Source organism: Bacillus salacetis, assembly GCF_049177075.1.
Classification (GTDB): Bacteria; Bacillota; Bacilli; order Bacillales; family Bacillaceae_B; genus Rossellomorea; species Rossellomorea salacetis_A.
Genome location: NZ_CP185377.1, coordinates 1,425,069 through 1,482,739, shown reverse-complemented (window position 1 = coordinate 1,482,739; position 57,671 = coordinate 1,425,069). Strand labels below are relative to the sequence as shown.

Here is a 57,671-nt window from a genome sequence, read left to right as displayed (position 1 = left end):
TAGGAAAATCAAGCGCGACTATAGGCTCCCGCTCCATGGCTTCTCCAGCTCCTTCCTGTCAGTTCGGAAATATGATCCACATTCATCTCATCCAAGCGTTCTTCCAGTCCTTTGATCAGATCCGGGCATATGAACGGGTCAACAAAGTTTGCCGTTCCTACCGCCACCGCGCTGGCACCTGCGTAAAAGTATTCGATGATGTCATCCACTGTCTGGATTCCCCCCATTCCAATGATAGGAATATTGACCTTCTGGCTGACTTCATAAATCATGCCAATGCTGACCGGCTTGATGGCTGGGCCCGATAACCCGCCGGTACCGTTTGCAATAACCGGTTTACCGGTCTTTGTATCGATTCTCATGCCGATCAAGGTATTGATCATCGTCAAACCATCTGCCCCGCCGTCTTCTACCGCTTTTGCCATTTCCACAATGTTCGCCACATTAGGGGAAAGTTTCACATAAACAGGGACTGAAGAAACAGCCTTCACTTTCTTCGTCAGTTCCTTCGCAATTTCAGGTACCGTCCCGAAGGCAATACCGCCTGTTTTCACATTCGGACAGGAAATATTGAGCTCGATCGCTTTTACATTGGGAGCCGTCGATATTGTTTCAGCTACCTCTACATAATCTTCTGTCTGTGAACCAGCTACATTCGCAATGATCGGTACATCAAATTTCTCCAGCCATGGCAGTTCTTCCGTCATGACCTTCTCAAGACCCGGATTCTGCAGCCCGATGGCATTCAGCATTCCAGAAGATGTTTCAGCCACACGAGGGGTGGGATTTCCAAACCTTGTGTCAAGGGTCGTTGCCTTGATCATGATCGCACCAAGTACGCTAAGGTCATACAGGCCTGCAAATTCTTTACCGAATCCGAAGCAGCCAGAGGCCGGCATTACTGGATTCTTCAAGCTTAAGCCCGGAAGTTCTATGTTCAGTCTACTCATAACTTCACCATCCCAACTGGAAATACTGGTCCGTCACTGCAAATCTTGACATAATTTTTCTCCCCGTCATTCACTGCCTTTTCACATACACAGGCAAAGCAGGCACCAATCCCGCAGCCCATGCGTTCTTCAAGGGAGATATACCCTTTGCTTTCTCCATAAGAACTGCTGAGTGCAGCCAGCATGGCTTTTGGTCCACAGGAATAGAAAAGATCAAATTCTAATCCTTGTTGTTGAATCACATCTGTTACGAACCCTTTTGTTCCTAATGAACCGTCAACTGTGGCGATATAAGTCGATCCCAGTTCTGAAAATTCCTTTTCATAAAAAGCCGCCTCTCGATTCTGGAACCCTAGAACATGAATAACATTGAGGCCTTTACTGACAAGCTGTTTGGACAGCTCATAGAGGGGCGGCACTCCGATTCCGCCTCCTACTAACAATGCCGTCTTCCCTTCATCTTCCTCATGAATCGGAAATCCATTACCCAGTGGTCCCAGGACATCTGCACGAGCTCCAGGCCTCTCACCTGATAAAAGTGCAGTGCCTTTACCTTCCGCACGATAAATTACTGTAAGGCTTTTATTCTCCTTATCTATCTCTGCGATACTGATAGGGCGGCGCAGGAGTGGTTCCACTCCTGTGCCTGTTTTGAAATGAAGGAATTGACCTGGTTCATTCAATTCCGAAACAAGATCTCCAGACAAAACCATCTTGAAAATATTCTGGGCTATTTCTTCATTGGAAATGATTTGCATGAGATCTTTTTTGATCATAGAAGTACCGCCTCTTGAGTTTTTTCTGCCCCTTCCATCGCTTCCGCTGAGAAGGTCATTGATTCAAACACTTTAAGGATCGCTTCAGCCGTGTCCAGTGAAGTCAGGCAAGGAATTCCATTTTCGACAGATTCCCTGCGGATCCTGAATCCGTCTCTTTGCGGCTGCTTGCCTTTTGTCAAAGTATTGATGACAAGCTGTGTTTCACCGCTTTGGATCACGTCCAGAAGGGTCGGACCTTCAGAACCGATTTTGTCTACTTCTTTAACAGGTATGTTTGCTGATCTTAATACATCCGCTGTTCCTTTAGTGGCCAGGATCTGGTAGCCGATATTAACAAAACGTTTTGCCAATCCGACTGCTTCTTCCTTATCTTTATCCGCGACTGTCAGCAGAACCGAACCGTATTCCTTCATCTGCATTCCTGCAGCTACAATTCCTTTATAAAGAGCTTTTTCCAGCGTCAAATCTTTTCCCATTACTTCACCTGTGGATTTCATTTCAGGTCCAAGCGTGATATCCACCCTGCGAAGTTTTGCGAATGAGAATACCGGGACTTTGACATAAACTCCTCGCTTCTCAGGGATCAATCCGGACTTGTAGCCCATTTCTTCCAATGAACTTCCCAAAATCACTTTCGTCGCCAGGTTTGCCATAGGTACGTTGGTGATTTTGCTTAAGAACGGAACCGTACGGCTTGAACGCGGGTTAACTTCAAGGACATACACTTCATTTTTGCTGATGACATACTGGATGTTCAGCAAGCCGACGATGTTCAGACCTCTTGCAAGCTTTGTTGTATACTCTATGATTCTATCTTTTTGATCCTTTGTCAGCTGCTGCGGAGGATACACTGCGATAGAGTCTCCGGAGTGCACACCCGCTCTTTCAATATGTTCCATGATCCCTGGTATGACTACATCCTTGCCGTCAGAGATGGCATCAACTTCAATTTCTTTTCCAATGAGGTACCGGTCAATCAAGACGGGATGCTCAGGGTTAATCTTCACGGCATTTTTCATATATTGAAGCAGTTCTGCTTCTCCGTAAACGATTTCCATCGCACGTCCGCCAAGGACATAAGAAGGCCGGACAAGAACCGGGTAACCGATGGATTCGGCAATCTCTACTGCACCTTCAACCGTTACAGCTGTCTTTCCTTCCGGCTGCGGGATGCCAAGACTTTGAAGTGTATGCTCAAACTTATCCCTGTTCTCGGCACGGTCAAGATCTTCCAATGACGTCCCGAGGATTTTAACACCTCTTTCGACTAACTGAGCTGCCAGGTTGATTGCCGTTTGTCCTCCAAACTGGACGACGACTCCTTCCGGCTTTTCCAAATCGATGATATGCATGACATCCTCAATTGTCAGTGGTTCAAAATAGAGTTTGTCGGAAATACTGAAGTCCGTTGAAACTGTTTCAGGGTTATTGTTTATGATGATTGCTTCGTATCCCGCTTCTTTTATCGCCCATACAGAGTGTACCGTCGCGTAATCGAATTCAACCCCCTGGCCGATCCTGATTGGTCCTGATCCAAGTACTACTACACTTTTCTTTGAAGTAACAATGGATTCATTTTCTCTCTCGTATGTTCCGTAGAAGTATGGAGTTTCAGATTCAAACTCCGCCGCGCAGGTATCAACCATTTTGTATACAGGGATCAATTCCTGCTCTTTTCTCCAGTCGTATACTTGCTTTTCAGTGGTATTCCATAATTTCGCAAGTGTTATATCGGCAAAGCCCATTCTTTTTGCTTTCAAGGCAAGCTCAAGATTAAATGGTGAAGCTGCAAGTTCAGCCTCGAAGTCTACAATCTTCTTCAATTTATGAAGGAAGAACAGATCGATTTTGCTCCACTCGTGAATGGTGTCAATCGAGACTCCCCGTCGGAGTGCTTCCCCGATATAGAAAAGTCTTTCATCTCCCGCTTTTCTGATGCGTTTTTCAATCAGCTCATCATTGAAACTGGCTGCATCTTCTAGTTCCAGGTGGTATACGTTGCTCTCCAGTGAACGGACCGCTTTCAGGATCGACTCCTCGAATGTACGGCCGATTGCCATGACTTCACCGGTTGCCTTCATCTGTGTACCTAGGTTTCTCTTTGCCGACTCAAATTTATCAAACGGCCAGCGCGGGATTTTCGATACGATATAGTCAAGTGCAGGCTCAAAACTTGCGTAAGTTTTTCCAGTGACAGGGTTCATCATTTCATCCAGATTCAACCCTACAGCAATCTTAGCTGCAAGCTTTGCGATTGGATAACCAGTTGCTTTTGAAGCGAGCGCTGAAGAACGGCTTACACGCGGATTCACTTCAATGATGTAATACTGGAAGCTGTCCGGGTCCAGGGCAAGCTGAACATTACAACCGCCTTCAATTCCCAATGCCCTGATGATTTTAAGAGAACAGTTTCTGAGCATTTGGTACTCTCTGTCACTCAAGGTTTGGCTTGGTGCCACAACGATCGAGTCTCCAGTATGGATTCCAACCGGATCGAAGTTTTCCATGTTACAAACAACAATTGCACTGTCGTTACTGTCACGCATTACTTCGTATTCAATCTCTTTGAACCCGGCTATGCTTTTCTCAAGCAGACACTGTGTAACCGGGCTGTACTTCAGTCCGCTGCTGACAATTTCAATCAGCTCTTCACGGTTATGGCAGATTCCCCCGCCTGTTCCACCCAAGGTATAAGCAGGGCGGACAATCACTGGATACCCTACCTCATCAACGAATTGGAAGGCTTCATCTACTGTGCGGATGATTTCACTTTGCGGTACCGGCTCATTCAGTTCATTCATCAGCTTCCGGAAAAGGTCACGGTCTTCAGCCTGTTCAATGGCTGATAATTTCGTTCCAAGGATTTCAACATTACATTCCTCCAGAACCCCTGCATTTGCCAGTTCGACCGCCATATTCAAACCCGTTTGTCCTCCAAGTGTAGGAAGAAGTGCATCCGGGCGCTCTTTGCGAATGATTCTGCTGACAAATTCCAATGTTATAGGTTCAATGTACACTTTATCGGCGATTTCACTGTCTGTCATGATTGTCGCTGGATTAGAGTTTACCAGGATGACTTTGTAGCCTTCCTCTTTCAGGGCGATGCAGGCCTGAGTCCCTGCATAGTCAAATTCTGCTGCCTGGCCGATGACGATAGGGCCGCTTCCGATTACTAGGATAGTTTTGATATCTGTACGTTTAGGCATGTGAAATCTCCTTTCTCTTTTCCGCTTCCATCATTGTCATGAATTGATCGAATAGTCCGTTGGCATCTTCAGGTCCTGGTGAAGCTTCAGGGTGGTACTGGACAGTGAACGCCGGCAAGTCAAGATGTTTCAAACCTTCTATAGTTCCATCATTCAATCCGATATGAGTCACTTCCAGGCGTGTTTCTTTTAAGGAATCTTCATCAACTGAATATCCATGGTTTTGAGATGTCAATGCGATCTTTCCTGTTGCAAGATCTTTTACCGGATGATTGGACCCGCGGTGTCCAAACTTCATCTTGAATGTGTCCCCTCCGCTTGCCAGGGCAAACAGCTGGTGTCCGAGGCAGATCCCGAACAGTGGAATGCTCCCCAGAATCTCATTGATCATTTCAATTGCTTCAGGGACGTCTTTTGGATCCCCAGGTCCGTTAGAAAGCATGATTCCATCTGGGTTCAGCGCCTGAATTTCTTCGGCTGTTGTGTTATACGGGACCACGATAACGTCACAATCCCTTTTGTTCAGTTCCCTTAGAATTCCATGCTTCATCCCGAAGTCGACCAATACCACACGGAACCCTCTTCCTGGACTTGGGTAAGCTGTTTTGGTTGAAACCTGCTTTACCTGATTTGTCGGAAGTTCTGTCGCTCTCAACTTGTGAAGGATTTCTTCCTTGTCTACTTCAAGGGAACAGATCATTCCTTTCATTGTTCCATGCTCCCTGATCTTTCTTGTCAACATCCTTGTATCGATTCCTGCCAGTCCCGGTATGCCTTTTGCTTTTAGAAGGTCGTCCAAAGTGCTTTCACTTCTCCAGTTGGAAGGAAAATCTGCTTCTTCTCTAACGATGAAACCTTTGATTGCGGGTGAAATGGATTCGAAATCATCACGGTTGATTCCGTAGTTGCCGATCATTGGGTATGTGAGTGTGATGATCTGTCCGCAATATGACGGATCTGAGAGAATCTCCTGATAACCAGTCATACCTGTGTTAAAAACAACCTCGCCGACAGAACTTGTTTCTGCTCCAAATCCTTCCCCTGTAAAAACGGTACCATCATCGAGAATTAATTGTCTTTTCATCATTGTTCGCCTTCCTTCCAAGATAGAGTTCCTTCAGTGAATGTTGCTTTTGGCCAGCCCTTGCATTCCCAGCCGCCAAATGGTGTATTTTTTCCTTTTGATAAAAATGTTTCGGGATCAATTCCCCGTGTTTCCTTTAAATCAACCAGTGTGATATCTGCAAAACTTCCAATCTCCAAAGTCCCATATGGTAGTTTGAAAGTCTGCGATGGCTTTTTGGTCATCCAATCAACCAGCTGGTTCAGTGTGAAAATTTCTTTTTCCACAAAGTTTGTATAGAGCAGTGGGAATGCTGTTTCCAGCCCGACAATCCCAAATGGCGCGAGCGCAATGCCTTCAGATTTTTCCTCAGCTGTGTGAGGAGCATGATCTGTTGCAATGAAATCGATTGTTCCATCCAGCAGCCCTTCTATCAACGCATCCCGATCCTCTTTGCTTCTGAGCGGGGGGTTCATTTTATAGTTTGCATCGTCTCCCGGTATATCGTCCTCTGTGAGAAGCAAATGATGCGGTGTTACTTCTGCCGTCACTTTGATTCCTGCTTTTTTCGCATCTCTTACAACACGGACAGATTCTTTTGTGCTGATGTGGCAGACATGGTAATGGCAGTCTGCCGCTTCGGCAAGCAGGACATCCCTTGCTATTTGGACTGATTCGCAGATTGATGGGATCCCTTTAAATCCATTCTCTTTTGAGAATTTCCCTTCATGAACAGAACCGCCATAGATAAGGCTGTTATCTTCACAGTGGGCAACAATCGCCATGTCGACTGCCGCTGCGGCTTTCATTGCTTCATACATTTTTCCAGCCTCTTGCACTCCTACCCCATCATCGGTAAAAGCGAAGGCGCCTGATTCTTTTAAGGCCGGAAAGTCAGTAAGGGTTTTTCCCACTTGCCGTTCCGTTATAGAGGCATATGGCAGCACTCTGACCTTTGCGGTTTCTTTAATTCTTTCATTCAGCCATTGAAATGTTTCCACATTATCCGGTACGGGTCTTGTGTTCGGCATTGCCGCTAATGTCGTATAACCGCCTCTTGCCGCTGCTTTGGTCCCTGTTTCAATCGTCTCTTTTTTCTCACCGCCTGGTTCGCGCAGATGCACATGAAGGTCCACAAACCCCGGCAGGAGCAAAAGCCCTTCCGCATCAAATAGTTCAGCATTTTCTTCCTTGAGGTTTTCACCGATGTCGGCAATATGTTGATCCACTATCTTTACATCTTTTGTTGTGATCGTTCCGTTTGCTTCTAACCACTTTGCATTTTTAATGATAGTTGTCATATTATTTTCCTCCTCGGTATTCAAGTGCTCTCTTTAAAACTGCCATTCTGACAAAAACACCATTTTCCATCTGCTTGAAAATTCTTGACTTAGGACTTTCAACCAGTTCATCCGCTATCTCTACCCCTCGATTGACCGGAGCGGGATGCATGATGATACTGTTCGCTTTCATTAATTGGGCTCTTTCAGCTGTCAATCCGAATTCTATGTGATACTGTTCCTTAGTCAATGAGGATGTACTCCCGTGCCTTTCATGCTGGACTCTCAGGAGCATAACAGCATCCCCTGTTTTGACTGCTTCATCTATGGGAAGGTACTGCCCGCTTTCGTGAAGGTCCTGCGGAAACCACTCCGGCGGTCCTGAAAAGTATACTTCCGCACCCAGTTTTTTTAATGCTTCAGCATTGGACCTGGCAACCCTGCTGTGCGTTATATCCCCGATGATGCTGACCTTCAGGCCGGTGAATGATCCGAATTCCTCTTTAATGGTCATCAAATCCAGTAAGCACTGTGTCGGATGATTTCCGCATCCGTCGCCGCCATTCAAGATCGGAATCGATAGTTGCTCTTTCAAGTCATCAAAGTAGCGGTCCTGTTCATGCCTGATCACAACAGCATCAACCCCGATTGCCTCAAGAGTTTTCACAGTGTCATAAAGGGTCTCTCCTTTGGAGACACTTGACGTTCCAGTCTCGAATGGAATGACCCCCAAGCCGAGCTTTCTTTCCGCCATTTCGAAACTGCACTTCGTTCTTGTGCTGTTCTCAAAAAATAAATTTGCTATGTATTTTGGAGTATCCGGTGTCCATTTTTCACCATTTTTAAATTCTTCTGCGCGGGATAAGATTTCTTCTATCTCAGCCGTATTGAGTTCTGCCATTGTCAACAAGTGCTTCATGATCCGGCCTCCTATTATTAAAGAGTCATGTTAATAAAAAACACCCTGACCTTTTATTAGTCAGGGTGTTTTGAGTCCGCAAAGGTACACCTGTCCCCTAAAGATGGGTACAAGCTTCCCTAAGCTTCATCGAAACACCCTTCTAAGCCTCTCTGGACCTCTTTTAAAAGGTGTTTGATACTCTATTTATCTATCAATTAATTATTCTCGTCCAAGCCTTTGAACATTTCATCTTCATCGACAGGTTCCTGACCAGGCAGTACCAAGTTCAGTATAACACCTACGATGGCAGCCAAAGCCATGCCTGATAAGGATAGCCTCTCTGTAATTTCGATGAAAGCTCCTCCCACCCCGATTACCAGGATGACTGAAGAGATAATCAGGTTGCGTTTTTGGCCAAGGTCGATTTTGTTATCGATCAGCATGCGCAGCCCGCTTGATGCAATGATACCGAACAGCAGGATCGATACGCCACCCATTACAGCTGTTGGAATCGTGCCGATTAAGGCTGTAATTTTCCCGACGAATCCGAAGATGATTGCAATTACTGCAGCTCCCCCGATGACAAAGACACTGTATACTCGTGTTATCGCAAGAACTCCAATGTTCTCACCGTATGTTGTGTTTGGAGGGCCTCCTATGAATGAGGCAATGATCGTCGCAACCCCGTCACCCATGATAGAGCGGTGAAGTCCCGGCTGCTTAATGAAATTCCTCCCGGCAACTTTACTTAGTACCATTTGATCTCCAGTATGCTCTGCCAAGGTTACAATCGCTACAGGAACCATGATGAAAAATACTTCCCATGAAAATTTCGGTGTATAACTTACAAACGGGACAATGAATTCCGGCACTTGAAACCAAGCTGCCTCTTTTACCGGTGTCAAGTCTACAATCCCTGCAAAGTAAGCAATTAGATATCCGCCTGCGATTCCGATCAGAATCGGAACCAAGCCAAGGAATCCTCTAAAGAACATCGAACCAAGAATGGTTATGGCCAAAGTAGCAAGGGCTACCATAAAGTGCGTATTGCTATAAACAAGTTCTGCTGCTCCTGGGTTTTCATACATCGCCATGTCGACTGCTGTGCCGGCAAGGCCCAATCCAATAACCATTATTACTGGTCCTACTACGATCGGCGGTAAAATTTTCAAGAGCCATTTCAATCCGAACTGTGAGATCAGCAATGCCACAATTCCATATACAAGACCGGCAAGAAAACTTCCCATCATTGCTGCCCCTGGCCCGCCTACTGTTTTTGCCGCGATAATCGGGGCTATGAAGGCAAAGGATGAACCCAGATAAGCAGGTATCCGCCCTTTTGTAATCAACAGGTAAGCAAGTGTTCCAAGACCGCTTGATACCAGTGCAACCGCAGGACTTAACTCTACCAGGAATGGTACAAGTACCGTCGCTCCGAACATCGCGAATAAGTGCTGTATACTCAAGGTCAGCCATTGGCCTGCCTTTGGTACGTCCCTTACATCTAAAACTGCTTCGTTGTTATTTGCCATGTTGTTTCCTCCTCTTTTGTGGTCGTTCCTATAAAAAAACCCTCTCTGCAAGAGGGCGCAAAGAGGGTTCTGCAATACGTTTCACTTCAAGTGAAAGCGTTATTGAGATTCCTTTGCCAGCCTCTCTGGACTGTCTTTAAAAGGAAAACTATTTAACTTTCATGAATGGTTACTTGATCTTCACTATCGACTTCACTCAGTTCCACAACAATCTTTTCCGAACTTGAAGTCGGGATGTTTTTACCTACAAAATCAGCGCGTACAGGAAGCTCCCTGTGCCCTCTGTCAACCAGTACAGCGAGCTGGATACTGCTCGGCCTTCCTAAATCCATCAAGGCATCGAGCGCTGCTCTGACCGTTCTTCCCGTGAACAGTACGTCATCCACCAAAATCACTTTTTTGTTCGTGATGTCCACTGGAAGGTCAGATCCTCTAACTTCCGGCTCTTCATTCTCAGTCTTCACTGTCAGATCATCCCGGTATAGCGTAATATCAATTTCTCCTACCGGAATCTTGGCGCCCTCTATTTCTTCAATGCGGTTTGCCAGCCTTGCCGCTAAGTGAATTCCTCTTGTCTTGATTCCTACCAGGACACAATCCTCTATGCCTTTGTTTCGTTCAATGATCTCGTGCGCTATTCTGGTAAGCGCCCTTCTGATTGCAGGCTGATCAAGAACCACTGCCTTTTGAGCCACTGCTATCACCTCGTCCTTAATATTGCCAGGAAACATATTAATAACACTTTTCAATAAAAAATCCCTCCCACCGTTTTGGTGAGAGGGCATACTTATCGTTAGAAATTATTACACTCCACTCCTGTAGTGTAATTTCATGAAAAGTTCCTTCTCAGCCTCACGGGACTGTATTAAAGGTTTCCTTATTCGGTTACATCAATCATAAGACCTTGAAGTCTCAATGTCAACGATTATTTTGCAATTTTTGCAGAGTTTGTCGAAAAACCTCCGGCGCCTCCGCTTCAAATTCCAGATACTCCCCGGTCCTCGGATGTACAAATCCTAGAATACCGGCATGCAATGCCTGTCCATCAAGATCCAGCGTCTTTTTGGGACCATACTTGGGATCGCCTGCAAGAGGGTAGCCGATATATTTCATATGGACACGGATTTGATGAGTCCTGCCTGTTTCCAGTTTACACTCTACGTAGGTAAAAGCTGCGTACCTTTCCAGGACGTTGAAATGCGTGACAGCGTCCCTTCCTGAATCCACTACTGCCATCTTCTGGCGGTCCTTTGGATCTCTGCCCAAAGGAGCATCAATGGTACCATGGTCATGTGGAATGACTCCATGGACAATTGCTTTATATTTTCTGGTAACGGTCTTATTAACCAGTTGTTCCACAAGCTTTTCATGGGCCATATCATTCTTGGCAACCATGAGGAGTCCTGATGTGTCCTTATCAATCCGGTGGACAATGCCCGGCCTTAAAACACCGTTGATACCGGAAAGGTCCTTACAGTGCGCCATAAGTCCGTTCACCAAAGTTCCCGATGGATGTCCCGGGGCGGGATGGACCACCATTCCCCTTGGTTTGTTCACAACGATGACATCGGCATCTTCATAATAAATATCAAGGTCCATTTCCTCAGGAACAACATCCAGTTCCTCGGGTTCAGGAATGGTAATGGCAATCTTATCATTGACAGCACATTTATAGTTGGTCTTTACTTCAGACCCATTCACCTTAACATTCCCATCTTTGATCCACTGTTGAACCTGCGACCTTGACCAGTCCCCTTCAAGCTGAGTCAGCATCTTATCCAGTCTTACACTTTTTTCTTCTTCACGAACGATATGTTCCATTGTTTCCATATGATTTCTCCTTCTTTTCTCTTCGCTCTTCCAGCAGCATGTTGATAATTAATAACCCTACGCCGATTGTCAGAGCTGCATCAGCAATATTGAAGATTGGGAAATCATATTGAAGAATATATGTATTCAGAAAGTCAACGACCTCTTTTCTAAATAACCGGTCAATAAAATTCCCAATCGCTCCTCCAAGCAGCAACGCAAGGCTCATGCTGAACAGTTTGTTTCCTTTAGCATACTTTTCAAGATAGTAAACGATTCCGATGATAACTCCGATTGTGATTATATAGAAGAACCACATCTGGCCCTGCAGGATTCCCCAGGCTGCTCCCAGGTTCCTATGGGAGGTGATGTAGAAAAAGTTTTCAATTACAGTGATACTCTGTCCTTCTGTCATGTTCCGCACGATGAGCCATTTTGTGAGCTGATCCAATGCAATTACAACCAAAGCAATCAGATAATAAAACATACGGGCAGCCTCCGTCTCCAATCAAAATGATTACTTTAGCATTTTAGCATAATAACGGCTGGAAAGACACTGTTATCCAAATACAGCATGATTTGTTAGTTGTATTCATTAGCTATACAAGGAACTAATAAAGTGACTTTTTAGTGTAATGTGTCCAGTTTCGTCCGTCTGGATTACCGCTGCCTATCCAAAAATAAGAAATGAGTTCGTCGCAGAATTCTTTATCATTTGTTGGCGCCCCGTAAAATTTGTCCAGGAGCGTTTGGATTTCCTTTTTTTCTTCCTGAATGTAATGTTGAACTAAAACATTTTCCGAGCGGGCATTTTCAAGCTCTTTTAAAGAAACTTCCAATTCCTTGATCGTTTGTTGTATTTGTTCTTCCATATACATCCCTCCATGTTGTTAGTATTGTACAAACACGGACAAATGTTGATATGTAAGAATTAGTAATCAAGCTGTTGGGTTATGGTATTCACAAGTAACCGAAAGGGGATGTTTCTGGATTCCTCGCTTTAACTGGATATAAACTTAAAAAAGACCCCGCGATTACCTCGCGAGGCCTATAAAAGTATTAAGCATAATGCTTTTTAACAACGTCGGTACAACGTGGACATAGAGTCGGATGGTCAGGATCCTGGCCGACTTCAGTTGTTACCGTCCAGCAGCGGTCACAAGTTTCGCCTTCTGCTTTTTGGACAACAATTGCATTATTTTCTAGTTTCAATGCATTTTCAGGAGCATCAGCTGTACTACCGCCAATTTCAAAACCGGAAACGATGAACAGCTGCTTCAGATCTTCTTTTACTGAATTAAGAAGTTCTTTCGTTTCATCATTCACATATAATGTAACTTTTGCTGTCAATGATTTACCGATGATCTTTTCGTTCCTTGCTTCTTCAAGTGCTTTTAATACATTATCGCGAAGCTTGAGGAACGCTTCCCATTTAGAAAGAAGTTGTTCAGCATTTGGAAGCTCCTGGTATTCAGGCATATCTGTCAACTGTACACTTTCTTCTTTCTGTGATGACATGTGAGACCACACTTCATCGGCAGTATGTGAAAGGATCGGAGACATAAGTTTTGTCAAAGCAACCAGACATTCATGAAGTACTGTCTGCATTGCACGTCTTTCATAATTATCTTCTGCTTCAATGTATAGTACATCTTTAGCAAAATCCAAGTAGAAGGAGCTGAGATCAAGTGTACAGAAGTTGTTGACACTTGTGTAAATGCTTGAGAATTCATAGTTTTCATATGCATTGCGGACACTCTTGATCAGGCCGTTCAGCTTAACAAGCATGAATTGGTCCACTTCTCTCAAGTCATCGAATGAAACAGCATCTTTCTCAGGATTGAAATCTGCAAGGTTTCCTAATAAGAAGCGGTAAGTGTTTCTGATTTTACGGTATACCTCAGACACTTGCTTCAGGATGGCATCAGATAAACGTACATCCGCCTGGTAATCAACTGAAGCTACCCACAGACGAAGGATATCAGCACCCATTTGTTTGATGACCTTATCCGGGACAACGATATTTCCGATGGATTTACTCATCTTGCGGCCTTCGCCATCGTTGACAAATCCATGGCTCAGCACACCTTTATAAGGCGCTTTGCCTGTAACGGCCACTCCTGTAGTAAGAGAAGAGTTGAACCAGCCTCGATATTGGTCAGATCCTTCCAGATAGAGGTCAGCAGGACGCTGAAGGTCATCTCTTTGATGCAGGACAGACTGATGAGAAGATCCTGAATCAAACCAAACATCCATGATATCTTGTTCTTTTGTAAACTCGCCGTTAGGGCTTCCTGGATGAGTGAAGCCTTCAGGAAGAAGTTCTTTTGCACTCTTTTCAAACCAGATATTGGAGCCGTGCTCACGGAAAAGCTCAGATACATGTGAGATGGTCTCTTCTGTGATGATCTCCTCACCGTTTTCTGCGTAGAAAACAGGAATCGGAACGCCCCATGCACGCTGTCTGGAAATACACCAGTCGCCTCTGTCGCGGACCATGTTATACAGCCTTGTTTCACCCCATGCTGGTACCCACTTCGTATCTTTGACTGCTTGCAGTAAGTCTTCCCTGAAAGCATCGATGGAAGCAAACCACTGAGGAGTCGCTCTGAAGATAACCGGTTTTTTCGTGCGCCAGTCATGCGGGTAGGAGTGAGTGATGAACTCAAGTTTTAACAGGGCACCCGCTTCTTGAAGTTTCTCTGTGATCGGCTTATTTGCTGCGTCATAGAACAATCCTTCGAACCCTGGAGCTTCCTCAGTCATGACACCTTTATCATTTACCGGGCAAAGGATATCAAGATCATATTTCTTTCCGACAAGATAGTCATCTTCCCCATGACCAGGAGCTGTGTGCACACAGCCGGTACCTGAATCGGTCGTTACGTGTTCTCCCAGGATCACTAAGGATTCCCTGTCATAAAGCGGATGCTGGGCTTTTACCAGTTCAAGCTCTGAACCTTTCACAGTCTTCACAACTGTTGGTTCATTCCATTCAAGAACAGAAGTGACTTCTTCAAGCAAGTCCTCAGCCACAATGTATTTATTTCCATCCACTTCAACAACGGAATATGAAAGGTCAGCATGGACAGTGATGGCCAGGTTCGCTGGAATCGTCCACGGAGTTGTTGTCCAGATGATGATCTGGGTGCCTTCTTCCAGTACACCTTTTCCTTCCTTCACTTTGAAACCGACATAAATGGAAGGTGAACGTTTGTCTTGATATTCAATCTCCGCTTCAGCCAATGCTGATTCACTGGAAGGGCTCCAATAAACAGGCTTCAATCCTTTGTAGATGTAACCTTTGTTTGCCATATCACCAAACACTTTGATTTGTTCAGCTTCATACTCAGGTTTCATCGTGATATATGGATTATCCCAATCACCGCGTACCCCAAGCTGTCTGAACTGCGTACGCTGGCTGTCGATTTGACCATAAGCGTACTCTTCACATAGTTTGCGGAATTCAGCTACTGTCATTTCTTTACGGTTTACACCCTTCTTTGTCAGCGCCTGTTCGATTGGAAGGCCGTGAGTGTCCCAGCCGGGAACATAAGGAGCGTTGTAGCCGCTCATGGATTTGTATCTTACGATAAAGTCCTTCAGCACTTTGTTAAGGGCATGCCCCATATGAAGGTCTCCATTAGCATATGGAGGGCCATCGTGAAGGATGAACAACGGTCTTCCCTCTGTTCTCTCCTGGACCTTTTTATAGATGTCCATCTCGTTCCATTTTTCTTGCATTTCAGGTTCCCGCTTTGGCAGATTTCCACGCATTGGGAATTCTGTTTTCGGCATCAATAATGTATCTTTATAATTCATTCCCATTTTCCTCCTATCTGAATTAACATCCTTACTTACCTTCTGGCGACGCAAATCATTCCGTTTATATGAATAATTCTCTAACTATTACAGGGTTATCGATTTATCCATCCATAATACATCGGAGAAAAATAAACCAATAAAAAAAGCTTTCTCATCCCTGAAAAGGGACGAGAAAGCTAACCCGCGGTACCACCCTAATAGACAAAACGATTTTGAATTGCCCACTCTGACATTCGTAACGAGAATGACACGCCGGAATTTAATTGCGCTTGCCGCTTTCAAAACCGGAGCTCGAGGGTGATATTCCGCTTCTTCTGCCTCCGTCAAGCTTTCACCATCCTTGACTCGCTGCCTGAAGGCCTATAGTTAAAGAAACGTACTGTCCCTTTCATTGCGTTGCAGTATAATTGTAAAATCCATTATATGAAATAACTTCTTATTTCGTCAAGGAATCTTCTTCTTTAAGTGTCTTTAAATCTGTGGCATCGATTTCAAATTCCATGATTTGATCCCAGTCATCACTGCTCAAAAGATCGAGCTGTGCCTCGATCAGCATTTTAAATCGTGTTCTGAATACCTTGGACTGCTTTTTAAGCTCTTCAATTTCCATTGCGATCTTTCTTGCTTTGGAAAGTGACTCATTAACGATTCTGTCTGCATTTTTCTCTGCTTCTTTAACAATCAGCTTGGCTTCCTTTGAAGCATTTCTGCGGACTTCTTCTCCTGCTTCCTGGGCGATGACGATTGATTTATTCAATGTCTCTTCAATGTTTGTGAAGTGGCCCAGTCGCTCATTCATTGATCCAAGAGCTTCTTCCAGCTCTTTTTTCTCGCGAAGAAGGATCTCGTAGTCCTTAATGATTTGGTCGAGAAACTCATTCACTTCATCTTCATCATAACCGCGGAATCCGCGACTGAATTCTTTGTTATGTATATCTAACGGCGTTAAAGGCATAATGCCACCTCCATCTCGAAGTAGTATTTCTTCTCCTATTATAACTGAATTTTCGACAGTTTGTGGGAATTTCCCTTTATTTTTGGAAAATTTATTTTCAAGATTTTCGCAAGCAGAGTTTTTATTTGGATTTCCGCTACAGGCGCACGACTCCGCGGGGCGGGCGGTGAGCCTCCTCAGCTTCGCTTGCGGGGTCTCACCTGTCCCGCTAATCCCGCAGGAGGTCGTGCACCTTTCGCTCCAATCACTGTTCGTAGCATCACTGGAAAAATTTTCCTAAAAGCAATAACCTTTAAGAATACAGCTTTTTAAAGAATAGATATACAACTACCAACCTTATAGAAGATGTATCTATTTTAGAATCCCAGCAGCAATCCGGAATTTGTCTTTTTTCGTCTTGCCTTCGATTGAAATCAGTTTGCTTCTTCCGTATCCTCTCATGGAGAAGACATCCCCTTCACCCACTTCAAAGGCCGTGTTTTCGACCACTCTCCAGTTCACCTTTACCACTCCTCCGGTAATAAGGGTCTGGACCTTCTGTCTGGAAATATTATATAAGGCGGAAAGAATCACATCGAGCCGGAGTGAACTTGCCGTTGTAACCATTTCCCTCCATTCTTCTGAAGAAGAAATCATTTCTTCCAACGGAACCTCTTCCAATGTCACTTTCGTACTGCCCGCTTCCTGGAAATTCATTTTAACAAAATCGGCAATCTCAGATGCTGTCAACAATTGTATTCTGTCACCGTTTATCAGGATATCCCCGAATTTCTCTCGTTTCAAGCCGATTGACATCAGCGCCCCCAATATCTGCCTATGTTCAAGTGATACAAATTTCTTTGGGTAATTAATCTCAAATAGGGTTATAGCATAATCAGATTTAGATGGTTCAAAATAAGCAGGATACAAAATGCACCGCTTTCTTTCAACTGAATCCTGAACAGGATAAAAGCTTAATTTGATATCGCTGTTCTTTCCGATTATGGCTCCTAGGATATATTGCTGCCTCGGATCTAAAAAATCCGTGACTTTCGGGGCGTAGGAATTCTCTACATATTCACGCCATTCCAATACACTGTCGATGAACTCTTTCTCATCTTTTCTAAAATGCTGATATATCGACGTCATATTTACACCTGCTTTTTTAATCGAGGTAAAACCCTCTGAAAATGGAAAAAGGGAGTCCCGGTAAGGCCCCCTAAATTTTAATATTGTTCTCTTCAACAGGGGTTTCCTTTATTTTACACAAACCACCTGTACAGTTCTAGAATACCTGATTTGGCCAAACTTAAAACAATGAAGGCAACAATTGGAGAAATGTCAATCATACCGATGGCCGGGACAATTCTGCGAAACGGCTCTAAATATGGTTCACAAATCCTTGCAAGGAACTTTCCAATCGCCGTCTCCCTTGCATTAGGAAACCAGGACATGAGGATATATATAATCAATGCCCAAGAATAAATGTCAATCAGTCTGTATAACGTAACAATTACAAATTCCATAGTTCACCTTACCACCTTGTATTATGGTTGTCTTCCTCCTGCAGGAATTCAGATATATTACCTGCCACTTCCACATTATCAGGAGTACAAAGGAAGATATTGCTGCCGATTCTCTGGATGTCTCCACCAAGTGCATATACAGTTCCGCTTAAAAAGTCCACGATCCGCTTTGCCTGGTCATGCTGGATTCTTTGAAGATTTACGACTATGGCCCTCCGGTTTTTTAGATGGTCGGCTATTTCCTGCGCTTCTGCATATACCCTCGGTTCCACGATGATCATTTTGGACGATTTTTGAACACTTTGCAGACTGACAACATTTTGTTTGTTTGATGAAGACTGTTGTTGTTTCAAGGGCAGCTTCTCCTCATATTGTTCTTCAGTATAGCTCTGTTCCTGATCGAATTCTTCCTCATCCAGCAGAAAAAAGTTCTTGAATTTTGATTTGATCCCCACTTGTCTGCCTCCTTTTAATCTTCTCCCACAAGTGCTGTACCAACCCTGATAAAGGTGGCTCCTTCTTCGATGGCTATCATAAAATCATTTGACATCCCCATAGAAAGTTCAGTACATGGTGCATGTTCCATTCCCATTGCCTCAATCTCAGCCTGAAGGGATTTCATTTGTTTAAAAAATCCTCTTAACTTTGTTTCATCATCAATATTCGGCATCATGGTCATCAAACCTGCCACTTTAATATTCTCATATTGTTTCAATCCATCTATAAATGGAATGACATCCTCAGCAGGAAGTCCATGCTTTGATTCCTCACCGGATATGTTGACCTGAATAAAACAATTCACCGGCCCGGAAGCTCTCTTATTAATCTCTTTTGCCAATGACTTCCGGTCGAGGGAATGTATGTAAGTTACCTTATCTATAATATTTTTAACTTTCCGTGATTGAAGTGTCCCGATAAAGTGCCAAACCGGCTTGTCCCCTAAGTGTTCCCACTTGGAATCAAGACCGTCATCCCTGTTTTCACCGAGATGTAACAGCCCCGCATCCAGGGCTTCCTGCGCCCTTTCGACCGAAACATATTTCGTAACGGCAACAATGGTGATTTCTCCAGGATTTCTGCCTGAAGCTTCACATGCTGCCTTGATTTTTTCGTTGATGATTTCGAGCTTATCTCTTACATCCATGAAGCGTCACTCCTTCCAGCCGATAAAGCTCATCATTCTGCCTGTTTTGCCATTATCTCTCCGGTGTGAAAAAAATTCCTTTTCTTCACAAACCGTGCATAAACCAGACACAGTAATATTCTTTGAAGGGACTCCACTTTGTTGGAGGGCTAAGTAATTGGTTCTCTTCAGATCCAATTCGTACTGCCCTTCATATTTATGATTATATGGCTTTTCATTACAATCTTCTAGTAGTTTTTTAACTTTGTCAATAACTCTGTCATCCACTTGATAGCATTTTCCGCAAATGGAGGGACCAATTGCCACCAGAATTTCCTCGGCCTTTGCTCCATGGTTGTTGAACTCCTCAACCATCCTCCCGGCAATATCGAGAACCGTACCTTTCCATCCTGCATGCGCCACCCCGATCAGCCTGCCCTTCGGATAAAGAAAGTAGAGAGGGACACAATCAGCATAACACATGGTTAACAACAGATTTGGCTCGTTTGTAATCAGTCCGTCTGTATCTCTTACACTTTCAGAATAACTTAGTGAGCCCTTACCGCCATCCTGCTTTGTCACCCATCGGATGTTGTTTCCATGAGTTTGTTCTGCACATACCCAGCTTTCCAGCGGAAAACCAAGGTTTTCTGATAGTTGCTGGCGGTTTTTCTTCACAGCAGCATTATCATCATTCACATGCAGCCCCAAGTTCAGGGATTTGTAGGCTCCTTCACTGAAACCACCCTGCTTGCGGGTAATGCCGATCTCCAACCCCGGCAAAAGATTTTCCCATAGAGGAAGGGAGAAAGTTAAATGATCCTTTTTGATGAAGGCTTGATTAGTCACTGAAGTATCTCCTTCCTTTTTCTATAGTTTACCATAAAATACCCTTTATCGTCATAATCCTCACAAATGCTGTCTGATTCAGTTCTTTGGCTCTTCCAATTGTGCCTGCAGGTAATGGTTATCCTTATGGCGGACCAATATGACATCTTCACCGATTTTGACTATGGAAGTCCAGGGAATCACAACATCTTCTTCTTTTCCGAAAAAACCAAGCAGCTTCCCGTTCCTGCCAATAATGATGGCTACAATTCTTCCTGTATCAAGATCTATTTCAATATCCGCAATATTCCCCAGTTTTCGTCCATCAGATATACTGACTACATCCTTCACTTGAAATTCAGATATTCTAACCATCTCTCTCCCTCTTTCTATGCAGTCTTATAGACAATATATGCTCAATAAAATGGGGTCATGCCCCGTCTTATTCAGGGGGGCATGACCCATTATTGAATATTCTTATTCATTTGTTTAATTGCAGCTTTTTCGAGCCTGGATACTTGTGCTTGAGAAATTCCGATTTCTTCTGCAACTTCCATTTGTGTCTTACCTTGAAAAAACCGCTTCCTGATAATCATCTTCTCCCGGTCATTTAACCGTCTCATCCCTTCCTGAAGTGCGATTTCTTCAATCCAGGTATGATCCCGGTTTCTTTCATCACTAAGCTGATCCATCACAAATATAGGATCCCCGCCATCATTATATATCGGCTCAAATAATGAAACCGGGTCCTGAATAGCATCCATTGCAAAAACAATATCTTCATGCGGGACATCCAATACCTTTGCAATTTCTTCGGCTGTCGGTTCTTTGGATGTTTCCCCCATCAGCTTCTCGCGGACTTGAAGAGCTTTGTAAGCAATATCCCTTAGTGATCGAGAGACTCTAATCGGGTTGTTATCCCTTAAGTAACGGCGGATTTCCCCAATGATCATCGGAACGGCATAAGTAGAAAACCTGACATTCTGTCCCAAATCGAAATTGTCAATAGACTTCATCAGACCTATACATCCTACTTGAAACAAGTCATCTACATATTCACCGCGGTTATTGAACCTTTGAATGACACTGAGGACAAGACGAAGGTTCCCGTTTACTAATTTCTCTCTGGCTGAAATGTCTCCAGCCTGCATTTCCCGAAAGAGTTTTCTCATTTCCTCGTTCTTGAGAACAGGAAGTTTCGATGTGTCAACACCACAGATTTCAACTTTATTTCGTGTCAAATTCTTTCCCTCCTTGCAGGAGTTGCTGTACAAAAAACAGTATCTCCCCGGGAAGGAAAATTATGCATAGACCTTCATACCGCCAACTGCTTGAAACTACTTCCATCCAAGACAGGACAAGGACTAAATGGGCAAAAACTTTTTTTGGAATTTAAATTGTGAAAATATTACATTTTTCTAACTATAATTGAGTGGCCATAGTCAAAAAGTGTGCACTAAAAAAAGCGATTCTCTTATAGAATCGCTTGATGTACCGCTAAACCATCTTATTGAACTCTTTTTTCAGCCTTTTTATAATGCGTTTTTCCAGCCGGGATATATAGGACTGGGAGATACCCAGCATATCTGCTACATCCTTCTGGGTTTTTTCTTCGCCACCCATCAGCCCAAAACGAAGTTCCATTATCTGTTTTTCCCTGTCCGACAGTTCAGTCAGGGCGTTGAATAAAAGCTTCCTGTCAACTGTAGCCTCGAGATCTTTTGTGATGATATCTTCTTCGGTCCCAAGCACATCTGAGAGAAGGAGTTCGTTCCCATCCCAATCAATATTCAATGGTTCGTCAAAGGATACCTCGGAACGAATTTTATTATTTCTTCTAAGATACATAAGAATTTCATTTTCTATGCACCTGGATGCATAGGTTGCCAGTTTGATTTTCTTTTCGGGGTTGAATGTGTTGACGGCTTTAATCAAACCGATGGTACCGATGCTGATCAAATCCTCAATATTGATACCCGTATTTTCAAACTTTCTTGCTATATACACAACAAGCCTAAGGTTTCTTTCTATCAGTAAAGAGCGGGCTGTTTTATCACCATTGGGGAGCTTCTTAAGCAGAACCTCTTCTTCTTCTTTAGAGAGCGGAGGCGGAAGCGCTTCACTGCCGCCTATATAATAAATCTCATCCGTTTTGATGCCCAGCTTAATTAAAAGCTTATACCAATAATATGTAAGTCTCAGCCGTAAATTTTTCAAAGTAGTTCCCCCTTCTATTTTGATGAAATGTGAGTATAGTAGTAGTGGCAATGTATTAAGATGCGTTTTGAAGTGACGGAGAAGAAAGCATTCTAGCATGCACTATGCAATTAAAGCTGTCATCTGCAGAAAAATGAATGTTTTGAAAAACAACTAATCCTTTTTTACAAACCCAGGTTTCTTCCGCTTTTCTAATAACAATGGAATCAGGTTTAAAAGCAATGAGAAGTTGATTCTTTTTCCCGACTGATTGGGCCGGGATGAAACGTACCCGTTCTTCCCACTCAGGAGTAAGAGAATGATTTCCGCTCATCATACCCTCACTATCTTCTGATAATCGAAGGATTTCGCTTGGAACCTTTCCGTCCAGCCCCTCCGAAGAAATCAGCATGACAGGACTCTTGCTCAATGGGTCGTAAAGCTGGTTTCCACTGTCTACAAGCCCTTTCAGTTCCAACTTTAATCCATTTATTTCAACCTCTGCGCCGACTATTTGGTCATATTGGATGTTGACCGTTTCAATGCTGCTGATCCGGCTCCGCGCAAAGTACCATGCTGCCGGTAAGGCGAACATGACAAACACCCAGCTTATTGGGTCTCCAAATCCTTTCACACTGGCAAGGAACATGGAGGTTTGAAGGTTATTATCAAATTTCAGGAAATAGTGGACACCGATCAAAATGCCCCCTGTCAAAAAGGTTGAAAAATATAGCATCAGCAGATTTCCTATAAAGAAGCGGAAACGCTTGAATCCGAATGCAGCGAAAACCATGATGATCGAGAAAGATAGTTTTACAAGCGGATGTCCGCTCACATGGGCATAAGGAGTAAATGATAACAATACAATTAAGGACCCGATAAATCCTCCCAAGAAAATTCTCCACCATATTAGATGCCTTTTTAAAAATAGTGCAGTCATCATCAGCAAAATGCTGTCTATCAATAAATTCAATATCCAGATGACATCTAAATACAGGACCAACCTTTTCCCTCCTTTTTGTTCAACAATTCTGTCTGTTATGTGAAGTATATCGTACATACTCTCTTGAAGTGTGTCACTTTCTGTAGGTAAAGAAGTGAAACTTTTCATACTCTCGTTCGAATATTGTCAAAGAGATGCTGGGACGGAATCCCTTTAAGGGCATCATTTTCACTTCTCACTTCTTTTGATGCAAGAATAGATCCTCTTTGGGAACATCATTTTCCTCTCCCTCTTCTTTTGATGATGGTATAGACCCTTTTTGGGGACATCATTTGTTACCCGCTCCGCTTTTGATGACGGCATTGACCCTCTTTGATGGCATCATTTTCTCTTTTCCAGCCTTTGATGTACCCCGCGCCCCAAGCGAGATACATCATTTTCTCTTTTTCAGCTTTTGATGTACCCGGCCACCCCACCTATCCACAATGAAAGGCTCTATGAAAAGTACCATAAAACACTCCGCACTCCAGACAAACAATCCCTACAAAACAATAAAAAAAGACCCAAGGGTCCACCTTGAGTCTTTTGAGTATTATTAAATTATCTGCGGCGGTTGCGATTTCTAAGGAATGTCGGAATATCCAACGTCTCTTCCATTCCTTGTCCGCTAGTACGAGAAGGTTCCTGCTGTTGCTGCGGTTCTTCTCTTTTAGGTTCACGTTCACGCTCACGCTTAGGCGCTTGCTGGTGGCTGACATTATTATTGTTTGGCTTCATTCCGCCAAAGGAAGGCCTTGTCTGCTTAGGTTGAATCGCTTCTTCATTGAAGCCTGTAGCAATGACAGTAACCACAATTTCATCTTTAAGATCTTCATTGATTACGGATCCGAAAATCATGTTTACTTCCTGGTCTGAAGCGGATGCTACAATATCAGCAGCTTCCTGTACTTCATAAAGGGAAAGGTTGGTGCCTCCCGTGATATTCATCAGGACACCTTGAGCACCATCGATGGACGTTTCCAGTAACGGACTTGAAATGGCCTTTTTGGCTGCTTCAGTCGCGCGGTTTTCACCAGCTGCAGCGCCAATACCCATTAAGGCAGAGCCTTTGTTGGACATGATTGTCTTCACATCTGCAAAGTCAAGGTTGATCAGACCCGGTACAGCGATCAAGTCAGAGATACCTTGAACACCTTGTCGCAGAACGTTATCTGCTTCGCGGAAAGCCTCAAGCATCGGCGTGCTCTTATCCACGATTTCAAGCAGGCGGTCATTTGGAATAACGATCAGCGTGTCAACGGCATCTTTCATTGCGCCGATTCCGCCGCTTGCCTGTGTTGAGCGCTTGCGCCCTTCAAAAGTAAACGGTCGAGTTACTACACCTACCGTAAGGGCTCCAATTTCGCGTGCGATTTCGGCAATAACCGGAGCGGCACCAGTCCCAGTTCCTCCGCCCATTCCGGCAGTTACGAACACCATGTCAGCTCCTTTAAGAGCTTCTTCAATCTGTTCTTTACTTTCTTCTGCAGCCTTTTTACCGACTTCAGGATTTGCACCTGCACCAAGGCCCCTAGTAAGCTTACCGCCAATTTGCATCTTGATTTCAGCTTTTGATAGGTTCAATGCTTGCGCATCTGTATTTACTGCAATGAATTCTACACCTTGTACACCATGCTCAATCATTCGATTGACGGCGTTATTTCCGCCGCCTCCTACCCCGATTACTTTTATGGTGGCTAACGAATCTAAATTTGTATCAAACTCTAACATGAAACATCCTCCTAATTCCTCGATTCTCAACCTATTCGAAGCTATTCAAAAAAGTAGCCGAAAAATTTCTTCATCTTTGATGAAACCTTTTCGTCATTTGGCTTGTCCGGTTTTGGTTTTTGTTTGGGTTTTTCTATCTGTTCAGGCTTTTTGACATTCCGCTTTTCAGCAGAATCTGCTGGAACAGGAGATGCACTTACGCTTCTCCCTTGTAATCTAGCATTTTTATGAGCATATTTGATAAGCCCTACAGAAGTTGTGTATTGAGGTTCACGGACACCGATGTAATCAGGGACCGCTACTCGTACACGGTTTTGGAAAACCAGCTGTGCCAATTCCAGGACACCCGGAAGATTGGCAATTCCGCCTGTCAATACATAGCCACCAGGCAAGTCATGGACACCCATTCTTTTCAACTCATGTCCAATCATATCGAATATTTCTTCTAATCTAGCTTCTATAATATCAGAAATTTCAAGCTGATTAAATTGTTGATGTTGGTCACTGCCGATTATCGGTACACTGAACACTTCATCCTCAGAAGCATGGTCATAAAAAGCATGTCCATATTTAACCTTGATCATTTCAGCATCCTCTGTCGAAGTCCTCAGTCCGATTGAAAGGTCCTTTGTGATATGCTCACCGCCTACAGGCAGAACCGAGGCAGCTTTTATGTGCCCATGTTCAAATACCGCAATGGTAGTCGACCCTCCGCCAATGTCGATTAAGGCAGCTCCAAGGCTTTGTTCATCTTTGGAAAGCGAGATGGAACCCGACGCCAAAGGCTGCAGAACAATATCCATGATTTCCAGACCAGCCTTCTCGACACAACGCAATGTATTATGTAATAGTGTCTTTGATCCTGTAATGATCGTCCCTTCCATTTCAAGCCTTACACCAATCATTCCTCTTGGATCCGTTATTTCGTCCAATCCATCAACGATGAATTGTTTGGGGATCACATTAACGATCTCCCTTTCCGGCGGAATCGAGATAACTTGTGCAGCATCCATTACACGTGCCACATCTTCATCTGCTATTTCCCTGTTATCACTTGAGACAGCCACTACACCATGACAAGGCTGTAGCATGACTCCGTTTCCAGGTATCCCAACGATTACCTGGTTAATGTTTATTCCGACCATCCTTTCAGCTTGTTCGACGGCCTTTTTGATTGATTGAACAGTTTCATCTATATCTACAATGGAACCCTTTCTGATTCCTTGAGATTTCACATTTCCGACACCGATTATGTTCAATGAATCATTGGACATTTCGCCGATGATCACTTTCACTGTGGATGTACCGATGTCAAGACTTACGAAAATTTCATTGCTGTTCACTCTGTGGCACCTCCTTCAATTATTATGTATTAAAGAACAACAAATTGATTAAAGTTGAATTTTGAGTATATCTTATAAAAATATTCGTCGCTTTTAAAAGATTCCCTTTTAAAATTTCAATTTTTTTCTTTTTTTTCACTATTTGTGCTCCAATTACTGATCAAAATCCTGCGAATAACCGCAATATTTTGAAATAACCTCACACCAAAAGCAAAAACGGCTGCTAAATATAAGTCTACACCAAGATGGACACCTAGAAAAGCCAAACTTGCAGCCAATAAGATATTAAAGAAAAAACCCGAGACAAATACTTTGTCATCATAAATGTTTTGAAGGTGGGCCCTTATCCCACCAAACAATGTATCGAGAGCTGCTAATACCGCGATGGATAGGTAGTTTGAATATTCATCTGGAATCCTGATATCGGTAAGCAATCCGAGGATTACTCCTAGCAGCAACCCTAAAACGGGCAGCCACATCCTGTTAATTCCCTCCTTCAGTTACAGGTTCCATATACCGGATCCTGATAGTATCTCCGTATGCCGGGACGGTCAGGCTTTCCATGGGAGAGCCTATATTGACACTCAGATTGTCAATGAAAAAGTCTTCTATTGCCCGGGAAACCTGCATTCGATTGTGAAGATCCTGGGCATCTTTCAGGTTCTTTGTCAAAATCCTGATTTCAAAAGGGATGGTGTTGATTGGATATCCATCAATCTTCGTTTCACCATTAATATCCCTTATGACAGATGTGTTGATGAGCCGATGCCCGTCAATGGAGATATCCTGGGCACCATACTGGTTAAGCTCATTGATGAGCCTCTCGAGAAGTTCAGGAGAAACGGATTTGATCTTCGCACCTAACAGCACCTCTTCCAAAGAAGGTTCTACAGTAAGCACTAATCCAGGTCCTGTTTTTTCAACAAGGCCGGCTTCCTGTTTAAGCTCATCAAGAGTGTCCCTCAATGCCTGTTCCTGACTCGTCTGTCTCTCGGTTTTATACTTATCCAATTTCTCATCAATGGACTGCAGTTCCTCCAGAAGGTTGGATGCGGAATCTCTTTCATTCTGTATGGCTTCTCTTAATTCCCAAATATCCCTGGTATCCCTAATGACAGGTTCTTGGACTGTCTGAAACTGGACAGCCACCATGAATCCTATAATCAGGGTTATAAGAGTAAAGCTGACTTTGTTGCCCACTCTTGCTCACCTTGCTTTCTATTCCCCCAACAAAGGGTCATTCCTGCCTTACGATTCACTGATGATAGGCTCAAGAACCAGCTTATTTTCCTTCTTAAGGCTAAAATCAATGTTCTCATTAACCAGCTGGTCCTTTACTCCCCCAGTCAAATCCAATGCGGATGATAACACTTCGGGATCTCCTATCGCAGTGATTTCAAAGGGTGCACTCGATGGCACACCATCAACCGTAATCACCGGGCCCGTGCAGAGGATATATGAATCATGTTTAAGCCTCTGGCCATTAATGGCGACAGCAGAAGCGCCAGCAATGTACAATTCATTGATGACTTTGAAAACATGGTGTTCATGGACAATATAATTATTTACATTAGGCTCATCCGGATTGTATTGGGAATCGGACAGTGTCACTCTCACTCCCGGCCCCTGCACTTTCACTTTCCCTAGAAACATCCTGTACTTTTCTGTATCTTCGGCAAGATTAAAGTATATTTGTTTTTCCTGGGACAGTTCCTTTTCAATATCCACGACTTTCTGCTGCTTCTCATACACTTCATTTTGCAATTCTGTATTTTTTTCCTGCTGGCTTATAAGCTGACTGCGCAGCTTATCCTCTCTCTGCCACTGTCCGTCTGTCAACTGTGTCCCATCCTTCTTCTCTGAATTAGCCAGGCTGTAAGAAAAGGCAAGGATGAAGCCCAGTACCAAACAGACCAAGGACAGAACGACATGCCTAACTTTCACTTTCATTTTCATCATCCTCTGGCTCCCCTTCCGTTTCATATTCTCTGAAATAGGAGCCGACTTCCAAATCAATGACCCCCTTGGATGAATCATCAAGCTGGCTGACGATGGAAGGGTAATGAACCATTTTCTCTGAAAAGGTCCTTATCGATGCACTGACTTCAAATCCGTCATTCATAAACAATGAAACATGATACGGGTCAGTTTTCTTTGGCGAAAGGACGATTTCCGAAATGGAGTTCTTGATTTCTGAAGGAAGATTTTTAAGCTCATCGACCATTTCTTTTAAAATTGCATCTTCTTTGAAGCCTATCAACAGCGGGGCATCGGTCGGCAGGTCATCCAGCTCTCTTGAATCAAGCAAATCTCCATTTTCAAGTATGGGATAAAAACGATTTTCATTGATTAAGTAAGCTGCTTTTTCAAATTCTTCAACCTTCACCTTTACAGTATTGGGAAGCTGAAGTTTCACTTCTGCTCCGGCAATTTCAGGAACTTTAACGAGTTCTTTTTCCGTTTTCGACCTGTCGACACTCCATACATTCGCACCTTTTTCAATAGAGATCTTCTCAAGAACCAACTCATCGGAAACGAGGTGATTCCCTGTGACAACAATATCCTTCACCTGGCTTAAAGAGGATTGGAAATAAACCACTGTCAGAATCAGAAGAAGAAAGAGCGATAGCAAAAAAGTCAGTCTGCGGTTAGCTTTTTTCTTTCGATGTTGTTTAAGTTTTGGTATTCGTTCCTCCAAGGACACAATTTTTCCCTTGTCCATAACTTTTCTTTCCCCTCCAATATCCATACCGCGCAAGAAAAGGATTGTCCTTTTCCTTTATGTAAAAAATCATCTCTCTTATGAGTGAAACATCTTGTGTTATCTGTATGAAATCAGGTCTTTCATTTTTTCTTTTCAATACCTTTATTCTATATGAAGGGAAAAGATGATAAAAGAGGGTAGACAGTTATTTTTACAATATTTTTCTATTTTTTGTATTTGGGGGATGTCCCACATCCCTGTTTTAGCTTCTTATAGCTGTTAAAACCTCCAGAATCTACCGAAATTATTTTAGCAAAGATTTTTTTCACCCGCAAAATCAAGGCCTTTCAGCGTATTCCCTATACTACTATATTTTAAACTCCTTCGGGCAGGGTTAATTATAATGTCATTGAACTGTAAATTAGTTGATAAATTATAAAGCGGAAAGGCCCCGCTCAGCGGCGTATAGATTGGAGGGCTCTCGCATGAGATAAAGGAATCACGAAGAGCGAAGCGATTCGATGATGACTTATCGCAAGGAGAGAGACCGAAATCTGCTAGCCGCTGGGGCCTTGAAGCTGGATTGATTATAAAGCGGAAAGGCCGATTAGCGCCGTACGGATTGGAGGGCTCCTGCATGAGATAAAGGAAACACAACGAACGAAGTGAGTTGATGTTGACTTATCTTTAAAAAGCGAAAAGACCCGTTCAGCTGCGTACGGACTGGACTGACTCCGCATGAGATAAAGGAAACACGGCAAGCGAAAGCGAGCCGATGTTGACTTATCGCAAGGAGGAGTCGGGAAGTACGCTAGCAGCTGGGTCTTGGAGCTGGATTCGCAAGGAAGGAGCCTGAAATCCGCTAGGCGCTGGCCGCTGGAGCTGGATTGATATAAAGCGGAAAGGCCCCGCTCAGCGGCGTACAGATTGGAGGGCTTTCGCATGAGATAAAGTCTTCAAGACACTTTTCAGCATTTTCCCCTTTGTTCATGTCCTTGAGAATCTCCCTCAAGACATTTTCGCAGTTCTCTTCCTCCGTTTATGTCCTTGAAATACTCCCTCAAAACACTTTGGCTGTCCTATTCCTCCGTTCATGTCCTTGAAATACTCCCTCAAGACACTTTCGCAGCCGGCTCCCTCCGCTTATGTCCTTGAGGGCCCTCCTTAAGACATCTATAGCGTTATTTCCTCCTTCCATTTCCTCCTAAAAAATCTTCTCTGAAATTCAAAAAAACCGAAACACAGATTCATCTGCATTTCGGTACAAGATCAATATCGTGCATAACGGCTGATGTTCAGCAGAACCCCAACGGCAAGAAGCATCAGCGTCAAAGAGGAACCTCCATAACTCAGGAAGGGAAGAGTTATTCCTGTTACAGGCATTAAGCCGGTAACAACCCCGACATTAATCATTACTTGTATGGCTATCATCGACACAATTCCAACCGCAAGGAAACTTCCGTACAGGTCAGGAGCTCCAAGGGCGATTCGGATTCCTCTCCAAAGAAGAAGGGCAAACAAAAGGAGCACAAGGCTTCCGCCGATGAAACCAAGTTCCTCTGCCAATATGGCAAAAATGAAATCATTCTGGGGTTCCGGCAAATAAAAGAACTTCTGCCGGCTCTCGCCCAGCCCTAACCCAAGCAGGCCTCCGGGACCGATGGCATACAGCGATTGAATCATCTGGAACCCGCTGCCCAATGGGTCTTCCCAAGGGTCAAGGAATGAAGTAATCCGTTTAATCCGATAAGGTGCTGACAATACAAGTGCGGCGAAGCCAGCAAGACCCGCCAGCCCCATCATCGCAAAATGACTGATCTTAGCCCCTGCGATAAATACCATTACAACGGCTGTACCCACCATGACGGTGCCTGTCCCCAAGTCAGGCTGAAGCATAATCATGCCAAAGGCCGTAAATACGAGAAACAGTGAGGGTACAAGCCCCTTACGGAATGAAGTTATGTACTTCTGATGTTCCGAGAGGTATTTGGCAAGAAAAGCAATCATTGCAAGCTTCATGAATTCAGAAGGCTGAATCGAGAATGCTCCTACCCCAATCCAGCTTCGGGAACCATTTCTCAGAACGCCGACACCCGGAATAAGAACCAGTACCAGCAGGACAAAACAGACGATTATAATGACTTTCCCCCAGGTTCTCCATGTCCAGTAGTCAACATTCATGATGAAGAACATTGCAAGAACCCCCACGCCCGCAAACAGCATCTGGCGTTTGGCGAAGAAGAAAGTATCGTCGAACTTGTAATCGGCCCAGACGGCACTTGCACTATATACCATAATAAGTCCGATAGCCAGCAATGATAGTGTAACCACAATTAAAATGAAGTCGGGAGTTGATTTTTTCAAAGGCAATTCTAACACCTCGATAGACTTATTTGAGCCGTTTCGAGCAATCAAAACCTTTGATTTACGATGTCAACACACGCTGTGTTTCCTCTTATTGCTCCAAAAAAGACAAGCCCTTATTAAAGCTTATGCACCTCATCGATAAAAATGTCACCACGGACTTCAAAAGTGCGATATTGATCCCAGCTGGCACACGCAGGTGACAGGAGGATCACATCCCCTTCTTCAGAAATCTCATAAGCAGCAGGTACGGCAGCCTCAACATTATCGACACGTTTTACAGTTTGTATCCCTGCTTTGACTGCTGTATCCATTAATTTAGGTGCTGTCTCCCCAAAAGTGATCAAAGCTTTTACATTGGTCATATACGGAATCAGTTCGTCGAAGCTGTTACCTCTGTCAAGTCCCCCGGCAAGAAGGATAGTCGGCTGATGAAAAGCTTCCAATGCACTTTTGGCTGCCAAGACGTTCGTTGCTTTTGAATCATTATAAAATGACCTGCCATTCAACGTCCGTACAAATTGAGTTCTATGCTTGACACCGGTAAATGTCTTGAGGACTTCCTGTATAGCTTCATTATGGACACCGCTCAACTTAGAAGCTGCGACTGCACAAAGAATGTTTTCTAGATTATGCTTTCCAGGAAGGGCAATCATGGATGTATCCATAATTTTTTCATTGTCGTAATAAATGAAGCCATCTTTGATGCTTGCGCCTTTTTCCAAAGGCTTCTTTGTAGAAAAATGAATTTTTTCTGCTTTTGAGAAACTCAGAAGTTCAACCAGTTCCGGCTGGTCGGCATTGATGATCAGGTAATCATCTTCCGTTTGGTTGACTGTGATATTTGCCTTTGCTTTGGCATAATCTTCAATTGAACCATGGTAATCAAGGTGAGCCTCATAAAGATTTGTGAAGATGCTGATTTTAGGGCGAAACGCTTCAATCCCCATCAACTGGAAAGAAGAAAGTTCGATGACGATGTTATTTTCTTCTTTCGCCACTTGGGCAACTTCAGAAGCAACAGTACCAATGTTCCCCGCAATTAATGGGTCTTTCCCGCCCTTGTCGAACATCTCATATACTAAAGTTGTTGTTGTCGTTTTGCCATTTGTGCCGGTAATGCCTATAAATGGAGCTTCTGAAACTAAATATGCCAGCTCCACTTCCGTCAGGACAGGGATCCCTCTTTCCAACGCCCCGCTCACGAGAGGATTATTATAAGGGATGCCCGGATTTTTGACTATGTAATCAAAACCTTCCTCCAGCAATTCAATTGGATGGCTCCCGCAAATGACCTTGATCCCCTGCTGAAGAAGCCCTTGAGCTTCCGGATTCTCCGAAAAAGGCTTTTGGTCATTGACTGTAACAAATGCTTCTAACTTATGAAGCAGCGAGGCCGCACTGACCCCGCTTTTTGCCAAACCCAATACTAGTACTTTTTTATGTTTGAATTTAGTGATTGTTTTCAATTATATCCACACCTCAATATAAATTCCTAATACTGCACACAAAAGGCCTACAGTCCAGAAAGTCACCACGACTCTCCATTCTGACCAGCCGACAAGCTCATAATGATGGTGAAGAGGGCTCATTCTGAAAACCCTTTTCCCGGTAGTCTTGAAAGAAATGACCTGTATGATGACTGATAACGTTTCAATGACAAATACCCCGCCAATCAAGATCAACAAAATTTCCAGTTTGGTAAGGATAGCGATCGCAGCTATTGCTCCCCCAAGAGCAAGTGACCCTGTATCACCCATAAATACCTTGGCAGGATGAGCATTGAACACCAGGAAGCCCAGCACAGCCCCTACAACTGCCACAGCAAAGATGGAAACATCATATTGAGATTGATTCCAGGCAAGTACGGCAAGTGCTCCAAAGGCAATAGCTGAAGTACCGGATACCAAACCATCCAGCCCATCTGTCAAGTTAACTGCATTGGAGAAGCCAACCAGCCAAAAGATGATGAACAACACATAAAACCATCCCAGGTCAACGCTGATGTCTGTCAACGGAATGGAAACGGTCGAAGCGAAATCATTTTGTTGATAAACATAAAAGAAGACAGCAGATATAATGATCTGCCCGGCAAGTTTTTGTTTTGAAGTCAATCCAAGGTTTCTTTTCATCACCACTTTAATAAAGTCATCGAGGAACCCTAATATTCCAAATCCTACTGTTACCAGCAAAAGCAAGAACGTTTCTGCCCCAAATTCGGAATACCTGCCGGTAATAATCAGTGTCGTAATAATAATTGACAGCAGGAACACCAATCCACCCATAGTAGGGGTCCCTGATTTTTTTTGATGGGATTTGGGACCCTCTTCCCTGATGCTCTGTCCGAATTTCAGTCTCCGCAGAAAGGGAATGAAGATTGGAGATAGTATGACTGTAACAAGAAATCCCATTAGTATTGTGTAAAAGATTACATTCTCCGTCATCTTATTCCCCTCCCTTCATAAGTAATGATTTCACTGCAATATCCCTTGATTTCATATACTGATGTTGATTAGTAACTTGGTATAGTTTACCCTTTTCTTGGTCTCTAAATATAAATTTTGTCATTGTTCCCCACTCTTCTTGTTTCGTATTATAGTAGTAATCATCCATGATTGTTAGTACAGCCTCTATTATATTATCTGTTATAAATAAAGGAAAATGATTCGGCAGCCAGGCAGGCAGTACATCATCTTTTTTCCAAAAGGATGCAACGGCTCCGTTATCGATCGCCTCGAATAAATCCCTGCCCGCAGTAGGGATAAACAGACCTTTAGGCATACTTTCATCGGGTGCCGCCGAAACCACCTCAAAGGTAAGACTGGGATCCTTTAAGCCCTTTAATGATGATGCAGCACTCGTTACATCGGTATAGCCAAGCATCAGTTCAACCTCTTTATAGCAGCCTTTGCAGCCTCTCTGTCATCAAAGGAAGTAACTTTGTCCCCGATGATTTGATAAGCTTCATGCCCTTTTCCGGCGATCAGGACCACATCACCTTTTCCAGCCAGGGAAACAGCATGATTTATGGCTTCCTGCCGGTCAACAACCACTCTGTAATTGTTGTATGTCAAACCTGCTGTCATGTCCTGGATGATATCTTCCGGGTTTTCATTCCTGGGATTATCAGAAGTGAAAATAACCTGATCACCGTACACACATGCTATTTCAGCCATGACCGGCCTCTTCGTCTTGTCGCGGTCTCCCCCGCAGCCTACCACCACGATAACTTTTTCTTTCGTGATCGTTTCTATTGTTTTCAGGACATTCTCAAGACTGTCAGGAGTATGGGCATAGTCAACTATGACAGAAAAATCCTGTCCTGCCTTTACCTGTTCAAATCTCCCGCTGACCCCCCCGATGGACTCCAGGGCGGTCTTGATATCTTTTAAAGGAATATTGGAAACCGATGCAGAAGCGGCTGCGGCAAGGGCATTATAAATATTAAACCTCCCTGCCAGCTGAATATCCATGTCAATCTTTTCAGTTGGGGTTACCATGGTAAAGGATGAACCATTATGCCGGAGTTCGATCTTTTCAGCATAAAAATCCGCATCAGGTTTCAGGCCGTATGTAATGATATGGGCTGCTGTGGCATGCATGAAAAATTCAGCAGAGGGGTCATCGCTGTTGATTATGGCATACTTTGGTTTCTTAGCATCATATGAATTTCCTAACTGTGAGAAAAGAAGACTCTTCGCACTCTTATACTCTTCCATTGTACGATGGAAATCCAGGTGATCTTGTGTGATATTTGTAAAGACCGCCACATCAAAGTCACAGCCATGTACCCTTCCCTGATACAATGCATGGGAAGACACTTCCATCACCGCTGTGTTGACTCCCGACTCAACGAACTCACCGAAAAGCTGCTGAAGGGTCAGACTGTCAGGTGTTGTATTCTTGCTGGCTATTACTTCATCTCCTGTTTTCACATATAAGGTGCCAATTAAACCTGTTTTGTCACCACTAAGACTGAAAATCTTGTCAAGCAAGTGTGTAGTTGTTGTTTTTCCGTTTGTACCGGTCACGCCAATCAGCTTAAGCTTCTTAGAAGGATGATTATAGAAGTGGTCAGCCAGAACGGCCATCGCCCTTCTGGAATCCCTCACAACGATCACCGGGACATCCAGTTCTAATTCACGCTCAGAGACAACCGCGGCTGCACCGGAGAGAACTGCTTCTTTTGCTAGAGTATGGCTGTCCACTGCGGATCCTTTAATACAGAAAAATAAATCACCATTATTAACTTTTTTATGATGGTTCTTTAAGTTTGCAATATCAGGATTACCCTCGCCCTTTATCATGTAAAACGGCAATACTCCCAGCAAAGTTTGCAATTTCATCATTTCAACTCCTCATGTATGTAAAGCAACCATTTTTTATTTTACAGAAAAACACGTACGAAATCTATCAACCTTTAAGATTAGTTCATGGCGATTATATAATTAACTTGAATCCTAAGCGAACGTTTAAGGTCCTTATGTTTTAACATTATGATGAAAATCCGAAAAGAATGAGTCATATAATCACACTGTTTAGAAACGGTTGGGGACTGAAGTTCTGAATGCTTTTCTCAATCCCCAAACTTTCTTGTAGAAATCACTCTGCCATCTGGACGCGGATCGTACCGCCTTCTTTTATTTTGACACCTGGTTCCGGTGACTGGGCAACTACCTTGCTGCCTTCCCCGCTGATGTCAAGCTTTAAATTGATCAGCTGCTGTTGAAGTTCCTTGCGGGACATCCCTACAAGGTCAGGGGTTTCCAATAATGGTATATCAGTCCAAGTAGTTTCTTTTTCTATCTGATCTTTCCTAGGTGGCACCCCCATTGCACGCAAGCTGTCGCCGATGATATTCCCTACAATCGGCGCGGCCACGACACCCCCGAATTGAACGGTCCCTTTTGGATTATCTACCGCAAGATAAACGACGATTTCCGGTTTATCAGCAGGGGCAAATCCAAGAAAGGAAACAATATGATTGTTTTCCATATAGCGCCCGTCTTTAACCTTCTGTGCCGTTCCCGTTTTACCTCCGACTCTGTAACCTTCGACGAATGCTCCTTTTCCTGTTCCCTGGGCAACAACACTTTCAAGTGCATACCTGATCTGTTCGGATGTTTCCTTGGAAATCACCTGTTTCTTCGCCTTAGGTGTATTCCTCATGACGACTTCACCTGTTTGGGGATCCACAAGTTCTTTTGCGACATAAGGCTGGTAGAGGGTGCCTCCATTGATTGCAGCAGAGACCGCTGCCACCTGTTGAATCGGAGTTACCGCAACCCCCTGGCCAAAAGCCGTCGTCGCCTGTTCTACCGGCCCTACCCGATCCAGGTTAAATAACAGCCCTTTCCCTTCTCCCTGGAGGTCAATACCTGTTTTCTGCCCAAAACCAAAATCTTTAATATATTTGAACAGTGTTTCCTTGCCAAGTCTCTCACCCAGCTCTACAAACCCCGGGTTACAGGAATTCTGTACAACTTCCAAAAACGTCTGTGTCCCATGTCCCCCTCTCTTCCAACAATGCAGAGTCGATCCGGCCACTTCCACATGTCCCGGGTCATGGAATTTTTCTTTTGTCAAATCGACTTTGTTTTCCTCAAGCGCCGCGGCCAGAGTTATAATCTTAAAAGTCGATCCTGGCTCGTAGGTGCTCCAAATAGGCAGGTTCCTGTTATAGATTTCCTGCGGAACATTCCTGAAATTAGCCGGATCGAATGTCGGCCTGCTTGACATCGCCAGAATTTCTCCGTTATTCGGGTCCATGGCAATGGCGATAATCCCATCCGGATTATAAGCTGCTTCTGCAATATCAAGCTCTCTTTCTATGATAGTCTGTACCTTTGTATCTATCGTCAGCTTCAAATCAAGTCCATCTACAGGGGCTTCATAATCATCTGCCATGTCCGGCATCCTCTTCCCCTTTGCATCCGAGAAGAATTTTACAGATCCCTTATCCCCGCTCAATTCTTTATTATAAAACAACTCAAGGCCCATCAATCCCTGATTATCAATACCGGCAAATCCCAGCACATGCGACAAGTAACTGCCAAAAGGATAATATCTTTTGGAGTCCTCCGCTATATAAACTCCTTTGAGATTCAAGTCCCGTACCTCTTTAGCTTTTTCATAAGAAATCTTTCTTGCTTCATTGACTCTTACCATTGATGCAGATTTAGTCACATATTGATAGACATCCTCCAAAGGCAGATTAAGTGCCGCAGCAAGTTTTTCTGCAGTTTTGGCAGGATCCGTTATCTGTCTGGGAACCACAAATACAGTCGGTGCACTTTGGTTCGTCGCCAGTTCAACCCCGTTTTTATCCAGAATCTTACCTCTCTCCGGTTCAAAAGGGATATTTCTGCTCCAGGAATCTTTAGCCCAGCTTGTGAGCTTGTCCCCCATGAAAAACTGGACATATCCAAGCCTTATATCTATAACAGCAAAAATTAAGATCCCCATTACCAGAGCAAACGCAAGCCTCTTCCTCACCGTCACATTCGATACCCTTTTCACACATAGAACCTCCCCTTATTTGGCTCGTTCAATTATATGCCTGTACCAAAGAAAGTATGTTGGTATTTGGAAAGGTCTTGATCCTGCCGGAACCAAATCAACGTAGAAAAAAGGCCGGAGAGTCTCTCCGGCCTTCACCTTTAGTTTAATGGCGCTTCTTCATCCGTTTCGTTTTCTTTCTTCTCTTCTTCCATTTGCTGCTCAGGAGTCTGGAATGTTACTACAAGCGGTTCGGATTCAGCAATAGCAGAATCAGGTTTAATATTTTGTTTCGTTACATATCCTGTTCCCACCATATTAAGTTCAAGGTTAGCCATTTTTGTCACTTTCAGGACATCCCTTACCGACCATCCCTTCATATCCGGAATAGTCAGATTTCCGTCCGTTCTCACGACGATCCTCTCCCCTTGAAGCAAGACCTCACCCGGAGAAGCGGACTGGTCAGCAACTGTTTTGCCATCACCGATAACTATAGGTGTAAGCCCTGACTTTTCAAGCTGTCGCTTCACCTTTTCCACAGACTGTCCAGTAAAGTCATCCAGCTCAGCTTTCTTCAAACTTTTACTTTCTTCCGGTTTGATGTTCAAGTATTTCAAACTGTTCAGCATAACCGGATTGAAAACCTGGGATACCGGATCCGAGCCAATTTCAGTCGGCTTCAATTCCGGTTTTTTAATTGCTACGTACACAATCAGCTGAGGATTGTCGGCAGGGGCCATACCCAGGAATGAAAATAAGTAATTCTCTTTCCCCCATTGGTAGCCGCCATTTTCAAGATCCGGTATTTGTGCAGTACCAGACTTTCCGGCAACATCATATCCTTCAATCGCAAACCTCTGCCCTGTTCCATTTTCGGAAGTGACTGTAGTGGCAAGGTACTCCCTTACCTTTTTGGCTGTCTCTTCAGAAATGGGGCTGCCCGCTATTTCCGGTTCTGTTTGTTTGACGATTTCTTTCGTATCATGATCGACTATTTTTTCTATTACATATGGTTTCATCATTTTCCCGTTATTCGCAATGGCTGTTTCCGCCTGAATGATCTGCAGCGGGGTAACAGTCGTTCCTTGTCCAAAAATAGTTGTATACTTCTCAATCGGATAATGGTAAAGGACCTTTCCTGGCGTCTCATTCGGCAGGTCGATACCTGTTAATTGTCCGAAACCAAACTTTTCCAGGTATTCACGATAACGATCCTCTCCAATTTGATCGAGCAGTTTAGCAAAGGCTACGTTCGAAGATCTCTGAACCCCTTCAAGATAGGTGATGCTTCCCCATCCTTGTCCTCCATTATGATCGCGGATCGGGACCGGGTTCCCTTCCACAAAGAACTTACCAGATTCATAGTATGCATTAGGGGCAAAAACCCCTTCCTCAACCGCTGCCGCCAAAGAAAAACTCTTAAACGTTGACCCTGGTTCATATGAAGATTCAACAATTTCATTCTGCCATGATTTTAGATCTTCCCTTGTATCAGGATGGAACGTTGGCCTCTGTGCCATAGCCAAGATCTTGCCTGTTTTCGGATCAGCAACAACCGCAAGCATTTTTTCAGGTTTATATTGCTCAGCGACCTTGCTCATTGTTTCCTCAAGGAAAGTCTGGACCTTTTTATCGATTGTTAAGTAAATATCATTTCCGTTTTGCGGAGGTGTAACATGCTCTTCAGCCTGGGGAAGAATATACCCCCACTTATCACTGTCATATTTCACACTTCCGTCTTTTCCGGTCAGGTACTCATTGAGGCTGTTCTCTATTCCCATTTTTCCGACTATATCCGTGGTGCTGTCCTCATTTTCTTCTTTTTGGGCAAACCCTATCAGATGAGAAGAGAATACGCCGTTTGGATAAAACCTCTTTGACTCCTTTACAAATGTGATGCCAGGGAGTTTCTCCTTCTCAATCTGAAGTTTCTGTTGATGAGAAATCCCCCTTCCCGCGCTTCCGAATTCGACTTGGAACAAATCTTGATCGATCCCCTTTGCAAGCCGATCATAAAGGGAAGCCTCATCCACCTCTAAATAAGATGCCAACACCTTGGCTGTTTTATCGGGATCTTGAACATGTTTAGGCTGGTCGCTGTCTTGTGATACAGACTCATCAAGTATCGCTACAAGAGTATAAGCAGATGTATCTTCAGCAATCACTTCGCCTTTATGATCAAAGATTGTTCCTCTTTCCGCTTCCAGGACACCGCTTTTCAGGTACTTTTTGGCAGCCTGTGCAGCAAGGACTTTCCCCTCAGCTTCGCCCGTCACCTGGATGGTGACAAAACGTACCATCAAAACAAAAAAGAGCAAGCCGAAAAATCCAAAAAGGATGGCTGCTCCAATTCTCATTCCCGGTCTCTTTTTCATTGATTCTGCACAACCTTAACATTCTTTTCCTTTAAATCAAGACCCAGTTCTTTAGCTTTCTCCAAAATTCTTTCGTATGTACTCAGCTCACTGACTTGCAATTTAAGGTCATTGTTTGCTTTTTCCTGCTTGTCTATCTGCGACTGAACAATTTGAATTTCCTTATTTGCATTATAAATGGATGCCTGGGTTGAGATGATGTTAACGGCCATTAAACAAAACACCACTCCAATGATGGCCACCAGAATCTTTTCTCCAGGAGTAATCAGCGGCCTTTCTTCTCTTACCGGGACTGTTTCCTGTTGACGCTGAGGCTGTTGGATCGTCTGCTCTCTATATTTTCTGGCTAAATTGCTCACTCTCTCTACTCCCTCCTGTTATGTTCTAAGCCTTTTCCGCAACTCTTAACTTTGCAGAACGGGCTCTGTTATTTCTCTCTAATTCTTCTTCGCTTGGCAGTATCGGCTTCCGGTTTACCAGCTTAAGTTCCGGTTTGTATTCATCCGGAATGACAGGCAGTCCGTGTGGAAGATCGGGACCTGAGGCCTTCTCTTTAAAAATGGTTTTGCAGATTCTGTCTTCAAGTGAGTGGAAGGTTATCACGCTTATCCTTCCGCCCGGTTTCAATATCTCAATTGACTTTTCAAGAGCTTCTTCAACGGCATCCAGTTCATCATTCACAGCAATTCTGATTGCCTGAAACACACGTTTTGCAGGATGTCCGCCTTTTCTTCTTGCAGGAGCAGGAATCCCTTCCTTGATGAGTTCTACAAGCTCCCCTGTTGTTTCAATAGGCTTGATGTCTCTGGCTGCTTCTATCTTCCTGGCAATTTGCTTGGAGAACTTTTCTTCCCCGTATCGGAAAAATATCCTGACAAGCGCTTCGTATGGCCATTCGTTGACCACTTCATGAGCCGTCAAGTCTCCTTCAAGATCCATTCTCATATCAAGCGGAGCATCATTGTGATAGCTGAATCCTCTTTCTGGTGTATCCAGCTGCGGGGAAGAAACCCCAAGATCGAACATGACGCCGTCCACCTGATGAACTCCCAGTTCGGCCAGCTCCTCTTTAATGAAGCGGAAATTGGCTCGAATGAAGGTTACCTGGTCCAAGTATGGGGCAAGTCTTTCTTTTGCATGGTCAATGGCTGTCTGGTCCTGGTCAAAACAGTAAAGTTTTCCCGACTTTCCTAATTGCGAAACCAAGTATTCACTATGTCCGGCACCGCCAAGAGTACAATCAACATAAATCCCATCCTCTTTGATGTCCAGTCCATCCACTGTCTCTTTTAGTAATACTGTTGTATGTTCAAACATTCTGATTCACCTTTCCAATCGAACTGCAAAGTTTCAGTAAAGTCTATTTCAGTACGGTTTGTTATTTTGCAGGAATGATCAAATATCAAAGCCGATCATATTCTCGGCAATCTCTGCAAAGGAATCCTCTGACTCTGAGAAATAGTCTTCCCATAAAGCCTTGCTCCAAATCTCAATTCGATTGGAAACTCCCAATACTACACATTCTTTTTCTAACTTTGCGTATCCCGTAAGTGTGGAGGGGATATTAATCCTCCCGGTCTTATCCAATTCACATTCTGTAGCACCGGAAAAGAAAAACCGGGTGAAAGCACGTGCGTCTTTCTTGGTCAGCGGGAGAGTTTTAAGTTTTTCTTCAAGTGCTCTCCATTCCTCAAGCGGATATCCAAATATGCATTGATCAAGTCCACGGGTTAATACAAAGGCATCACCAAGATGCTCCCTGAATTTGGAAGGGACGATTAAACGGCCTTTATTATCAATGTTATGTTGATATTCGCCCATGAACATGTCCACTGCCCCCACTTTCTAACACAAATGTACCACATTCCCCCACTTTTCTCCACATATAAATAAATTTCTTTTTCTTTACAATAATTCCTGCTTCTTTTCAGATTCTTTTCTGTTTTTCTTTCGCTTCGCCTGTTTTCGACACCCTCCTCTTTTTGAAGACACTGTAGAATCAAACAAGTTTTTGATTTCCGCTGCAGCTGTGCGACTCCGCGGGGCGGGCGGTGAGCCTCCTCGGCTTCGCCTGCGGGGTCTCACCTGTCCCGCTAGTCCCGCAGGAGATCGCACAGCTTACGCTCCAATCAATCCATATATAAATAATTGCACCCTCAGTTTTCAAACAACCATTCATTAGAAATTATCTTTCTTAAAGAATGGTATTTTAACCACATGGTGGAGCGGAAGTAACTATTCTTAATTCAACGCATTAATATCCTTAGAAATAATGCTTGCTTGGGTAGTGTATCTTTCAGAACTCATAAAAAAAAAGCATTCCCCTTCAGAAAGCGAGAAAGCTGTCGGTTTTATATCCTAATTATCTTATTTATCCTTTTTATCTATATAAATAACAAAGTCTAGGTTTAATTCTTTTGATTCAGGTAGAGTTCCTCTTTAGGGGCATAATTTTTTCTCGCTCCTCTTTTGATGTCGGTATAGACCCTCTTTGGGCGCATCATTTTCCTCCGGCTCCTCTTTTGATGACGGCATAGACCCTTTCTGGGCGCATCATTTTCCTCCCGCTCCTCTTTTGATGATGGCATAGACCCTCTTTGGGTACATCATTTTCCTCCCGCTCCTCTTTTGATGATGGCATAGACCCTCTTTGGGCGCATCATTTTCCTCCCGCTCCTCTTTTGATGACGGCATAGACCCTTTCTGGGCGCATAATTTTCCTCCCGCTCCTTTGTTGAGGTTCCCCGTCCTGAGCGAGATACATCATTTCCTCTGTTTCAGCTTTTGATGTCCCCCGCTTCCCTAGAGCCACCTGTTATCAAATTTTAAACATTAACCCGAGGTGCTTGGCGCTGGAGCTGGGTGCAGGTATCAATCTTTGTTATTTACACCCTAAGCTTTTATAAATTCTTAAACAATAAAAGAAGGCGATATCCTCATCGCCTTCTTACTTAGTCAAACTTATATCTTTATCACTTTATGTTTACCGTCAAATTCCATTGGAAGTTCCATCAATTCTTTTATGAAATCCAACCCATAACGATTCATGAAATAATACAAATTCCATAATCGCTCCTGTGGAGAGCCTTCCGGTTTCAGTGACGTCTGCACTCTATCGTATTTACCGAGCTTCACATCATATTTAGTCTTTAAGGACTGATTCGCTTTCAATCTTAAATACTCGAATTGCTGTCTATGGAAAGCAAGATTCTTCTCAATGATGCTCTCCAACCCCTTATCAATACCGGCTGCCCTGGGGATAATCTCCTCATAGGATTTCATTAATTCTTTCTCAGCTGCATCAATATTTGTCTCAAGAGTAATATCCTTTACGGAGTTCCAATACTGCTGTTTGTCTTTTTCAACACCATTCTTCAGTACGTTTTCAAGATCCAGTCCGAGTTCCTCAATATGTTTACTGATATCCCTTTCAACGATGGTAAGGTTCAATCTCGGAACAATCGGCGGCATCTTAAATCCGGCCCACTCAAATGCCTGCTTGAGCTCCCCCCAGTAGGCGATTTCGCCGGGGCCAGCAATGAATGCAAGGGTCGGGAAAAGCCACTCCTGCATCAACGGACGTGTCACGACATTATTGCTGAACCTGTGGGGCTCAGCATTGAGAACTTCCTCCAGCTGGCCCTGAGAATAGTATATTTCTCCATTTTTCCCTCTGAATAAGTCACCCTCTCGCTCAAGAAGGACCCTTTCCCCATTTACCGTAAGAAACAGGTTGGCAGCATTTTCTTTCATCTCTATTGTCAGCGGGAAGCCATCATGGGATATGATCTCCTGCTGATTTTGGACTTTCGAAGTGATGGTGTTACTTCCCTCCATTAAGTGAAGGAAAAATGGCTTCTCCAGCATCCTTAAAGGGGGATAAGCCGAATCAATTAGAAGCAGACCATAATCTTTGAATAAAGACATGATGATACTGCTGAAAAATTCCACAATCGAACCAGACCGGTTAATGGCATCCTCCAAGTCAATCATGATATCTTTCGTGAACTCTGTTTCACCAAAATGATGGATGACTTGATGCACCCATTTACGCATCGTTTCTTTGTCATAGATGAACTCACTGGCCATCCTCTTATCAGTTGACCTCTCTGGATAACCCGTCTTTTCAAGTCTGCCTTCATGCTCAGTAAAGACATGATTGATTTCCTGATAATCATGGTCTTCACCTGCAATCCAAAAGACCGGAACCACTGGTGAATTCAACTTTTCTTCCTGCTCTCTGGCAAGTTTAATAATGGAAATAACTTTATGTATGGTATAGAGAGGGCCGGTTAATAACCCTGCCTGCTGGCCTCCGATGACTACTGAGGCATCTTCTCTTAACTTACCCAGTGAAATCTCAACTTCTTTACTGGAAGGAAGTGGTCTCATGTACCCTTCAATAACCTTTGCCAAATCTGCCCTTGGGAAATCCCTTTTTTTCAGATCGGCGACTCTTTCTCCAAACAGATTGGAATCAGTAAGGTTGTAATGAAAAAAAGAAGTTACAGGAAATTCCTGCTGTAAGTATAGTGAAGCAAAACGATTTGTTGCTGGAATATATAAGCTTTCCAGTTCCATAATAAATGACTCCTTTTCTTCCATCTTCTACTGTTCGTAGTATAGCATTCCACAACAATAAAAGGAAAAAACTTGCCTGAAACGGTATTTTGAAAATCATTTAAAAAGTATCGGCAATCCTTGAAGCGATACCATAAACCAAAAGAACGATATAAGCTGTGGAGAACAGCAGGAAGCTTAATCTCCACCCTCCTTTTATCACATTACGGAACACAATCTCCTCTTTTACTTTCCAGTGTATGATCGAAAGGACAGCACTGCTGATGAGAAGCAGCAGGAGAAGGACCCACAGCAATGATTTATCCCAGATCGCTATAATGACAAAATGGACTGAGAAAAACAAGAGGAAAGTTGTAATATTCACAGCTGTATCAACGGCCTTCCTATGATTCCCGCTGATTTGTTTCACCACAACAAATGTGGAAAAATACCCCAAAAAAGGAACAAGGATGAGTACAGCAGCCAGACCTGAGATAAAAGAAGACAATTACCCCTTCCTCCTTTCTTTATCCAAACCTTTAACCATTTCATATAAGACCGGAATGATTGATAAGGAAACATCGTTGCTTCTCGCCTCTTCCAACATTGCTCCCAAAATCGCTTCAACTTCCGTTTCTCTTTTCGTCTGCAGGTCAGCCAGCATGGAGGATGTATTCCCCCTGGTATTCGAAGCTATTTCTTTTATGTCCTCAAAATCAATAATACTGTTCAGCCTTGGATAAAGAAGGAGAATTTCATCGAAAATGGACTGAGCAAGGTGTTCGAAATGCTCATTCTCAACCAATCGTCCATTTTGAATCCCCAAAACAGCCGTCAATGGATTAATGACTGCGTTGACCGCAAGTTTTTCCAGGAGCACCAGATCATAATCAGATTGAATAATGACAGGAAAATCAATGTTTGCTCTAGACAGTTTTGAAAGCATCTTACCATTGCCCCTGAATACAGCAGCATTTGTCTTGCCTTTACCTTTATGGGCTACTTCATTATCCGATAACTTCAACGCTCCATGTTCAACTGTTCCTACATACAGGTTGGCATGGGAAAGCTGCTCAAGCAGCTTCATGTGTCCGATTCCATTTTGTAAAAACAAAAGGGGGCAGTCTGGAGGGATTTTGTTCAAAGTCTTAATTAGTTCCGACAGGTGGTACTGCTTCACAGCAATGATGATCAAATCTTGTTCCGGCAAATCTCCATAATCCTCTACGGCTTTGATCGAGATAGTTTCAGATGTATCTTGATGTTGGAGGATAATCCCTATGTTGTTAATCAAATTTTTCTGTTCTGATCTTCTCACGTATAAAGTGACATCAAGATTTTTCCCAAGGTAAGCAGCATAGAGCATCCCGATTGCCCCGCCTCCGATAACTCCTACTTTCATAAGATCTCCTCAATCCGGTTCATTTTAGTTACTTATTAATAAGAATATTCTACCATTGCCTAAAAGCAGAAGAAACATCCATTCTATGCTGCTGCAGCTATTTTTCTCAGAAGATAATATTCTACCGTCACAAAAAGAGATTTCTTCTTATAAAAAAAGGGCCAACCCCAGATTACATATCTGCAGGTCAACCCTTGTTGATCAGACCGGATAAACCGGGTGCTTTCTTGAGCTGAATTCCACTTCTTTTGTTTCATACAGTTTAAAGCGTTCGATCAATACTCCGCGCAATTCATTTGGACCAGTGATTTCATCTATAATCATTTCAGAAGCAAGCTTGTAAATGTCTATATGTTCCTTGTATTCTTTCTGCTTTTCCTGAACATAAGCAATCCGTTCTTTAGGATCTTCAATTGCCTGGATCTTATTTGAATACACCGCATTTACAGCAGCTTCAGGTCCCATTACCGCAATCTGTGCAGTAGGAAGGGCGATACAGACATCCGGTTCAAAGGCCGGACCTGCCATTGCGTATAGACCCGCTCCATATGCTTTTCTTACAATGACTGAAATCTTTGGAACGGTTGCAGAACTCATCGCAGCGATAAGTTTGGCACCATGCCTGATGATCCCGGCTCTTTCCACTTTGGTTCCAATCATGAAACCCGGCACATCAGCAAGGAAGAGCAGCGGAATGGAAAAAGCGTCACATAAAGTAATGAACTTAGCTGCCTTATCCGCAGAATCCACGAACAGCACTCCACCTTTGACCTTTGGCTGGTTCGCTATAATTCCCACAGGCTTTCCATCGATGCGGGCGAATCCTGTCACGATTTCCTGCGCAAACAGTTTCTTCATCTCAAAGAAACTGCCTTCATCAATTAAAGAATCGATACATTCATACATATCAAATGGAGCATTTTGATGCTCAGGTATTATTTGCTCAAGCGTCCTGCCATCTTTAGGTTTGATACCATCTAGGGCCGCCGGCTTTTGAAGATAGTTGGAAGGGAAGTAAGTCAGATATTTCTTGGCCGCTTCTATCGCTTCTTCCTCTGAATAAGCCAGCATATCCCCCACACCGCTGACAGAACAATGCATCCTGGCACCGCCCATTTCTTCAAGCGTCACTTTTTCACCGATAACTTTCTCAGCCATCCGCGGGGATCCCAAATACATAGAAGCATTGCCATCCACCATGATGACGATATCACAGAAAGCCGGTATGTATGCTCCTCCTGCTGCTGAAGGGCCAAACAATAGACAAATCTGGGGAACCATGCCCGACATTTTCACCTGGTTGTGGAATATCTTCCCTGCCCCTCGTCTGTTAGGGAACATTTCGAGCTGATCAGTAATCCTAGCCCCCGCCGAGTCAACCAGATAAAGAATCGGCACTTTCAGGTTTAATGCCGTTTCTTGTATACGGATAATCTTCTCAACCGTCCTTGCACCCCACGAACCGGCTTTAACCGTTGAATCATTGGCCATGACACATACGGTCCTTCCTCCGATTTTTCCGGTTGCAGTTACAACCCCATCTGCCGGAAGGCCTTCATCCTGGCAATTGGCAAACATTCCATCTTCCTGATACTCGCCATTATCAAATAATAAGTTCAAGCGGTCTCTTACAAACAATTTATTTTGTTCCTTCAGCTTTTCATGGTACTTCTGCTGACCGCCGCCGGAAATCTTCTCCCTTTTTTCTTCAAGTACATGTTCATATGTTTTTTGAGACACAGAAAAATCCCCCTTTGTATTCAGTTACCAATCATGAAGTTGGCTGTCTCCTGCAAAACGCTCTCACATTATTCAAATGTAACCAGGACATCTCCTTCGTTAACGAAATCCCCAACATTCACTTTCACTTCTGCAACTTTGCCTGAGTTTTCCGCTTCTACAGGAATCTCCATCTTCATTGATTCAAGCATTAAGATTGTATCTCCGCTGCTTACGTCCGCACCGCTCTCCACTAATACGTTTAACACAGTTCCTGCCATTGATGCTGTAATTTCTTTCATAGTTAGTTCCTCCTAATATGTCGATGTTATTTATTAACTGCCTGCCTTGAGTTGAGCCAAGCTGTATTATACGAACCATCCTTAAAGTCCGCTTCCTTCAGAATATCCCTGAAAAGGGGTATATTCGTCTTTACACCTTGAATCTCCGTTTCTTCAAAAAATTCAACCGCTTCCTTGATGCAATTTTCCCGGTTAGTGCCGCTGATAATGACCTTGGCGATCATCGGGTCGTAAAAAGGTGTCACATTATTTCCCTCTTCATATCCACTGTCGATCCGTGAATTGGCTGTCTTACCCCACTTAATGGATGAAATGTTCCCTGGTGAAGGGAAAAATGTTTTTGGATCTTCAGCATACACACGGAATTCAATTGCATGCCCATCGCTATTAATGCCTTCCTGGCTTGGAATTGGCAGCTCCTCTCCTCTGCTGACAAGAATTTGCCACTTAACCAAATCGAGGTGGGTAATGCTTTCAGTAACTGGATGCTCGACCTGCAGCCTTGTATTCATCTCAAGAAAATAGAAGTTCTCATCATTATCCACAATGAATTCAACTGTCCCTGCATTGACATAGTTGACTGCTTTTCCAGCACGCACTGCTGCTTCATACATTTTTTCTTTAGCCTGTTGCGATAACTGCGGAGATGGCGCTTCTTCAATCACCTTTTGATTGCGCCTTTGGACAGAGCAGTTTCTCTCAAACAAATGAAGAATATTTCCTTTTCCATCTCCAAAGATTTGGATTTCAATGTGTCTGGCATTATCAATACACTTTTCAAGGAAAACTTCGTCATGCCCGAAATACGCTTTTGCCCTATTTTTTGTAGAATCATAACTTTGAACGAGCGCTTGCTCATCATTACAGCGGATCATCCCGATACCGCCGCCTCCGCTGCTGGCCTTCAACATTACAGGGTACCCAATGGATTCCGCAACTGCCTTGGCCTCCTCTATTGAAGCAACACCCCCATCACTTCCAGGCACAACCGGCACCTTAGCCGCCTCCATTGTCTTCCTTGCTGCAACTTTATCTCCCATCATTTCCATGACTTCAGCTGAAGGGCCGATAAATGTTATCCCACTATCTCTCGTTTTCCTCGCAAAATCACTATTCTCGGATAAGAGGCCATACCCCGGATGGATTCCATCTGCATTTTCCCTGAGTGCAATTTCCAGGATCGCATCCATTTGCAAGTATGATTTATTTACCGGGGGTTCACCTATACGAAAGGCGCTGTCAGCTTCCTTGACATACGGCATATCTTTATCAGCATCTGAATAGATGGCGATAGATTCAATCCCCATTTCACTGCAAGTACGGATAATTCTCGAAGCAATTTCTCCCCTGTTTGCCACTAAAATCTTCTGCACAACATATCCCCTTTCTTATCACTAGATACTTATTCTAGTAATAGCTTTCTACAAAAAAACAAAAAATCCTTCTAAATTTGCAAACGCTTTCTTATCTAAGTGCAGAATTTTTTGTATTTTTGTTATATAATGATAATATCATAATCTTAAAAGATAGTAATGAAAGAAAAGCTTAGAATATTATCTTCTTATCAATTCTTACATGCATAAAGAAGGTATACACCAATTCAATCGCTCAGGAGGTACCGCATATGACAGTGAAGGTAGAAAAACTTAAAGTGAATTACAAAACTCTTGAAGAATTCAAGAAATTCAGAGAGTATGGTGTTCAGGAACTTTCCATGATGGAAGATCTTGAATCCAATATTATTGAAAATAACAGCGAATCTCCTTTTTATGGAATTTACTTCGGAGATACCCTTATAGCCCGTATGAGCCTTTATGAGAGAGACTCTCGTTATGACCAATACTTCGATCCCCCTCAGAATTATCTGGAGTTATGGAAACTTGAAGTTTTGCCTGCATACCAAGGAAAAGGATATGGAAAAGTCCTGGTAGACTTCGCTAAAAGCTTTAATATGGCTATTAAAACAAACCCGCGTATCCAATCTCACGGTTTCTGGGAGAGGATGGGCTTTGAAAAGGTCACATATGATATGGAAAGAGACTTGGGCCAAAATCCGCTCATCTGGCTTCCAGAAGGTGTCAGTGAACAAAAGTAATAAATCATGAAGATACCGATGAGTGAATTACATTACGTAATGATCAACACAAAAGGCTGACATTTGTCAGCCTTTTTATCTACGAGTTCTTATAGGTCCCAACCATCACTTTTGAAGCCGCTGAAGATTTCCATTTTTGTCCATTTGAAATTTCACTTTATCATCATTTTCCTGGAGCAACGCCATTTTCCGAGCTTTTTCAAAGATGGATAGAAGCGACTGATGGTCTTCCTCCAGCAGTTCAAGCTTTTCTTTATAAACAGAATTCGCTTCTTTCAGCTTCTCTATCTGCTGTTCGAGTTTGCCCGCATATTCTTCGAGTTTTTTATAAGCTGATTCCAATTCCTTATCCTGGTTTAAATTTTCTTTCAGCCCTTCAAGAAATTCAATAACCCCATTTAAAGTCAATGTATCCGATTGCGGTTCCACCTTATTTACCGGAGCAATTTCCTGTTTCACTTCTGGCTGCTTAACTTCCCTTGAAGGGGAAGGCACTGGCTGTTTTTTATTTTCCTTTCGCTGCCTTTTGGCAAGCTCAATACCGGATTTATACTGTTTTCGTACAAACGAGTTCCAGCGAAAACCGCATGCAGCTGCTGTCCGTGATAACTTTCTCCCAACCTCTTCAAATGCCTGAAGCTGTGTTCCCCCTTCCCTGATATGGCGAAGGACCACCTCAGCAAGCAATAAATCCTCATCCTGACTCCAGGCATCTTGTCTATTAGATGTCACTCCTATCCCTCCTGTATGAATGTATTTAATAATTCATACTTATGTTTATGGTAGAAAAGATAGAATATATTACACTTTCTTTTTTGGAGTTTGTAAAATGATGCCTGTTTCGGTTACTTTAACTTTTCTTAGATAGGAAAGCCTCGACAGCCTCATGATGTTCTTCTTTTTCCCATAATTGAGCGCATTGACGTATTTCCCTGTCTATTCTTTCGTAGAGCTGTCCGGATTCCCACTTTTCTTTCACTGCTTTCTTATAAGCAGCCAGGACATTTACATCTTTGTTCAGAAAATCTCCCATGAATTGAAGAACAGCAGGGATATCCGTCTTATCAAGCAGGTGGTTGACGAATCCGAATTCATGCATCTTTTCAGAGGGGTACAGGCCTGCAGTACCTAAAAGGTAAAGGGCCTGGGGACAGGCCATCTTTTCCATTAATAACGAAGCGCCTCCCCATCCAGTCGTGATTGCAAGTGTCCCTTGGATGAATCCCATCTTTGCTCCCTTTTGCGCAACCCTGTAATCACAAGCTGCCGCTATTTCACATCCGCTTCCAACCGCACTCCCATTTATCAGGGCAACTGTCATTTTTGGAAGTGTTGCCAGTTGATAGAGTATGTCCCCCATCTTCTTTAACATTGAATAGGCTTGCTCTTCTGTTTTCAGACCATGAAAAGTATCCAGGTCCCCTCCCGAACAGAACGCTCTCTCTCCGGCAGCGGTTATGATCAATATCTTGACGTCCGGATCCTCAGCTGCCTTATTAATAGCTGCTTTCAGTCCATCCATTACTTCATAATTGATGGCGTTACGTTTTTCTTCCCTGTTTATAGTAAAAACAAGAGCCCCTTCTCTTGTTTTTTCCAATAGAAAACCTCCCATGATATCCTCCTTTATTCCATAAAAAAAATATGTAATGTATGATTGTGTTATATAGTTGGCCTCCTAAGCCTTGGCCCAACAAATCAGATAATCTGAATAGCACAAAGATAATACTCTTTTACTATAATATAAATCTTGGTCAAAAACAGAATATTCCACGCTTTTCATTAGTTCTATAAACCTTAAAGCATAAAAAAAAGCGTGAAGAGCCATGGTCTCTTCACGCTTTTTTGCTGTAAATAAAAATTATTTACTTACAACTTCTTTTCCTTTATAAGTACCGCACTCTTTACATACACGGTGAGCTAGTTTCATTTCCCCACAATTTGGGCATGCAACCATACCAGGTACATTTAACTTGAAATGTGTACGGCGTTGTCTCTTTGCTGTTTTAGAAGTTCTTCTAAAAGGTACTGCCATTTCTTCCCACCTCCTTACAGAGATATGTTATGATGAAGCCAGAACGAGCTGGTTCACGCGCTTTAAGAGTTCTTGTCCTGTTCAAGAAGCTTCGCAAGACCTGCAAGCCGAGGATCTACTTTCTCTTCCTCTTCTTCCGCCTGATTGGCCTGCTCTTCAGTAATGACTTCCCAATTCTTGCCGGAAGGAAGGTTTTCATCATCTTGTGCTTTTTCGCTGAAAACCTGCATCGGGATTTCGAGGACGAGCAATTCATTAATGACAGGCATTAAGTCAATGACATCTCCCTGGATCCTGTGCACCTCTTCCTCTTCATACTGATCATAGTCATTCGCTTTTAATAAGAATGTTTCGACCGTGTCAATATCGACCGGAAAATCTACATCTTCCAGCGTTCTTGAGCAAGGAAGAACAAGTTCACCTTCAATATTCAGATGGAAGGTCACCTTTTCAGAACTAATGTCTGCTCTTCCCGTGACATGGATCGGAGAAACATCACGTATCTGAGGATCAAGTTTTTTTACTTCACTTGCATCAATCGTCTCATCGAGGGTCAATCCCTTGTCACGAAACTTCTGCAATTGAATTATTGACCATTTCAATGTAATCACCTCAAGGCAACAAAGGTAATTATAGCTTTCATAATACCTTTTGTCAATATTTTTTCTTTACACTCTTTACAAGTATAGTGTTGTAATTATAACTTGTATTTATGAGTATTTATCACCCATTTTAAAGGATGTGAAAAAGAAATGAAAGCATCGGGCGTTATTGTAGAATATAATCCATTTCATAATGGCCATCTCCACCATCTGTCAGAGACCAGAAAAATGACAAATGCGGATCTGGTCATTGCCGTTATGAGCGGCAATTTCCTACAGCGGGGAGAACCGGCAATTGTATCAAAGTGGTCGCGCACGAAAATGGCGTTGAAGGCAGGCGCAGATATTGTAATCGAGCTGCCATACGCCATTGCAACCCAGCATGCCGAAGTTTTTGCACAAGGGGCAGTGGCATTACTGGATGCCATGAAGTGTTCAGCTTTCTGCTTCGGCAGTGAATCAGGAAACATCGCCGCTTTTGAGAATACAGTCCAGTATCTCAATGAGCATGACGAGCAGTATAATGCTTTTGTTCAGGAGTATGTAAAGATGGGAATGAGCTACCCTTCCGCCTTGTCAAAAGCTTTCCACAGCCTCGATACTGACCGGACGCTGGTCGACTTATCCTTACCGAACAACATTCTTGGATACCATTATATGAAAGCGTGCCATTCAATGGGCTCTGATATGAAAGCCTATACTCTTGGCAGAAAAAATGCAAACTATCACGATCAAAATTTCACTGATGAAACCATTGCCAGTGCCACAAGCATCAGGAAAGAGCTGAGGAACAGGGAGGGCAATGTCCATTCTGTCGATCCTTTCATCCCTGAATCTACGAAGGATGAAATGAAAGCCTATCAGGATACATACGGTATACTTCATGATTGGGAGCGGTACTTTCATTTATTAAAGTATCGAATTCTTTCCTCCACCAGTGAACAGCTCTCCGCCATCTATGAAATCGAAGAAGGGATTGAAAACAGATTCAAGGCTGCAGCACGCTCTTCTTCAAGCTTCCAGGAGTTCATGGAAACAGTAAAAACAAAGAGATATACGTGGACACGGTTACAGCGGATGGCGCTTCATATTCTTACAAATACATCGAAAGAAGATATGCATGCCGGCATGGTACCTAAATATATCCGCCTTCTCGGCATGACTTCATCCGGAAGGCAATATCTGAATATGCATAAGAAAGAGCTTTCATTGCCCTTGATCAGCAAGCTTGGATCTGCTGACCAAAATGAAATCTCCTTGGACATCAGGGCTTCGGAAATCTACTCAATGGGAGCTGCAGACCCGGCAATTCAAAAAATATTGCTTGAACAGGAGTTCAAACAGCCTCCGATTTATTTACAAAACTAATAAGAAAGCAGCGGCCGGCCGCTGCTTTCTTTTAGTTACTGTCTTTAGTGGACTTGCTTCCAAACTGGTATTCACTACAAGGGATTTAAGTGGATTCGGGACGGAATTATATACGGACAGAATTCTCACTTCTTTTGATGACGGCATAGAGCCTCTTTGAGGACATCATTTCCCTCCAGCTCCTATTTTGATGTCGGCATAGACCCTCTTTGGGGACATCATTTCCGTCTAGTTCCTCTTTTGATGACGGTGTAGCCCCTCTTTGAGGACATCATTTTCGACCAGCTCCAATTTTGATGACGGCATAGAGCCTCTTTGAGGACATCATTTTCCTCCCGCTCTTCTTTTGATGACGGCATAGACCCTCTTTGAGGACATCATTTTCATACCGCTCCTCTTTTGATGACGGCATAGACCCTCTTTGAGGACATCATTTTCCTCCAGTTCCTCTTTTCATGATGGCATAGACCCTCTTTGAGGACATCATTTTCGACCAGCTCCTCTTTTGATGACGGCATAGACCCTCTTTGGGGACATCATTTTCCTCCAGTTCCTCTTTTCATGATGGCATAGACCCTCTTTGAGGACATCATTTTCCTCCAGCTCCTCTTTTGATGACGGCATAGACCCTCTTTGAGGACATCATTTTCCTCCAGCTCCTCTTTTGATGACGGCATAGACCCTCTTTGAGGACATCATTTTCCTCCCGCTCCTCTTTTGATGACGGCATAGGCCCTCTTTGAGGACATCATTTTCCTCCCGCTCCTCTTTTGATGACGGCATAGACCCACACTTTCTTAAATAACAAGAAAAGTTGTCCGGATACGACTTTTATCAGACAATAAATTTTAAAAATAGAAGGCAGACTTAGCAAAACCTTTTAACTCAAAGTTTTCGTTAAGTACCCTCCGAATAGTCCTCTCGTCCTTAACCACATTACACCAATCATGAATCCTTGCTGTTGTTACCTTGTTATCCGAAAACAACATCTTAAATTCATTAATACTTCTTATTACAGCCTCGGAGCAACTCTCCCGGCCTCCACAGAAGCCGCACTGAAAGGTCTTATGGAAAGACCCATAAAACACCCCGCACCCCTTACAAACAATCCCCTTTCGAAGCCTGTCATACGTGTAGTCAGGGACACTGGTATAAGGCATTTCCTCTATCAAAAGCGACAATAACCTATCACCTAGTTGTACTTCCGAACGGGTCGGTTTCGAGCACCTCTCCAATAATTTTTCTCTGAAACGCACTAGTTGAGTTGGGTAGATAATCGGTAAATGAGCAGGGACATTATAAAGATGAAATTCGGGATGGACAAATACTAAATGAGGCTCTACGTTGATTCGCCAGCCCATATTTTTAACAAGCTGGTTCATGAGGGTTTCTGCTTTTTCGAGCTGAAGGTGGGGGTTTTTGACGATGTTGCCTTTTGGCGAGTGCCATTTGCCTTCTTTGTCGATGGTATAGTCGCCTGCGAAGTTTTTGACTTCGAAGATATGGAGGGTTCCGGCGGAGATTCCGAGGGAGTCGTTTTGGAAGTGGTTGTTGTTTGTATTGAGGTTGATGTCGTTTAGAAAAATCATGTCCTTAAGTGGTTCTGCCCACTTATCAAATGTGACTTCTCCTTCATATCCTTTTTCTTTGTACTGGTAATAGCTTTCTTCGTCTTCGGTAAAATTCATTCTTGGCCGCAATATTCTTAATATCTGCAGCTCCTTTGGCACATCACGCATTTTCATGATCAATGGGCATCACTCCTTTTCAAATATAAGTAAATTCTAGCGAAAAACGACTAAGGCGTCTACTTACTTGACTTCCTACACAATAAAAAGAGAACTGAACAGATTTGTTCAGTTCTCTTTCCTGTTTATAAAGAATCGAGGTAATTCAAAGCATCTTCGAATGTCTTAACAGGAACTATTTTCATATCAGTTCCGATTTCTTCTGCCGTTTTCAAGGCTTCTTCGTAGTTTGGCTTCAAGTCTGGATTTGTTTTCTTTATCCTATCAGGAATAAGGTCCATGGGAGCAAAGAAAACTTCCGCTCCTGCTTTATCGGCCGCAATGACTTTTTGCTCAATACCACCGATTCTGCCCACTGTTCCATTAGAAGAAATAGTACCCGTTCCAGCAATCTCCATTCCATGGGTGATATCCCTCTCCACGAGTTCATTGTAAAGCTGAAGGCTGAACATCAGCCCCGCAGATGGTCCCCCGATCTTTTCTGTATTCATCGTGACTTTAGGTGTAGTGATGATTTCTTTATCATCCACAAGGCCAATCCCAAGGCCGACCTTGCCTTCGCTGGCAGAAAACTCTGCAAGGGCAACTTCTTTCTCCTGCACCTCATCATCCCGGGTAAACGTGATATTCACCGTATCACCTATGCTTTTTGTGTCAATATATTCAATGAATTCCTGTGACGAACTAAATTCATTTCCATCAATCGCACTGATCATATCGCCGGGCTCCAGCACTTCATCAGCAGGCATTCCAGGATATACATTCAAGACGTAAACACCATTATATTGAAAAGAATATTTTTTATCAGCGTGTTGGAATGCGACTTCAATGGCATTCAGTTTGGAAGACTCCATGAGGTGAAGCTGTCTCACATTATATTCTTCGTCAGTCTCCTCGGACCTCCTGATTTCCCCTACCGGATAGATGTGTTCATATTTCCTCAGGGAGGCAATGAAGTACGTATAGATATTGGCCTTCCCCATCCTTACAGTTGTAAGCATAAGTTTTCCTTCATCTTCATAACCATTTTCAACCTCTATGATCGGATCAAGATCCTTAGCGCTTCCCGGCTTGGTGACATAATACGGCAAGTAGTAAAAAGAACTTCCTATGATAAGTATTGTCATGACGATCAAGATACGGATCCACTTTTTCTGTGACACTAACTATTACTTCCCCTTCCATTCTTCAATTGCTTTTTTTATTGAAGGAATCATTTTTTTCGTTTCTTCTTCACCAACAGCAATTATTTCTTCCGTATTGGTGAATGCCCTGGAGCTGTATTGTTCAACATTCGGCCTGATCATGAAATCTGCACTGAGCTGCCGGTGGCGTATGATTTCTTTCTGAAGAATATCGATGCTTTGCATTATAACATCATATACTGTTGTAATCTCAGCATTTTGCTTTACCTGGGCAACATCTACCCCTATAACAATGTCTGCCCCCATCTCTTTTACGACTGAGACAGGGACCCTGTCAATTACCCCTCCATCAACAAGGAGCCTTCCTTCTATCTTTTCCGGGACAAATATACCCGGGATGCTTATGCTTGCCCTGACAGCATCCGCTATCGGTCCTTCTTTAAAGATCACTCTTTCCCCGTTCGTAAGATCTGTGGCTACGACAGATACCGGCAAACTTAGATCCTCAATATTTTTGTTATGAGTGAACAGCTTGATGAACTGCTTTATTCTCCTGCCTGCTATAAACCCCATTTTCGGAACGGTAAAATCAAGATAATATTTTCTGCGGAATGCAGTAGATAGTTTATATAAATCTTCCATATTATGTCCTACTCCGTAGAAACAGGCGACCAGTGCCCCCATGCTGCTGCCTGCAATCATATCGACAGGGATGCCTTCTTCTTTCAACGCCATCAGGACTCCCA

At 43.4% G+C, this 57,671-nt stretch carries 58 protein-coding genes and 1 other annotated feature (2 of these 59 cut by a window edge); of the genes, 2 read left to right on the top strand and 56 right to left on the bottom strand.

The genetic code is table 11. The features are described from left to right. The 46 genes from pyrF to ACOJQI_RS07295 form a co-directional block, all read right to left on the bottom strand. Window positions 1-37 carry the 5' portion of an orotidine-5'-phosphate decarboxylase gene (gene pyrF / locus ACOJQI_RS07520; RefSeq protein ID WP_421384505.1) on the bottom strand. 674 nt of this gene lie to the left of the window's left edge, so 37 of the gene's 711 nt are visible here — the first part of the coding sequence; it begins with the start codon at window positions 35-37; the stop codon falls past the left edge of the window. After that, window positions 9-950 (bottom strand): dihydroorotate dehydrogenase, encoded by a 942-nt coding sequence (locus ACOJQI_RS07515; RefSeq protein ID WP_421384504.1) that lies wholly within the window; start codon window positions 948-950, stop codon window positions 9-11. Before ACOJQI_RS07515 ends, pyrF begins: the two co-directional genes overlap by 29 nt. Next, a complete protein-coding gene (locus tag ACOJQI_RS07510) occupies window positions 947-1,726 on the bottom strand; it encodes a dihydroorotate dehydrogenase electron transfer subunit (protein ID WP_421384502.1) in 780 nt (259 codons plus the stop codon). Before ACOJQI_RS07510 ends, ACOJQI_RS07515 begins: the two co-directional genes overlap by 4 nt. Further along, window positions 1,723-4,935: a carbamoyl-phosphate synthase large subunit gene (carB, locus tag ACOJQI_RS07505; protein ID WP_421384501.1), complete on the bottom strand. Its 3,213-nt coding sequence runs from the start codon at window positions 4,933-4,935 to the stop codon at window positions 1,723-1,725. The genes ACOJQI_RS07510 and carB overlap by 4 nt, the downstream gene beginning before the upstream one ends. Further along, on the bottom strand, window positions 4,928-6,019 hold the full coding sequence (locus ACOJQI_RS07500; protein WP_421385420.1) for a carbamoyl phosphate synthase small subunit: 1,092 nt from the start codon (window positions 6,017-6,019) through the stop codon (window positions 4,928-4,930). The genes carB and ACOJQI_RS07500 overlap by 8 nt, the downstream gene beginning before the upstream one ends. Beyond that, on the bottom strand, window positions 6,019-7,299 hold the full coding sequence (locus tag ACOJQI_RS07495) for a dihydroorotase (protein ID WP_421384500.1): 1,281 nt from the start codon (window positions 7,297-7,299) through the stop codon (window positions 6,019-6,021). Before ACOJQI_RS07495 ends, ACOJQI_RS07500 begins: the two co-directional genes overlap by 1 nt. Window position 7,300: 1 nt before the next feature. Continuing rightward, window positions 7,301-8,197 carry an aspartate carbamoyltransferase catalytic subunit gene (locus tag ACOJQI_RS07490; RefSeq protein WP_421384498.1) on the bottom strand — a complete coding sequence of 299 codons (897 nt, stop codon included), beginning with the start codon at window positions 8,195-8,197 and terminating at the stop codon, window positions 7,301-7,303. 197 nt (window positions 8,198-8,394) lie between these two features. Next, on the bottom strand, window positions 8,395-9,711 hold the full coding sequence (locus ACOJQI_RS07485; RefSeq protein ID WP_421384496.1) for a solute carrier family 23 protein: 1,317 nt from the start codon (window positions 9,709-9,711) through the stop codon (window positions 8,395-8,397). A gap of 152 nt (window positions 9,712-9,863) precedes the next feature. Next, window positions 9,864-10,442 carry a bifunctional pyr operon transcriptional regulator/uracil phosphoribosyltransferase PyrR gene (gene pyrR, locus ACOJQI_RS07480; protein ID WP_421385419.1) on the bottom strand — a complete coding sequence of 193 codons (579 nt, stop codon included), beginning with the start codon at window positions 10,440-10,442 and terminating at the stop codon, window positions 9,864-9,866. A gap of 187 nt (window positions 10,443-10,629) precedes the next feature. After that, complete coding sequence (locus tag ACOJQI_RS07475) at window positions 10,630-11,541, bottom strand: RluA family pseudouridine synthase (protein ID WP_421384495.1); 912 nt, start codon at window positions 11,539-11,541, stop codon at window positions 10,630-10,632. Next, window positions 11,513-12,007, bottom strand: coding sequence for a signal peptidase II (gene lspA, locus ACOJQI_RS07470; RefSeq protein ID WP_421384493.1), 495 nt, complete (start codon window positions 12,005-12,007; stop codon window positions 11,513-11,515). The genes ACOJQI_RS07475 and lspA overlap by 29 nt, the downstream gene beginning before the upstream one ends. A gap of 124 nt (window positions 12,008-12,131) precedes the next feature. Further along, a complete protein-coding gene (locus ACOJQI_RS07465; RefSeq protein ID WP_421384491.1) occupies window positions 12,132-12,392 on the bottom strand; it encodes a hypothetical protein in 261 nt (86 codons plus the stop codon). A 187-nt stretch (window positions 12,393-12,579) separates the two neighbouring features. Further along, on the bottom strand, window positions 12,580-15,342 hold the full coding sequence (ileS, locus tag ACOJQI_RS07460) for an isoleucine--tRNA ligase (protein WP_421384490.1): 2,763 nt from the start codon (window positions 15,340-15,342) through the stop codon (window positions 12,580-12,582). Window positions 15,343-15,505: 163 nt separating this feature from the next. Beyond that, window positions 15,506-15,746, bottom strand: a binding site (T-box leader). Between the two features lie 35 nt (window positions 15,747-15,781). Next, window positions 15,782-16,300: a DivIVA domain-containing protein gene (locus tag ACOJQI_RS07455; RefSeq protein ID WP_409253632.1), complete on the bottom strand. Its 519-nt coding sequence runs from the start codon at window positions 16,298-16,300 to the stop codon at window positions 15,782-15,784. A 351-nt stretch (window positions 16,301-16,651) separates the two neighbouring features. Next, a complete protein-coding gene (locus ACOJQI_RS07450) occupies window positions 16,652-17,428 on the bottom strand; it encodes an RNA-binding protein (protein WP_421384489.1) in 777 nt (258 codons plus the stop codon). Window positions 17,429-17,541: 113 nt separating this feature from the next. Next, window positions 17,542-17,805: a YggT family protein gene (locus ACOJQI_RS07445; protein ID WP_421384487.1), complete on the bottom strand. Its 264-nt coding sequence runs from the start codon at window positions 17,803-17,805 to the stop codon at window positions 17,542-17,544. Window positions 17,806-17,813: 8 nt separating this feature from the next. Then, window positions 17,814-18,260, bottom strand: coding sequence for a cell division protein SepF (locus tag ACOJQI_RS07440; protein ID WP_421384486.1), 447 nt, complete (start codon window positions 18,258-18,260; stop codon window positions 17,814-17,816). 14 nt (window positions 18,261-18,274) lie between these two features. After that, a complete protein-coding gene (locus ACOJQI_RS07435) occupies window positions 18,275-18,949 on the bottom strand; it encodes a YggS family pyridoxal phosphate-dependent enzyme (RefSeq protein ID WP_421384484.1) in 675 nt (224 codons plus the stop codon). 6 nt (window positions 18,950-18,955) lie between these two features. Beyond that, window positions 18,956-19,777, bottom strand: a complete 822-nt coding sequence (gene pgeF, locus ACOJQI_RS07430; protein WP_421384482.1) for a peptidoglycan editing factor PgeF — start codon at window positions 19,775-19,777, stop codon at window positions 18,956-18,958. Window positions 19,778-19,855: 78 nt separating this feature from the next. Then, on the bottom strand, window positions 19,856-20,131 hold the full coding sequence (locus tag ACOJQI_RS07425; RefSeq protein ID WP_421384480.1) for a YlmC/YmxH family sporulation protein: 276 nt from the start codon (window positions 20,129-20,131) through the stop codon (window positions 19,856-19,858). Window positions 20,132-20,220: 89 nt separating this feature from the next. Further along, entirely contained in the window at window positions 20,221-20,997 is a 777-nt protein-coding gene (sigG, locus tag ACOJQI_RS07420) for an RNA polymerase sporulation sigma factor SigG (RefSeq protein WP_409253625.1), read from the bottom strand. A 256-nt stretch (window positions 20,998-21,253) separates the two neighbouring features. Then, complete coding sequence (gene sigE, locus ACOJQI_RS07415) at window positions 21,254-21,973, bottom strand: RNA polymerase sporulation sigma factor SigE (RefSeq protein ID WP_421384478.1); 720 nt, start codon at window positions 21,971-21,973, stop codon at window positions 21,254-21,256. 55 nt (window positions 21,974-22,028) lie between these two features. Beyond that, window positions 22,029-22,955, bottom strand: coding sequence for a sigma-E processing peptidase SpoIIGA (gene spoIIGA, locus ACOJQI_RS07410; protein ID WP_421384477.1), 927 nt, complete (start codon window positions 22,953-22,955; stop codon window positions 22,029-22,031). Between the two features lie 540 nt (window positions 22,956-23,495). After that, window positions 23,496-24,665, bottom strand: a complete 1,170-nt coding sequence (ftsZ, locus tag ACOJQI_RS07405) for a cell division protein FtsZ (protein WP_421384475.1) — start codon at window positions 24,663-24,665, stop codon at window positions 23,496-23,498. A 41-nt stretch (window positions 24,666-24,706) separates the two neighbouring features. After that, entirely contained in the window at window positions 24,707-26,008 is a 1,302-nt protein-coding gene (ftsA, locus tag ACOJQI_RS07400; protein ID WP_421384474.1) for a cell division protein FtsA, read from the bottom strand. A gap of 116 nt (window positions 26,009-26,124) precedes the next feature. After that, on the bottom strand, window positions 26,125-26,487 hold the full coding sequence (locus ACOJQI_RS07395) for a small basic family protein (protein WP_119545880.1): 363 nt from the start codon (window positions 26,485-26,487) through the stop codon (window positions 26,125-26,127). A 4-nt stretch (window positions 26,488-26,491) separates the two neighbouring features. Further along, on the bottom strand, window positions 26,492-27,208 hold the full coding sequence (locus ACOJQI_RS07390; protein WP_421384472.1) for a DUF881 domain-containing protein: 717 nt from the start codon (window positions 27,206-27,208) through the stop codon (window positions 26,492-26,494). A gap of 48 nt (window positions 27,209-27,256) precedes the next feature. After that, entirely contained in the window at window positions 27,257-27,964 is a 708-nt protein-coding gene (locus tag ACOJQI_RS07385; protein ID WP_421385418.1) for a DUF881 domain-containing protein, read from the bottom strand. Then, window positions 27,942-28,730, bottom strand: a complete 789-nt coding sequence (locus ACOJQI_RS07380) for a cell division protein FtsQ/DivIB (protein ID WP_421384470.1) — start codon at window positions 28,728-28,730, stop codon at window positions 27,942-27,944. The genes ACOJQI_RS07385 and ACOJQI_RS07380 overlap by 23 nt, the downstream gene beginning before the upstream one ends. Window positions 28,731-29,981: 1,251 nt before the next feature. Then, window positions 29,982-31,082 carry a stage V sporulation protein E gene (gene spoVE, locus ACOJQI_RS07375; protein ID WP_421384469.1) on the bottom strand — a complete coding sequence of 367 codons (1,101 nt, stop codon included), beginning with the start codon at window positions 31,080-31,082 and terminating at the stop codon, window positions 29,982-29,984. Window positions 31,083-31,195: 113 nt separating this feature from the next. Then, window positions 31,196-32,545, bottom strand: a complete 1,350-nt coding sequence (murD, locus tag ACOJQI_RS07370; protein ID WP_421384468.1) for a UDP-N-acetylmuramoyl-L-alanine--D-glutamate ligase — start codon at window positions 32,543-32,545, stop codon at window positions 31,196-31,198. Then, window positions 32,546-33,520 (bottom strand): phospho-N-acetylmuramoyl-pentapeptide-transferase, encoded by a 975-nt coding sequence (gene mraY, locus ACOJQI_RS07365; RefSeq protein ID WP_421384467.1) that lies wholly within the window; start codon window positions 33,518-33,520, stop codon window positions 32,546-32,548. Between the two features lies 1 nt (window position 33,521). Further along, window positions 33,522-33,959: a hypothetical protein gene (locus tag ACOJQI_RS07360; protein ID WP_421384466.1), complete on the bottom strand. Its 438-nt coding sequence runs from the start codon at window positions 33,957-33,959 to the stop codon at window positions 33,522-33,524. Then, complete coding sequence (locus ACOJQI_RS07355; RefSeq protein ID WP_421385417.1) at window positions 33,959-35,422, bottom strand: UDP-N-acetylmuramoyl-L-alanyl-D-glutamate--2,6-diaminopimelate ligase; 1,464 nt, start codon at window positions 35,420-35,422, stop codon at window positions 33,959-33,961. The genes ACOJQI_RS07360 and ACOJQI_RS07355 overlap by 1 nt, the downstream gene beginning before the upstream one ends. A gap of 256 nt (window positions 35,423-35,678) precedes the next feature. Then, complete coding sequence (locus tag ACOJQI_RS07350) at window positions 35,679-37,595, bottom strand: stage V sporulation protein D (RefSeq protein WP_421384464.1); 1,917 nt, start codon at window positions 37,593-37,595, stop codon at window positions 35,679-35,681. Window positions 37,596-37,735: 140 nt separating this feature from the next. After that, window positions 37,736-39,949, bottom strand: a complete 2,214-nt coding sequence (locus ACOJQI_RS07345; protein ID WP_421384462.1) for a penicillin-binding protein — start codon at window positions 39,947-39,949, stop codon at window positions 37,736-37,738. Continuing rightward, a complete protein-coding gene (gene ftsL, locus ACOJQI_RS07340) occupies window positions 39,946-40,308 on the bottom strand; it encodes a cell division protein FtsL (protein ID WP_421384461.1) in 363 nt (120 codons plus the stop codon). The genes ACOJQI_RS07345 and ftsL overlap by 4 nt, the downstream gene beginning before the upstream one ends. Window positions 40,309-40,333: 25 nt before the next feature. Beyond that, window positions 40,334-41,266, bottom strand: a complete 933-nt coding sequence (gene rsmH, locus ACOJQI_RS07335) for a 16S rRNA (cytosine(1402)-N(4))-methyltransferase RsmH (RefSeq protein ID WP_421384459.1) — start codon at window positions 41,264-41,266, stop codon at window positions 40,334-40,336. Between the two features lie 78 nt (window positions 41,267-41,344). After that, window positions 41,345-41,776: a division/cell wall cluster transcriptional repressor MraZ gene (mraZ, locus tag ACOJQI_RS07330; RefSeq protein WP_421384458.1), complete on the bottom strand. Its 432-nt coding sequence runs from the start codon at window positions 41,774-41,776 to the stop codon at window positions 41,345-41,347. A 673-nt stretch (window positions 41,777-42,449) separates the two neighbouring features. Then, the gene (locus ACOJQI_RS07325) at window positions 42,450-42,590 is read right to left on the bottom strand and encodes a hypothetical protein (protein ID WP_421384456.1); all 141 of its coding nucleotides are present in this window, start codon (window positions 42,588-42,590) and stop codon (window positions 42,450-42,452) included. A gap of 320 nt (window positions 42,591-42,910) precedes the next feature. Further along, window positions 42,911-44,530 carry a bacillithiol biosynthesis cysteine-adding enzyme BshC gene (gene bshC / locus ACOJQI_RS07320; protein WP_421384454.1) on the bottom strand — a complete coding sequence of 540 codons (1,620 nt, stop codon included), beginning with the start codon at window positions 44,528-44,530 and terminating at the stop codon, window positions 42,911-42,913. Between the two features lie 100 nt (window positions 44,531-44,630). Beyond that, a complete protein-coding gene (locus ACOJQI_RS07315; protein ID WP_421384453.1) occupies window positions 44,631-45,017 on the bottom strand; it encodes a DUF3397 domain-containing protein in 387 nt (128 codons plus the stop codon). After that, window positions 45,018-45,911, bottom strand: a complete 894-nt coding sequence (locus ACOJQI_RS07310) for a 2-dehydropantoate 2-reductase (protein WP_421384452.1) — start codon at window positions 45,909-45,911, stop codon at window positions 45,018-45,020. It lies immediately after the preceding gene. Between the two features lie 201 nt (window positions 45,912-46,112). Continuing rightward, the gene (locus tag ACOJQI_RS07305) at window positions 46,113-47,651 is read right to left on the bottom strand and encodes an acyl-CoA carboxylase subunit beta (protein WP_421384451.1); all 1,539 of its coding nucleotides are present in this window, start codon (window positions 47,649-47,651) and stop codon (window positions 46,113-46,115) included. Window positions 47,652-47,719: 68 nt separating this feature from the next. Next, entirely contained in the window at window positions 47,720-47,932 is a 213-nt protein-coding gene (locus tag ACOJQI_RS07300; protein ID WP_421384449.1) for a biotin/lipoyl-binding carrier protein, read from the bottom strand. Window positions 47,933-47,958: 26 nt separating this feature from the next. Next, window positions 47,959-49,305: an acetyl-CoA carboxylase biotin carboxylase subunit gene (locus ACOJQI_RS07295; protein ID WP_421384448.1), complete on the bottom strand. Its 1,347-nt coding sequence runs from the start codon at window positions 49,303-49,305 to the stop codon at window positions 47,959-47,961. A gap of 251 nt (window positions 49,306-49,556) precedes the next feature. Here ACOJQI_RS07295 and ACOJQI_RS07290 point away from each other — a divergent pair, with 251 nt between their 5' ends. After that, window positions 49,557-50,027, top strand: a complete 471-nt coding sequence (locus tag ACOJQI_RS07290) for an N-acetyltransferase (RefSeq protein WP_421384446.1) — start codon at window positions 49,557-49,559, stop codon at window positions 50,025-50,027. A gap of 105 nt (window positions 50,028-50,132) precedes the next feature. On the opposite strand, the gene ACOJQI_RS07285 is transcribed toward ACOJQI_RS07290, so the two are convergent. The 4 genes from ACOJQI_RS07285 to ACOJQI_RS07270 all read right to left on the bottom strand — a co-directional run bounded on the left by ACOJQI_RS07285 (window position 50,133) and on the right by ACOJQI_RS07270 (window position 52,664). Then, window positions 50,133-50,759, bottom strand: a complete 627-nt coding sequence (locus ACOJQI_RS07285; protein WP_421384445.1) for an RsfA family transcriptional regulator — start codon at window positions 50,757-50,759, stop codon at window positions 50,133-50,135. 118 nt (window positions 50,760-50,877) lie between these two features. Further along, window positions 50,878-51,627, bottom strand: coding sequence for an enoyl-CoA hydratase/isomerase family protein (locus ACOJQI_RS07280; protein WP_421384443.1), 750 nt, complete (start codon window positions 51,625-51,627; stop codon window positions 50,878-50,880). 261 nt (window positions 51,628-51,888) lie between these two features. Beyond that, the gene (gene rpmF / locus ACOJQI_RS07275) at window positions 51,889-52,062 is read right to left on the bottom strand and encodes a 50S ribosomal protein L32 (protein ID WP_421384442.1); all 174 of its coding nucleotides are present in this window, start codon (window positions 52,060-52,062) and stop codon (window positions 51,889-51,891) included. Window positions 52,063-52,124: 62 nt separating this feature from the next. After that, window positions 52,125-52,664 (bottom strand): YceD family protein, encoded by a 540-nt coding sequence (locus ACOJQI_RS07270; RefSeq protein WP_421384441.1) that lies wholly within the window; start codon window positions 52,662-52,664, stop codon window positions 52,125-52,127. 150 nt (window positions 52,665-52,814) lie between these two features. Here ACOJQI_RS07270 and ACOJQI_RS07265 point away from each other — a divergent pair, with 150 nt between their 5' ends. Beyond that, a complete protein-coding gene (locus tag ACOJQI_RS07265; RefSeq protein WP_421384440.1) occupies window positions 52,815-54,032 on the top strand; it encodes a nucleotidyltransferase in 1,218 nt (405 codons plus the stop codon). Between the two features lie 218 nt (window positions 54,033-54,250). On the opposite strand, the gene ACOJQI_RS07260 is transcribed toward ACOJQI_RS07265, so the two are convergent. The 6 genes from ACOJQI_RS07260 to ACOJQI_RS07235 all read right to left on the bottom strand — a co-directional run. Next, complete coding sequence (locus ACOJQI_RS07260) at window positions 54,251-54,391, bottom strand: hypothetical protein (RefSeq protein WP_421384439.1); 141 nt, start codon at window positions 54,389-54,391, stop codon at window positions 54,251-54,253. Between the two features lie 24 nt (window positions 54,392-54,415). Beyond that, complete coding sequence (locus ACOJQI_RS07255; protein WP_421384438.1) at window positions 54,416-54,550, bottom strand: hypothetical protein; 135 nt, start codon at window positions 54,548-54,550, stop codon at window positions 54,416-54,418. Window positions 54,551-54,568: 18 nt separating this feature from the next. Then, complete coding sequence (locus ACOJQI_RS07250) at window positions 54,569-54,709, bottom strand: hypothetical protein (protein WP_421384436.1); 141 nt, start codon at window positions 54,707-54,709, stop codon at window positions 54,569-54,571. A gap of 171 nt (window positions 54,710-54,880) precedes the next feature. Next, entirely contained in the window at window positions 54,881-55,777 is an 897-nt protein-coding gene (locus ACOJQI_RS07245) for a nuclease-related domain-containing protein (RefSeq protein WP_421385416.1), read from the bottom strand. Between the two features lie 128 nt (window positions 55,778-55,905). Beyond that, complete coding sequence (locus ACOJQI_RS07240; protein WP_421384435.1) at window positions 55,906-56,943, bottom strand: SepM family pheromone-processing serine protease; 1,038 nt, start codon at window positions 56,941-56,943, stop codon at window positions 55,906-55,908. Window positions 56,944-56,949: 6 nt separating this feature from the next. Then, window positions 56,950-57,671: the 3' portion of a patatin-like phospholipase family protein gene (locus ACOJQI_RS07235; protein ID WP_421384434.1), read on the bottom strand. It continues 61 nt past the right edge of the window; 722 of the gene's 783 nt are visible here — the last part of the coding sequence; its start codon lies beyond the right edge, outside the window; the stop codon is at window positions 56,950-56,952.

Bases quoted from the DNA above. Each gene is read 5' to 3' on its own strand.
- ACOJQI_RS07310 (WP_421384452.1), bottom strand. From the start codon at position 45,911: ATGAAAGTAGGAGTTATCGGAGGCGGGGCAATCGGGATGCTCTATGCT.
- ACOJQI_RS07445 (WP_421384487.1), bottom strand. From the start codon at position 17,805: ATGGAATTTGTAATTGTTACGTTATACAGACTGATTGACATTTATTCT.
- ACOJQI_RS07245 (WP_421385416.1), bottom strand. From the start codon at position 55,777: ATGAAAATGCGTGATGTGCCAAAGGAGCTGCAGATATTAAGAATATTG.
- ACOJQI_RS07455 (WP_409253632.1), bottom strand. From the start codon at position 16,300: ATGCCTTTAACGCCGTTAGATATACATAACAAAGAATTCAGTCGCGGA.
- carB (WP_421384501.1), bottom strand. From the start codon at position 4,935: ATGCCTAAACGTACAGATATCAAAACTATCCTAGTAATCGGAAGCGGC.
- ACOJQI_RS07515 (WP_421384504.1), bottom strand. From the start codon at position 950: ATGAGTAGACTGAACATAGAACTTCCGGGCTTAAGCTTGAAGAATCCA.
- ACOJQI_RS07435 (WP_421384484.1), bottom strand. From the start codon at position 18,949: ATGGATGTAAGAGATAAGCTCGAAATCATCAACGAAAAAATCAAGGCA.
- ACOJQI_RS07255 (WP_421384438.1), bottom strand. From the start codon at position 54,550: ATGCCGTCATCAAAAGAGGAGCTGGTCGAAAATGATGTCCTCAAAGAG.
- ACOJQI_RS07360 (WP_421384466.1), bottom strand. From the start codon at position 33,959: ATGCTTGGCTATACCGATGTAACGAGTGCTGCATCATCATTAAAGGGC.
- ACOJQI_RS07475 (WP_421384495.1), bottom strand. From the start codon at position 11,541: ATGGAAACAATGGAACATATCGTTCGTGAAGAAGAAAAAAGTGTAAGA.
- rsmH (WP_421384459.1), bottom strand. From the start codon at position 41,266: ATGTTTGAACATACAACAGTATTACTAAAAGAGACAGTGGATGGACTG.
- ACOJQI_RS07380 (WP_421384470.1), bottom strand. From the start codon at position 28,730: ATGGACAAGGGAAAAATTGTGTCCTTGGAGGAACGAATACCAAAACTT.
- ACOJQI_RS07425 (WP_421384480.1), bottom strand. From the start codon at position 20,131: ATGGTTAGAATATCTGAATTTCAAGTGAAGGATGTAGTCAGTATATCT.
- rpmF (WP_421384442.1), bottom strand. From the start codon at position 52,062: ATGGCAGTACCTTTTAGAAGAACTTCTAAAACAGCAAAGAGACAACGC.
- pyrR (WP_421385419.1), bottom strand. From the start codon at position 10,442: ATGTTTCCTGGCAATATTAAGGACGAGGTGATAGCAGTGGCTCAAAAG.
- ACOJQI_RS07325 (WP_421384456.1), bottom strand. From the start codon at position 42,590: ATGCCATCATCAAAAGAGGAGCGGGAGGAAAATGATGTACCCAAAGAG.
- ACOJQI_RS07345 (WP_421384462.1), bottom strand. From the start codon at position 39,949: ATGAAAAAGAGACCGGGAATGAGAATTGGAGCAGCCATCCTTTTTGGA.
- ileS (WP_421384490.1), bottom strand. From the start codon at position 15,342: ATGAATTATAAAGATACATTATTGATGCCGAAAACAGAATTCCCAATG.
- ACOJQI_RS07490 (WP_421384498.1), bottom strand. From the start codon at position 8,197: ATGAAGCACTTGTTGACAATGGCAGAACTCAATACGGCTGAGATAGAA.
- bshC (WP_421384454.1), bottom strand. From the start codon at position 44,530: ATGGAACTGGAAAGCTTATATATTCCAGCAACAAATCGTTTTGCTTCA.
- ACOJQI_RS07355 (WP_421385417.1), bottom strand. From the start codon at position 35,422: ATGAAATTGCAAACTTTGCTGGGAGTATTGCCGTTTTACATGATAAAG.
- ACOJQI_RS07465 (WP_421384491.1), bottom strand. From the start codon at position 12,392: ATGGAAGAACAAATACAACAAACGATCAAGGAATTGGAAGTTTCTTTA.
- ACOJQI_RS07250 (WP_421384436.1), bottom strand. From the start codon at position 54,709: ATGCCGTCATCAAAAGAGGAGCTGGAGGAAAATGATGTCCTCAAAGAG.
- ACOJQI_RS07510 (WP_421384502.1), bottom strand. From the start codon at position 1,726: ATGATCAAAAAAGATCTCATGCAAATCATTTCCAATGAAGAAATAGCC.
- ACOJQI_RS07300 (WP_421384449.1), bottom strand. From the start codon at position 47,932: ATGAAAGAAATTACAGCATCAATGGCAGGAACTGTGTTAAACGTATTA.
- mraY (WP_421384467.1), bottom strand. From the start codon at position 33,520: ATGACGGAGAATGTAATCTTTTACACAATACTAATGGGATTTCTTGTT.
- ACOJQI_RS07385 (WP_421385418.1), bottom strand. From the start codon at position 27,964: ATGAAAATGAAAGTGAAAGTTAGGCATGTCGTTCTGTCCTTGGTCTGT.
- ACOJQI_RS07500 (WP_421385420.1), bottom strand. From the start codon at position 6,019: ATGAAAAGACAATTAATTCTCGATGATGGTACCGTTTTTACAGGGGAA.
- ACOJQI_RS07290 (WP_421384446.1), top strand. From the start codon at position 49,557: ATGACAGTGAAGGTAGAAAAACTTAAAGTGAATTACAAAACTCTTGAA.
- mraZ (WP_421384458.1), bottom strand. From the start codon at position 41,776: ATGTTCATGGGCGAATATCAACATAACATTGATAATAAAGGCCGTTTA.
- ACOJQI_RS07260 (WP_421384439.1), bottom strand. From the start codon at position 54,391: ATGCCGTCATCAAAAGAAGAGCGGGAGGAAAATGATGTCCTCAAAGAG.
- ftsZ (WP_421384475.1), bottom strand. From the start codon at position 24,665: ATGTTAGAGTTTGATACAAATTTAGATTCGTTAGCCACCATAAAAGTA.
- lspA (WP_421384493.1), bottom strand. From the start codon at position 12,007: ATGTTTTATTATCTGATTGCTTTGGTTGTAATTGCATTGGATCAGCTC.
- ACOJQI_RS07495 (WP_421384500.1), bottom strand. From the start codon at position 7,299: ATGACAACTATCATTAAAAATGCAAAGTGGTTAGAAGCAAACGGAACG.
- ACOJQI_RS07485 (WP_421384496.1), bottom strand. From the start codon at position 9,711: ATGGCAAATAACAACGAAGCAGTTTTAGATGTAAGGGACGTACCAAAG.
- ACOJQI_RS07450 (WP_421384489.1), bottom strand. From the start codon at position 17,428: ATGACGTCGATATATCAGCATTTTAGAAAAGATGAGAAAGAGTTCATC.
- ACOJQI_RS07395 (WP_119545880.1), bottom strand. From the start codon at position 26,487: ATGTGGCTGCCCGTTTTAGGGTTGCTGCTAGGAGTAATCCTCGGATTG.
- ACOJQI_RS07265 (WP_421384440.1), top strand. From the start codon at position 52,815: ATGAAAGCATCGGGCGTTATTGTAGAATATAATCCATTTCATAATGGC.